This window comes from Microvirga sp. BSC39, assembly GCF_000739015.1.
GTDB lineage: Bacteria > Pseudomonadota > Alphaproteobacteria > Rhizobiales > Beijerinckiaceae > Microvirga.
In genome coordinates this window covers 1-56178 of sequence record NZ_JPUG01000065.1, presented here as the reverse complement: position 1 = coordinate 56178, position 56178 = coordinate 1, and the positions used below count along the sequence as shown (strand labels likewise).

Genomic DNA, 56178 nt, shown 5'->3' with positions numbered 1-56178 from the left:
GGAATGGAAGCGCTACGACTGGCAGTTCCATCAGGCACTCATCTCCGCCTGCGGGTCGGCGATGCTGATCGACAACCATGCGGCGGTCTTCGACAAGTATCTGCGCTATCAGATGATTGCCCTGAGCTATCGCGGCGACATTGCCGCCAGTGAACATGCCGAGCTTCTGGAATGCGCCCTGGCGCGAGACGCCGCGCGCGCCTGCGAGGTGCTGAGGCGCCACGTAGCCGGGGGCGTCGAGCATGCGCTGGCGACCGGAACCATCAGCTGACACGAGAAGGAGCCGGCCGGATCGGCACAGGCTCCCGACCACAACCGAGGAAACGGACCGACGAGCATGCGCACCGCCATCGCCACCGTCTGCCTGAGCGGCACCCTGACCGAGAAGATTGAGGCCATCGCGGCCGCGCAGTTCAAGGGCGTGGAGATCTTCGAGAACGATCTTCTCTCCTTCAACGGCACCCCGGCGGATGCCCGGCGCATGATCGAAGGGCTCGGGCTCGAGACGATCACCTTCCAGCCGTTCCGTGACTTCGAAGGCATGCCCGAGCCGCAGCGCTCGAAGGTATTCGCCCGCGCCGAGCGCAAGTTCGATGTTATGCAGGAACTCGGCTGCGACCTCCTGATGGTGTGCAGCAATGTCTCCCCGGACTCGCTCGGCGGGATCGAGCGCGCCGCTGCGGATTTCCATGAACTTGGCGAACGTGCCGCCAGGCGGGGCTTGCGCGTGGCCTTCGAGGCGCTCTCCTGGGGGCGGCACATCCACGATTATCGCGATTCATGGGAAGTCGTGCGGCGTGCGAACCATCCGGCTGTCGGACTGGTGCTCGACTCCTTCCATGTGCTGGCACGGGGAACGGGCCTTTCGGCGATCCGATCCATCCCGCCGGACAAGATCTTCCTCGTGCAGATGGCCGATGCGCCGAAACTCGACATGGACTACCTGTCCTGGAGCCGGCATTACCGCTGCTTTCCGGGACAGGGCGACCTGCCCATCGAGGATTTCATGGACGCGCTTCATGCGACAGGATTCGACGGGCTCCTGTCCCTCGAAATCTTCAACGACCGCTTCCGGGCGGGTTCCACGCGCAGCGTCGCCGTTGATGGTCAACGCTCCCTGATCGGCATGCTCGACGAACTCCGTCGGCGCACAGGCGCGGCTCTTCCCGATGTCGACGCTCTCCCGCCCAAGGCCCTTTGCTCCGGTGTCGAGTTCGTCGAATTCGCCGTGGACGAGCGGAGCGCCGTTGGATTGGAGCATACCTTAAGCGGTCTCGGCTTTCAGAAAGCAGGCCTTCACCGCTCGAAGGCGGTGACCCGCTGGCGGCAGGGCGACATCAACGTTGTCGTGAATGCCGACAAGAAAGGCTTCGCCCATTCCTTCAACATCACGCATGGCACCGCCATCTGCGCCTTGGCTCTGCGTGTCGATGATGCGCCAGGGACTGTCGACCGCGCCGGCACGCTCCTCGATCAGCCCTTTCAGCAGCCGGTGGGGCCGGGCGAGATGAACATACCGGCCGTTCGCGGTCTTGGCGGCAGCCTTCTGTACTTCGTCGATCAGAAGTCGGGGCTGGACCGACTATGGGAGGTCGATTTCGAGCCAGTCGCTGCAGACGACTATGTCGGTGCCGGGCTGACGTCGGTCGACCATGTTTCCCAGTCGATGCATTATGAGGAGATGCTGACCTGGCTCTTGTTCTACACATCCCTTCTTGATGTTCGGAAAACGCCGGTTCAGGCGGTGATCGACCCTGGCGGAGTGGTGCAAAGTCAGGCCATAGAGACCCATGACGGCTCCCTTCGCCTGATCCTCAATTCCTCCCAAAGCCAGCGCACCCTGTCGTCACGGTTTCTGAATGAGCTCTTCGGGTCGGGCATCCAGCACATCGCGCTTGCGACCGAGAATATCTACAGCACCGTCGAGCGCCTCAAGGAGCGAGGTGTCGATCTTCTGCCGATCCCGGAGAACTATTACGATGATCTCGAGGTGAGAACTGATCTCTCTGCCGAGGATGTGGAGCGGCTGCGCGCCAACAACATCCTGTATGATCGGGAGGGCGGAGCCGAGTATTTCCAGGCTTATACAAAAACCCTGGAAAGCGGGTTCTTCTTCGAGATCGTGGAACGACGGGATTACCGGGGTTACGGCGCCGCGAATGCTCCCATCCGCCTTGCATCCCAGACGCGTCTCGCTGTAGAAGCAACACCCTCCGGGCTCTGACATACGATAAGCTGATGGCGTATGTCAGAGCCCGGGTTCAGCCTTCAAGGCAATCCGTAGAATCGTTGAGCGGTGCCTCCAAAAACGGCGCTCTTGTGCTCCGGAGGCAGATGGGTGGTGAGTTCCTGCGCCAATTGCCACCATTGAACATAGCTGCTGCGCAAGGTGCAAACTGGCCAGTCGCTGCCGAACATCAGCCGCTCTGGCCCAAACAGAGCGAGAAGCGCTTGGGAGACAGGCTTGAGAGCCGCTTTTGATGTCTGCCCTCGGCACTCGGTCACAAGGCCGGACAATTTGCAATGCACATGAGGGATATCGGCCAGCTGGGCCAGATCCCTCTGCCAGGAGCCCAGGTGCTCACCGATCGGCGGCTTGGCGCCATGGTCGATGACAATCCTCAAATCCGGGTGGCGCTCGATCAGCCGCAGGAGATTGGGCAGGTGTTGCGGGAGGACAAGCGCATCGAAGCACAGGCCGAGATCGACAAGTGCCCTGTAGACGGGAGTCAACTCGGCCGTGAGCATCCAGCCATCGTCCGGGATGTCCTGCAGCATGGGGCGGATACCCCGAAGCAGCTTGTTGGATGCCAAGCGTTCAAGCTGGTCCACAGCATCAGGTGCCAGCATGTCGACCCAGCCGACAACGCCTTTGATCCTAGGCTCGCTCTCCGCGACCGATAGAAGATAGCGTGTTTCGTCAAGGGTGGGAGCCGCCTGAACCAGGATCGCGTAATCGATGCCAGCCTGTTCCCAGGATGCTCGGACGTCCTCAACCGTGAAGTCGCGGTAGATGACAGGAAGGTCAGGGGTCAGCCAGCCGTAGTCCCCGCGCGACAGCTGCCAGACATGCATATGAGAGTCGATGCGCGGGGGATGGCTCATCTTTCACCTGCAATCGGCGGAGGGTGGCTGCATGGGGAGCGGGAGAGGGGATCACCCCTCTCCCGAAGGCTGGATCTTAATCGTACAGAACGGTTGCGATCTTCGGATCGCTCATGTTCGACTTGTCGTAATAGAAAAAGCCGGTGTCGATCACCTTCTCCAGTTTCTCGCCCTTGAGGGCCTTCACGGCCGCCTCGACTGTCTTGTAGCCGATGCCAACCGGGTTCTGGGTAATGGCGCCCGCCATGAGGCCGTCCTGGATTGCCTGCTTTTGCTGCTTCCCGGAATCGTAGCCGATGATGACGATCTTGCGGTTCATCTCCCTGGCGCCGTTGACCACGCCGATGGCTGAACCTTCATTGGCGCCGAAGATGCCCTTGAGGCGCGGGTTCGCCTGGAGGATCGACTTCGTGATCTCCGTCGACTTGAGGTGATCGCCGGAGCCGTATTGGACGCTCACGATGTTGATCTTCGGGTATTTTTCCTTGACCCGGTTGACGAAGCCGTCGCGCCGATCGATGCCCGTTCGGCTCGTCTGGTCATGTACCACGAGAGCGACGTCACCTTCTCCGCCGATCAGTTCTGCCATCTTGTCGGCGGCCAATGCCGCGGCCGCAAGATTGTTCGTGGTAGCCGTCGTCACCGGAACGTCGCTGTCGACGCCGGAGTCGAAGGCGACGACCGGGATCTTGGCGGCCTGCGCCTTGCGCAGGAGCGGGATTGCCGCCTGGCTGTCCAGTGCCGCGAAGCCGATCGCTTTCGGGTTCTTGGCGAGTGCGGCCGAGAGCATGTCGATCTGCTTGTCGACCATGGTCTCGCTGTCCGGGCCTTCGAACGTGATGCGAACGTTATGCTCCTTGGCAGCCTGCTCGGCTCCGGCCTTCACGGCCTGCCAGAACTGATGCTGGAAGCCCTTCGAGACGAGGGGGATATAGACTTCCTGGGCCGCTGCGGGACCCGAAAAGCCGATGAGCGCTCCGATGCTGATGGCACCGATCAGATTGCGTCTGCTCCACATCTGTTCCTCCTGGATATCGTTCGTTGTTGGCCCCGACTGTCCGGGGTTCGAATGTACTGGATAGGTGAGTGTTGTTGCGGTTTCGTCTGCTCCTTTCATGATGACGACAGGCGAGGGGCCCTAGCTCTTGCGGCGCAAGATGTCGGCATAGACGGCGAGAATGATGATGATCCCCGTCACGACGGTCTGCCATTCCTGGGCGACCGAGAGGATCCGCAGGCCGTTCGTGAGTACGCTGATGATCAATGCGCCGATGATCGTGCCGAGAATGGTCCCGCGACCGCCGCTGAGCGACGTGCCGCCGATGACCACGGCCGCAATGGCATCGAGCTCATATCCTTGTCCGAGGGCGGGCTGTGCGGAATTGAGCCGGGAGGCGATGATGAGTCCGGCAATGCCGCAGATCCCGCCCGAGACGGTGTAGACGATGATCTTCCAGAAATCGGTATTCACGCCCGAGAGGCGCACCGCCTCCTCATTCGAGCCGAGGGCGAAGGTATAGCGGCCGAAGGCCGTGCGTGTGAGAACGAGGCTTGAGACGATCGCAACGACGAACAGGATCAGGACGCCATTGGGGATCGGCAGGAAGGGCAGGACGACTCCGATCAGGGATTCCTGCGAGATCATCGAGAAGTTCGGGGTATCGTTGAAATAGATCGGCCTGGTTCCCGAGATCACGAGGGCAAGGCCCTTCAGCAGCATCATCATGCCCAGGGTTGCGATGAATGGCGGGATCTTCATCTTGGCAATGAGGGTGCCGGAGACCGCCCCGCTGAGGGCGCCCGCAGCGATGGCCGCGAGGATGCCCAAAGGCATAGGCAGGCCCCAGTAGGTCAGGACCACTCCTGCGATGACGGCGCAGAACGTCATCAGGGTGCCGACCGACAGATCGATTCCGCCCGTGATGATGACGAAGGTTGCAGCGACTGCGAGAATGCCATTCACGGCCGTCGCCTGCAGGATGCCGATGAGGTTGTCGCTCTGCAGGAAATTTTCTGACGCGATGCTGAAGACGGCCATCAGAGCGATCAGGCTGGCGAAGGCCAGGATCTTCTGCCAAGCCCCCTGGCTCAGCACTGCGGGCCTGACGATGGTCCGGGTACCTTTTTCTACGATGGTCGTCACGTGGTTGATCCCCCAGTCGCCGCGTTCGGGCTGTCCGCCGTCAGGCTATGCCGTTGTGTTGCCAAGCGCATAATGTCCTCCTGGGTCGCTCCCTCGCCTGGGAGTTCACCCGTGAGCCGCCCCTCGCACATCACGGCGATCCGGTGGCTCATTCGCAAAATCTCGGGCAGCTCGGATGAGATCATCACGATGGCCCGGCCTTGTGCGGCAAGGGTGTTCAGGAGCTTGTAGATCTCGTTCTTCGCGCCGACATCAATGCCGCGGGTCGGCTCGTCGAAGAACAGGATTTCGCAGTCCCGCGCGAGCCACTTTGCGATCACGATCTTCTGCTGGTTGCCGCCTGAGAGGAACCGCACCTCCTGAGCATCCGAAGGCGTTTTGATCCGAAGCTGCTTGATGTACGAGCGGGCCGTCTCCCGGATCGCTCGCGCCCTGAGGATCATGTTCAGAGAGAGGAACTTGCTCAGGCATGGCATGACGATGTTCGCCGCCACATCCATCCCGGTTGCCAGTCCAAAACGCTTCCGGTCTTCTGACAGATAGCCGATGCCTAGGCGCACGGCGTCCTTGGGCGAGCGGATCGTGACGGGCCGGCCCCTGACGATGATATCTCCGCCATCCAGCGGATCGGCTCCGAAAATTGCCCGCGCGACCTCCGTGCGGCCGGCTCCCATCAGGCCTGCAAATCCGAGGATCTCACCCTTGCGCAGCTTGAAGCTGACGTCTTGGATCGCATTGCTGCGGCGGAGATTACGGACCTCGAGCACCACGTCATGGTTCGACAGGTCGGGAACGTCCGTCTTGGTCTCGGTCAGGCTGCGCCCGACCATCATCGAGATGATCGTGTCGACGCTGGTGGAGGCGGTTGGGACCGTGCCGACATATTCACCGTCGCGCATGACCGTGACCCGATCCGAGATCTCCTTCAGTTCATCCATCTTGTGGGAAATGTAGACGATGCCGACGCCCTGAGTTTTGAGTTGGCGGATGATGCCGAACAGCTCCGCGATCTCCGCTTTGTTCAAGGCAGCCGTCGGCTCGTCCATGATCAAGACTCTCGACCGGAAGGACAAAGCCTTGGCGATCTCGACCATCTGCTGCATGGCGACCGTGAGCTCGCCGACCTCGGCACGGGGGTCGAGTGCCAAATTCATGCGCGAGAAGATATCGGCCGTTGCCCGGTTCAGAGCCCCCTCGTCAAGAAGGAGGCCTTTGGCCCGTTTGGGTTCTCGGCCGATGAAGATGTTCTGCGCGGCGGTGAGTTCATTCATCAGGTTGAGCTCCTGATGAATGATGCTGATTCCGAGATCCTGCGCGGCCCGCGGCGATGAAATATCGACGGGTTCGCCTTCAATGAGAATCTCGCCTGCATCTTTCCGGTAGATGCCCGCGAGCACCTTCATCAAAGTCGATTTGCCGGCCCCGTTTTCTCCCATGAGGGCGTGGACTTCGCCTGGAAGCAGTTCGAAACGGGCTTTCTTGAGAGCCTTCACGCCGGGAAATGATTTGTCGAGATCCCTGATGGTGACAAGCGGCGTCATGAGCAGCGCCTCATTTGTCCCTGCATCACATAGGGTTGCAGCCGGGAACCCGGACATGGATTTGAGGCAGTATTCGAAGAGACGAGGCTCGAAGCCTCCGTGCGCAGCCAGACGACAATCGGGCAGCCCCAGCCCCAAATCGTTGCGGACGCCAACAGGACGTCGTCCTGCTCCTGCATCTGCTCCTCCCGACCGCCCCCTGTAACGGTCCGCACCCATGAAGCTGTTCTACAGGGCTCCTTTGGGTCTCGGCTCGGATCGAAAGCTCAAAAGGCTTTTCTTGCAAGGATGATATTCATGAACATCAGAGGCAGGCAACTAAAATGTTAGTGGGAAAAAGGGCATACAATAGTGTTGCAACAGGATTTGATTTTTTCCCCAGTGGCGCGCCTGGTGTCTCGTCGCTTGCCTGCCCGGAGGCGGCGCCATAGGCTTGAACCTATTCGTCCCTGGGCTCGGATCGAAGCTGCCGAGAGACGTGAACGGAGTGATCAGATGCCCATCGACCCGCTTCAGAAGACCCCGCTCGGACGCACGGATCTCTCGGTATCACGGATCTGCTTCGGAACCTCGTCTTTGGGGGATATGCCCGGAACCTACGGCTATGACGTCAGTGAGGATCGAGCCCGTGAGACCGTGCGGGCCATCTTCTCGGGGCCGGTGAACTTTCTCGATACGTCCCGCATCTATGGTTTTGGCCGCAGCGAGGAACGGATTGGCGATGTGATCCGCGAGCGTGGGGGATTGCCGGAAGGATTCGTGCTCTCGACCAAGCTGGATCGCGATCCGGAAACCAACCGGTTCGATGCCTCACAGGCACGCCGATCTCTTGAGGAAAGCCTCAGGGCGCTCGGCCTCGACCGTCTCGACCTTCTCCATCTTCATGATCCGGAGCACGCCGACTCGCTGGAAGCCACCACAGGCGCTCAGGGAGCTCTCGCCGAGCTGTTCCGGATGAAGGAGGAGGGGCTGGTCAAAGCGGTCGGTCTGGCCGCAGGGCCGGTCGACGTCATGATGCCGCTCCTGCGTGACTGGAGCTTCGACGCGATGATCACGCACAACCGCTTCACTCTGGCAAATCGCAATGCCGAAGCCATGATCAGCTTCGCCCATTCGAAAGGTATTGCCGTTCTCAACGCAGCACCCTACGCGGGAGGTGTCCTGGCGAAGGGTTCCGACTCCTATCCACGCTATGTTTATCAGGAGGCTTCGGAGGATGTCCTGGACCCGATCCGCCAGATCGAGTCCGTCTGCGCCAAGCACGGTGTTCCGCCCGGAGCCGTCGCCCTGCAGTTCTCGATGCGGGACGAGCGGATCACCTCGACGATCTGCGGCGTCAGCAAACCAGAACGGGTTGCTCAGACGCTCGAGTGGGCACGCTGTCCGATTCCGCAATCCGTCTGGGACGAATTGGCATCCCTCACTTATTCGACCGACGATCCCGAGGCGAGCCGCCAGTACAATCCAGGATAATCCACCATGCTCAAGAACATCGATCCTCTCCTGTCTCCCGATCTGCTGATGGTGCTGCGCTCGATGGGGCATGGCGACGACATCGCCATTGTCGACGCCAACTTCCCGGCGGCCTCGATGGCTCGGCGTCTTGTCCGGCTCGACGGGCTGACGGCGACCGACGTCACGAATGCGATCCTGTCCGTGATGCCTCTCGACGATTTCGTGCCGGAGGCGGCCTGGCGCATGGAGGTTGTGGGCGACCCACAGGCGGAACAGCCTATCTTCGATGAGTTCCGCGCCATTATTGGGCGTCATGAAGGCTCGACCTTCCGTCTCGCGAGCCTTGAGCGCTTCGCCTTTTACGAGGGGGCCAAGGCGGCCTTTGCAATCGTATCGACGGGCGAAAGAAGGCTCTATGGAAATATCATCCTGAAGAAAGGTGTTGTCCGCGATCGATGATGTTGGCCGGCTTCCCCACCGGGTTTTGGACCGGGTGTCCGGGTGGGTGAAAGCGACTTCAGCTTCTCTTATCGAATTCGGTTGTGGCAATCTGCCGGACAGCCCTGTCGGCATAAAGTTGAAGTTCCGCCTTGTCGCCTCGGGAGAAGGAACGGGGTTTCGCGTCGATCAGGCACAAGGCACCCAGCCTTATGTTCTTCAAAAAGATCAACGGAGCTCCTGCATAAAACCGGATGAAGGGTGCCCCGGTCACGAAGGGGTTATCCCTGACACGGTCGTCAGCCAAAGCGTCCTCGATGACGAAGACCTCGTCGCTCAGGATCGTATAGTTGCAAAACGCCACGTCCCGCGGCGTTTCGCCCGCCTCCAGACCCTGCGCTGCCTTGATCCGTTGCCTTGCCTTGTCCAGCAGGGTGAGCGTGCAGATCGGAACCTCGAAGTGTTGTCGGGCCTCTTCGCAGATCGTGTCGAGCGCCGGATCTGCCCTGGCATCGAGAGCGCCTGTCTCAAGAAGGGTTCTTAGTCGCTCCTCCTCATGAGGACCTGTAGGGAAGGACATTGCTATGGATACCAACTGCTTCTTTCCTGAAGCCAAGTCTAAGGAGACGGTACTGGAGCATCAGAAGGCCGGAAGCTCCGTCAGTGTAGAGGCCGCTCTATTTTGATCATAAATCATAAGCGTTTACAGTAACCCATCCGTATTAATCAGTTCCTATGCGGAGACCCGAGAGTTCTGAACCAGTCTGCCGTCCACTCAGGAGGGCATCTCTGACTCCGTGCCAAGCTTGCTTCCTTCGAGCTGCCCGATCGAACAGAAGCGGCCGCTGCGGGGCGCCGTCGAGCCGGGGCCTGAAGCCGTTCAGCCAAGTTCGGCCGTCAGACAGCCCCCATGTGCTCACCGCAAGGACGTCAGCCTCCGCGAGGACGAGCTCGAGATAGGACCGATAGGTCTCGGCCACGATCGCGTCTCGCTGCTTCCGGTCACGGGGGCAAAGGTGATCCGACACGTCCATCTCGGTGATCATGACGCTCAGGCCCATAGCCCGGACCTCCCGGAGAAAGCGGCGAAAGTCCGGATGGTCCCGGGGCTGCTCCAAGGCCGTCAGGTGAGATTGGACTCCGAGACAGGCAATCGGAGTGCCCCTGGCTTTTTCCCGCTCGAGCAGGGCCAGCATCTGCCGTCGTTTTCCTTCAGCCGCGGGAGAGTCGTATTCGAGTCCCATTTCGTTGAGGACGAGAATGGCGTTGGGGTCCAGGAGCGCTGCCTCTCTGAAGGCGATCTCGATGTAGTCAGGGCCGAAGGCCGCGAGAAAGCGCGTCTCACGCAAGCCATCCCTCCGGCCATGGTCAAGCTCTAGTGACTCATTCACGACATCCCATGAATGCAACTGCCCAGCATACCGGGCCGCGGTGCTCGTCAGGTGGTTCAGGGCGGCTTCCCGAAACTGCTTGTCCGAAGTCATCTGAAGGCCTTGCGGAACGGCTTCATGCCACCAGAGAGTGTGCCCGTGGACTGCCAGAGCATTGTCCGCAGCGAAGGAAATCAGCTGGTCGGCGGCGGAGTATTCAAGGTTTTCTTGGACCCTGCAGACGGCATCCCATTTCAGCTCGTATTCTGGCGTAATGATAGAACAGTTGCCCAGGATCGCTCTGGTGATGGGTTGCGACAGAAGGTCGGAGGAGCACACAGCGGTGCCGAAAAGCACGCCGTTTTGGGCAGCGGCGCTCGACAAGCTGCTCTTCTTTGGCTCATGGTGCATTCTTATTCCCTGCCTGAATGATATCACAGGCGACTTTCCATCCAACGCGATACCTCTATAGACCTCACTTATGAAGATCCGACACATTCTGCTGATTCTGACGGCATTCCTTGGGGCTGCCTTGCTGATCGCTGTCGCGTTCCAGATTCGTGACGAGCTGCTCGGCTATCAGACGGCGGAACGGATGGCGGCGTCGAATACGGTAAGGGAGAGGCTCCTGCTCGGGACGGCTGCCCTCGCGAGCGAGCGCAGCCAGACATACGTGCTGTTGATCGGGCAGAGGAACGGAGCCAGCGGCATCATGGAGCTGCGCGACGTACGGCGACAGGTAGACGATCTGTTGAATACGGCCGAGCGCGAGATCACAGCCACCCAGGCATCTTTGAGCAACACCAGCAGCAGCCTCGCCACAGTTTCGCGCATCCGCCGGGAGATCGACGCCCTGCGGCAGCAGGCAGATGGGTTGATCGGACTTGCAGAGGGCGGAAGAGGCGAGGAATTCGCCCCACACTGGTTCCAGGAGGCCACTCGCCTTGTTGAGGAGTTGCAGTCATCCCGGATGACCATTCTGCAGCGCGAGAGGCCGCTCGACCCGGCTCTCAGAACCGAAGCGAACCTGAGAGCATTTGGCGCCATCCTCAGCGAGAGCATCGCTCGCAACCAAGCACTGATGAGCCGGGCCCTCGAGAACCCGTCCGAGATCAGCGGGCTCGAGGTTGACGCAATCAGTCAAAATGCCGGCCGCGCGGCACTGGCCTGGGAGCTCATTGATGGCCAGATGGTCGTGCCGTTGAGCGAGAGCGTCAAGGGGGCCGTATCAGGCACCCATGAGAACTACAGCTCGACCTTTGCGCCGCTTCAAAGATCTCTGATCGCGGCACTTCTTGGACAGGTGCCGCCCGCCCTGGGCCCTGGGGAATGGTACGACTTGACCGGAAGGACGCTGAGCAACATCGCTCTGATGCAGCGGGAGCTTCTTCGCAGTACGCGGGAGCGCCTCGATGCGGAGCTCAGCCGGACCCGAAGGTCTGTCGCCCTTTGGTCGGCCCTGCTCCTGCTGGGGGCTGCTGCCGTGCTCGCCAGCATCATGGTCGTACGCCGGAGGGTGGTCCGGCCGTTGGAGAGCCTCAGTCAGGCCATGCTCAGGCTGGCTGACAACGATCTGGAGATCCCCTTGCCTCGTCTGGCCAGGGCTGACGAGATCGGCGAGATGAACGATGCGCTGAGAGTCTTCAAGGCGAATGCCATTCAGCGGCAGAGAACCCAGAACGAGAAGCAGGTCCTGCATGCCCGTCTCCGGGATGCCTACAGCCAGCTTCGGAAGGACCTTGAGGCTGCCGCCGTCATCCAAAGGACGATGCTGCCACCGTCCGCCCGAATTGACGGAGTGGAGTATCACGGCCTGTTCCGGCCCTCGAGCCTCATCGCCGGCGATACCTATAACGTGGTGCGGCGTACCGATGGCGCAATCGGTTTCTTCCAAGTCGATGTTGCGGGCCATGGAGCGGCGGCGGCGCTGGTGTCCGTCGCCTGCCACCATGCTCTTTCGCAGGCGATCCTGACCCGGACACAGGGGACGCCGCTGGAGGAGATTGTCGTACAGATCAACGAGGAGTGGCCGGAGGATCTGCCGTACTTCACGATGATCCTGGGGGAGATCGACTCCCGCTCCCGGCGCGCCAGCATCATTCAGGCGGGACATCCGTCACCGTTGGTGATCCGCTCCGATGGCGCCGTCGAGATGATCGGCGAGGGAGGATTCCCCGTCGGGATGTTGCCTGCCGCCTCTTATGAAAGGCTGGAATTCGACCTGGGCCCGGGAGATCGCCTCTTCATCTACTCTGACGGGCTGGTCGAGGCTGAGGACCAAAGTGGCGAGCAGTTCTCCGAGGTCAGGCTGCGCACGTTCGTGCGCGACGCCGCGGCAGAACCAAGTGCCATTCTGCTTGACAGGCTCAATGAGGTCTTGCGGAACTGGCGGAGCACTGAAACCCTGGACGACGACCTGAGCGTTCTCATGCTGGAGCGCTCTGCCGAAAGGATGCCTGCGAATGCTGTCCACTGATCTACGCAATAATGTTCTCGTTGTCCGGGTTGAGGAGAAGCGGATCGATGCCAGCAGGGCTCCGGCATTCAAGGATGAAATGACAAGGTGCATCGAGGCCGGGCAGAACCAGCTTGTTCTCGACCTGAGCCGGGTCGATTTCATCGACAGCTCCGGCCTCGGGGCTCTCGTCTCCTGCCTTAAGCGCCTCGGGCCGAGGGGGAGCCTGGCGGTTGCGGGCGCTACCGGAGCGGTCAGCCGCCTGTTCACCCTGACCCGTATGGATCGGGTTTTCGCTCTTCATCCAGACGTGGATACCGCTGTCGAACAGCTTTCCGCCTGATCCCCCGCCGCCAGAGCGCAGAAAGAGCCACGATGGTTTCCTCCATCAGCCTCTCAATCGACAGCGACCTCGACAAGGTGTCGCTCCTTGCCCGCGCGGTTCGGGCCCTGTGCGAGGATCTGCTGAGTCCGGAGGATCAGGACGCGGTGGAACTCAGCCTCGTGGAGGCCATCAACAACGTCATCAAGCATGGGTACCATGGAGAGCGTGGCAAGGACGTCCAAGTGGCGGTCGGGCTTCAGGCGGATCAGGTCGTGATCGAGATCATCGATCATGCTCCCCCCATGCCCACTCAGGTGCTCGACAAGCCTTCGGAGGACACCTTCACCTTCGACGAGACCGACATCGCCAATATTCCCGAAGGGGGCATGGGTCTGGCGCTCATCCGCATGAACATGGATGAGGTCGAGTATCATTCGAGCGAATCCGAGAACCGCCTGCGCATGATCAAGCGGATCGCAGCCCGAACCTAAGGGGCTGAAGCCAAGCCCGCTATCCTGTCCTGCAGGGAAGGGAAAGCGACCGCCGCGGCTCCCAGGGCGGAGACGAGCACGGGGGTGACCTCGCCTGTCTGACGTTCCATGTCGGCAAGGACTCTCTGGGTCCGCGTCAGACCATCCTCCGGCTTCAGGATGCCGAGTTGCACGGCGGAAGCAAGGGAAACAAGCAGCGCCGCCCGGTTCGCAGCCAGACCGGAGCCGGAGGCATAAGCCTCTTCGGACTTTTGCAGGTTGGCTCTCACCCTCGCGTCGATTGCGGGCAGGATACTGGGCGGCGCATTCCTCTGGCGCGCGAGCTCAGTCGCGACGCGGCCCTGGACCCGTTCTTCGGTGTCGAGCGTCTCGAGATAGATGATGAACCCGGTCGAGAGGGCCAACGCAACGATGAAGGTGATCTGGCCTCGCGCGTTGAGAAGGCCTGTTCTGAAACCCAACTGTTCGTCTCCGTATGCAACTGAACGTCTTACTGCTGTGCGGCGAGCGGGCCTTCGACGATGGCCGCCTCATAAACGGGGTCTGGCTGCCAAAAGGCGGCCCGGATCATAGGTGCCATCGAAAGGGCATTGCTGGTCCCCCACAGGGTGTTGGCGATCATGGCTCCCAGCGTATAGCCCTCGCGTCCGAGAGTGAAGGACACCCAGCCCCAGATGAGACCTGAGAGCGTCAATACCACGAGGGTGATCTGCCATTTCACCAGACGGGGATAGGAGCCGATCTGGCGGTCCTTTGGGGTAACGGGAAATGAGATCTTGCGTCCACGGACGACGGCCCAGAGTGCCTGAAGGTTCAGCGGGAACATGGCGAGATACCAGGCACGTCCCTTCGAGTTGGAATTGCCCCACATGGCCACCAGTTGCGACAGCTCATTGAAGAGCAGGAACGGTGCGATGTGAACGAAGAAATCTAGCGAATAGCCCGCGACTGGTGCGACACCGGAAAACAGAAAGACGATGGGGGAGAAGAGAAAGACGATATTCCACAGGGGCGCCAGATAGGAATAAAACGTCGATCCATACATGAGCTTCTGCGGCAGCGTCAGCCCCCGCCGGAGGAGTGGATTGTCGTGTGCGAGGATATCCAGTGTGCCGCCCGCATACTTGAATCGTTGGATGGTCCAGCTCAGAAGGTCGTTCGGAGAAAGCATCTTGGCCTGGACGACGGGATGAAGCACGGACTTCCACCCTCGCTCTCTGTCGCTGTGCAGCACGATGGAGGTGTAGATGTCTTCCGAGACGTGGAACTTGTAGGGTTGGAATTCCTCCTCGAGCGCACTTTGCCAGCGCATGACGTCGCTGATCGAACCGGAGATTGCCTCCTCGCCGGTGATCTGGCGGGCAGCCCTTTCGTTGCGCCCGGCGGCAGCAGCGACCTGATCGGACCATTGCCGCAGCGCAGCCTCCATGACGGCCTCCCGTCGGTGGATCGACCCGGCCCCGCAGCAGAAGCTGGCATTGGCCCAGTTCCGCCGGCGCAGGATGACGTCGAAGAAGAGCTGCGGGTCGTTCGCAAAGGGGTCTTGCCCGATCTGAACGGGGCCGAAGACCCGCTCGAAGGCTCGTCCGAAGCCGCGCCCGACGCCTCCGAGCCATTTTCCGAGTGCCGCTGGCAGAGGTACGCCCGGCGGAACGTCATAGAACCATTGCGGGGTCTGGACCCAGGCCACTTTCGGGTCGCGGAAGTAGCCGAGGGTTTCCTCCAGAAAGGTCGGAAAGGGCCGCATGTCCGCATCACAGATGAGAATGAAGTCGCCTGATGTCGCGGCCATGGCGTTTCTCAGGTTACCGGCCTTGAACCCGACATTGTCCGAGCGGGTGATGTAGTTTGCCCCTTCCTCTCGTGCCACGGCCTCCATGGCCGGCCGCTTGCCGTCATCCAGCACGTGAACCTGCAGGTTGATCGGGTGAGGATAGGTGAGCTTCTTGGCGTCCTGCAGTCCAAGGCGCACGAGTTCGGGATCTTCGCTGTAGGTGGCAAAGAAGACGTCGATTGCGAGCGGGCGGTCGGGCGTGTCCGGATCGTCAATGCAATCACGGATACTCGCCGGAAGACGGCCGGGAACCGGCGATTTCGCCGACCAGAGGTTCACCGTGAAGAGAACGAGACCAATGAAGGAGCCCGTTTCCGCAATCAGCAGCGGAATTGCAAACCACAGGGCGTCATAGTTGATCGAGGCGACCCATCGCCAGCCGATGTACCAAGTTCCAAAGACAAGGCTGGCGACGCAGAGAAACTGCCATATTGTTTCATGCAGAGGCGAGTACGGCAGTGGAGTCCAAGGCACTTGCGTTTGGAAACGGGAGGAAGGGCGGGGCAAGCAGGACGTCTCCAAACAAAGTTTAAGGGCGGGGCCTCTGGTTCAGGGAAGAAAGTAGGTTATTTTCTGGGAAAGAAAGTTAGGCGAGGCGATGCTGTCGCCGAATTCGATCTTTACCCGTCATAAGCGCAAAATCCAGATACTGCCTCTCCCGAAGTTCTGATTCGAGATTCTCAGACGATGCATCAGCGTAGGCTTGCCCTTCGTATCCGGTTCGCAAGCCTCGCTTTCCTTTGTGGACTCGGGCTGAGCACGTTGCCTTCGCTGGCGCAATCCGCCCAGGAACTGCTGGAGCAGGCTCGCCAGGCCGCCTCCACTAACGACAACCGGGAGGCCGCTCGTCTTTTCGAGCAGGCCATCAATCTTGCACCGGAGCGCCGAAACGAGCTGCTGCTCGAATATGCGGATCAGGTCGCCTATTCGGGCCGCCCGGCCGATGCCGTGCCGCTCTATCGTGAGCGCCTGACCGATCCCACTCTCGATGCTGAAAACCGGGAACGGGCGGAGCGGGGGCTGGCCTTCGCTCTCCTGTGGAGCAGCCGATTCCAGGAGGCGATTCCGGCCTGGGAAGCTCGCCTGAGGGCTGATTCCGGCAGCGACGAAGCCGGGAAGGCTTTGTCCGATGCCCTGGTTGGAGCAGCCCGGCAGGCCGGCGAACGCTCTGACAATGCGAATGCCAGGACGCTTTTCGGCCGAGCCATCGAGACAGCCCCACAGCGCCGCCAGGAACTGCTGCCGGAACTCGCCGATCAGACCGCCTATGCCGGCCAGCCGGATCAGGCCGTGCCGCTTTACCGTGAAGCCATTCGGGACGGCAGTCGACCCGAGGACCAGCAGCGCCGCCTGAGGCGGGGCTTGGCTTTCGCGCTCCTGTGGAGCGGCCAGTTTCCGGCTGCCGTCGCAGCCCTTGAGGATGTGCTCCGGGGTTCTCCGGACGACGCTCAGGTTCGGCAGGGACTGGCAGAAGCCCGAGGCGGCGCCGAGAGGGGCCGTGCACAGGCGGGGCAGCCTCCCCAGCCAGTTCCATCAACAACGCCGTCTCAAGCGCCTGCCGCTGCTCCAGCTTCACCTGCCGACGCAGCCATCGCGTCGGCCCGAGAGGCGGCAGGACGGGGCGCAAACAAAGAAGCGGCTTCACTTTTCGAGAGAGCGATTGCGCTCGATCCGTCGAAGCGAGCACAGATCGGTCGCGAGTATGCCGACCAGCTCGCCTTCTCCGGAGAACCGGGCAGGGCCGTTCTCGTCTACCGCGAGGTTCTCGCCCGCCGGGACCTCCCGCCAGCGGAGCGTCAGCAGGCAACCCGCGCATTGGCGTTCGCCCTGCTGTGGAGCAGCCAGTTCCAACCCGCGATCGAGGCTTGGGGCGACATCCTGCAGGCTGACTGGAGCGATGCGGAGGCACGCAAGACGCTCTCCGACGCCTATGTGGGGGCAGCCCGTCAATCCGCCGAGCGCACCCGCAACGCCGATGCCGCTTCCTTCTTCCGGAGAGCCATCGAGACCGCTCCGCAGCGACGGCAAGAGCTGCTGCCCGAATACGCCGATCAGGTCGCCTATTCGGGCAATCCGGCAGGTGCGGTGCCTCTGTACCGGGAAGCCCTGCGGGATGGCCAGCGTCCCGAGGCGGAGCGCCGGCGCGTGCGGCGCGGCCTTGCCTTCGCACTCCTCTGGAGCAATCAGTTCCGCGAGGCCATCGCCGCCTGGCAGCCCCTGTTCCGGGAGAACCCGCGCGACGAGGAGACCCGCAAGGCGTTCTCGGATGCGCTCGTCGGTGCCGCGCGCCAGGCCGCTGGGCAGACCCGCAACGCGGAAGCGGTAAACCTCTTCGAGCGCGCTTTAGCCGTCATGCCGGGGCGCCGCCGGGAGCTGCTGCGGGAATATGCCGAGCAGGTGCTCTATGCAGGCCAGCCCTTGAGAGCCATCCCGCTCTTCCAAGAGGTGCTTCAGCGCGGTGACCTGAACACGCAGGAGAGGCGGGACGCCCAGCTCGGGCTTGCCCGCGCATTCGCCTGGAGCGGCCAGCAGAAGCTCGCGATTCCGGTTTTCAGCGAGATCCTCACGTCGAACGCCAGTGACATCGATGCTCTTATCGGGCGCGGCAACGCCCTCAACGACATCACGGAACACAGGGAGGCCCTGGTCGACTTCGAGGTGGTTCTCTCGTTACAGCCCAATAATGTGGAGGCAATCCGCGGCGCTGCGACGGCCGAGAGATCCATGGGGCTGCCTCGGGCAGCTCTTGCCCGGCTCGAGCCTCTTCTCGCCAGCGGCGACCGGAATCCCGCCACGCTCTTCATCGCCGCCCAGGCACGGCGGGAGATGGGGCGGCCGGATCTCTCCGAGGATTACGCTAAGGCTGTCCTGGCGCAGAAGCCCGGTGATGCCGGCGCCCTGGCGCTTCTCGATCAGCTCTATCAGGAACGCCGGCCTTTGAGCCGCATCGAAAGCTGGTATGCCCGCCGTTCGGACGATCTCGCGATCTGGTCGCTGCAGGCCTCGCACGAACTGACCTTCAACGGCGGCCTGACGAAGTTCGGGCCTCAGGCCCGTTTCATGCGCTATCGGGGTGATGATTTCCCGAGCGTCGACATGTCCAGCATCGGCATCGCGGGCCAGCACAGGTTTGGCGACCATGTGGAGCTCAAGTCATCGATCTTCCTGAATTTCGAGGACGAGTCGCGGCGCAATCGTCCCGACGGGGATGAAGATCAGGACGTCACGCTGACCCATGATACGACCTTGAGCCTGATCCCGTCCGATCTGCTCCGGTTCGACCTGAACTTGGTGCGGCGCTACGCGGACGAGAACACCCGCTCGATCGTGAACGATGTTCTGGCGAATGATGTCGGCCTCAAGGTTCTCGTAACCCCTGACAACGCGACCCGGTTCACCGCTCAGGCAATCTACAGCCACTATTCCGACGGCAATGAGCGCGCCTGGGGGCAGGTCGAGTTCGCCAAGCGGTTCACGGCCAATCCGTATTTCTGGCTGGGTGCGCGCTACACGGCCTTCGACTTCGCGGAGGTCGTCGACAACGGGTACTGGAATCCCGAGCGCTACCAGTCCCTGGAGGCAAGCGTCCATTTCTACGGCCCTTTGGCGGATAGATGGTGGTTCGATCTTCAGGGGGCTGCGGGATACGGCTGGAGCGAGCCCGGAGAAGGGGGCTTCGTGTCCTATGCCTCGGCGCGCCTGAACTACGACTTCACCTCGCAGGCGACCTTCGCCCTCTACGCAAGCCACCTTGTCTCCTATGCACGGTCGTCGGAGGACGACGGCAACTTCGATGCCGGACGGGACGACGAGCCGTTCAGCCGCTGGTCCGTGGGAGGGGAACTGAGGGTCCGGTGGTAGGCGGGTTACGCCTCAACCCTCAGGAATTTTCGCGGCATCCCTCGCACATGGCTGCGGGAGCGACTATTTTCGCCCCATGACAGACTCACGCGACTGGTTCCCCTCAGCCGAGGAACCCAACCCCATGCGGGCCGCCCAGGCCGGCATGAAGCCAACCCTGCCGAAGCGCTTCTACAAGGAGGCCGGGGTCGAGGAGCGGGATGGCCTGTTCCATCTCACGCTCGATGGCCGAACGGCGAAGACGCCGAGCAAGCAGGCCCTGGCCGTGCCCACCCGGGCGCTGGCGGAAGCCCTGGCGGAGGAATGGCAGGGGCAGGGGAGCGAGATCGACCCGTCCACCATGCCGGTCACCCGCATCGTCAACTCCGCCATCGACGGGGTTGCGCCTCGAAAGGCCGAGGTGATCGACGATCTCGTCCGCTATGCGGGGTCGGACCTCATCTATTACCGGGCCGGCGAGCCCGAGCGCCTCGCCAAGTCCCAGGATGCTGCTTGGAGCCCCGTCCTCGACTGGGCCAGGGATGCCCATGGCGCGCGCTTTACCTTGGGTGAAGGCGTGATGCATGTGACGCAGCCGGAAGAGGCGGTCGCGGCCATGCGCAGGGCCATCGAGCAGATCGGATCGCCGTTCGCGCTCGCCGCCCTGCATGTCATGACGACCCTGTCCGGCTCGGTGCTGATCGCGCTCGCCCATGCAGCCCGGCAGCTCGATGTGGACCAGGCCTGGGCCGCCGCCCATGTGGACGAGGCCTATCAGGAGAGCGTCTGGGGCGAGGATTACGAGGCCATGGAGCGCCGCCGTCGGCGCGAGGCCGATTTCAGGGCCGCGTCTCTGGTCTATCGCCTGACGCAGTCATAGAAAAAGCCGCCGGCGCGACAGGCACCGGCGGCTCATTTCGTTGGAAATCAGGCGCGCTGGAAGCTGATTCCGCACTTCTTCTGGATCGAAGCAGCCTCGATGGCCTGCATCTGCCCCTTCAGGTTGGCGAGTTCGGCCGTCTTGGCATTGTCGCCGCCCACGAGGAAGGCGGCTGGCCAGAAGATGACGACGGCGGCAGTGGTGGCGACCGCATCCTTGGTCCGCTGGGAGTCCTGGGCGCCTGCAGCGGCGGCAGCCGCGCTGCTGACCCGCTGAGCCTCAAGGCTCAATTCCTTGCAGTTGTAGCTCTGGTAGGTGACCGGCGACACATAAGCCGCTCCGACGTCCTCAGAGCGGCTGGCGCAGCCGGCCGCCAGGAGCGAGAGGGACACGGCGAGAGCCGCAAGCTTGGTCTTGTTCATGTTCAGCCCCGTTGTAACGTAACAGCATGCACCTCCTAGCCTGCTCCGATGGGTCTGTGAAGTGCTGTGGAGCACACATCCATAGTGGGATTTTGACACAGGCACGGCTGTGCTAAGCGGGGGATCATTTTTCCCGGGAGTCAGGGTCCAGCCATGAAAGACATGCTCGAACGGCTTGAGGAGCGGCGCGCGCAGGCCCGCCTCGGCGGCGGCGCAAAGCGCATCGAGGCGCAGCACGCCCGCGGCAAGCTCACCGCCCGCGAGCGCATTGAGCTCCTGCTCGACAAGGGCTCCTTCGAGGAGTTCGACATGTTCGTCGAGCACCGGTCCACCGATTTCGGTATGGACAAGGCCAAGATTCCGGGCGACGGCGTGGTGACCGGCTGGGGCACCGTCAATGGCCGCACGATCTTCGTCTTCGCCAAGGATTTCACCGTTTTCGGCGGCTCGCTCTCCGAGGCCCATGCCCAGAAGCTCACCAAGATCCAGGACATGGCGCTGAAGATGCGCGCTCCCATCGTCGGCCTGTTCGATGCCGGCGGCGCCCGCATCCAGGAGGGCGTGGCGGCGCTCGGCGGCTATGGCGAGGTGTTCAAGCGCAACGTGATCGCCTCAGGGGTGATCCCGCAGATCTCGGTCATCATGGGCCCGTGTGCGGGCGGCGACGTCTATTCGCCTGCCATGACCGACTTCATCTTCATGGTGCGCGACCGCTCCTACATGTTCGTCACCGGCCCCGACGTGGTGAAGACCGTCACCAACGAGACGGTGACCTCGGAGGAGCTCGGCGGCGCCAAGGTCCACACCACCAAGTCATCGGTGGCCGACGGTGCCTACGACAACGACGTGGAGGCGCTGCTGCAGGTGCGCCGCCTCATTGACTTCCTGCCCGCCAACAACATGGACGGCGTGCCGGAGATCCCGAGCTTCGACGATCCGGCCCGGGTGGACAACAGCCTCGACACCCTGATCCCGGACAACCCGAACAAGCCCTACGACATGAAGGAGCTGATCCTGAAGGTCGTCGACGAGGCCGATTTCTTCGAGATCCAGGGAGTCTACGCCAAGAACATCATCACGGGCTTTGGGCGCGTTGAGGGCCGCACGGTGGGGATTGTCGCCAACCAGCCGATGGTGCTGGCCGGCGTGCTCGATTCCGATGCCTCCCGAAAAGCAGCCCGTTTTGTGCGCTTCTGCGATGCCTTCAACATCCCCATCGTCACCTTCGAGGACGTTCCGGGCTTCCTGCCGGGCACGGCGCAGGAATATGGCGGCCTGATCAAGCACGGCGCCAAGCTGCTGTTTGCCTATTCCGAAGCTACCGTGCCGCTGGTCACTGTCATCACGCGCAAGGCCTTCGGCGGCGCCTACGACGTTATGGCCTCAAAGCACATCGGCGGCGACGTGAACTACGCCTGGCCCACCGCCCAGATCGCCGTGATGGGCGCCAAGGGCGCGGTGGAGATCATCTTCCGCCAAGACATCGGCGATGCGGAGAAGATCGCAGCTCGGACGAAAGAATACGAGGATCGCTTCATGTCACCCTTCGTGGCCGCCGAGCGCGGCTACATCGACGAGGTGATCATGCCGCATTCGACCCGGCGGCGGATTGCGCGGGCCCTGGCGATGCTGCGCCACAAGGAAACGGAGCGGCCCTGGAAGAAGCACGACAACATTCCCTTATGAGAGGAAAGATCTTCCAGTCACGACCGGGCAGCCCTGGAACACCGTTCCAGGGCTGCCTTGCTGTTTAGAGCGACGAACTGAATGTCCCTCCCGGGGTCTCCAGCTTTCTCAGCCAGCTTCTGTGCTGCGGCGTTGTTCCGCTCGGTGCTGTCGACATCGTCTCGGAATCCTCCGACTCGATCTCGAGAACATATGAAAAAGTACCGCCAGGTGTTTCCAGCTTACGGATCCATTCCTGATGCTGAGAGCGCGTTTCCTCAGCACGTGCTGCGCCAGGAGAGGATGCCGCAGCAGCCATGAACGTAACAGCAATAAGCGCGACGATGCAGCTTCGCACGAGTATTCCTTTTTGAAGTTGAAAGACGAAGGCAGGAGCAGAGTTGAAGGCTAGCGCGCGGGTCCTTGCTCGTCAAAACGATCATGCACGGTGCTCTGTCACGCTTGCCTCCGAGTCGCGGATTTGTGATACCCCCTGGCGGACCGAATCTGTCTCGAAGAGTTGATGACGATCTTCGGATCCCTTAGCCGTTTCCGGCGTTCTGCCGTCACCTAAAAATTCAGAGGATCGGGAATGCACGCCCAGAGCGGCCGCAACACGGTGATCGATTTCTGGCGCGGACTCGTCCTCGTCATCATCTTCGTGAACCATATTCCGGGGAACATCCTCGAGCACATGACGCCGCGCAATTACGGCTTCTCCGACGCGGCCGAGGCCTTCGTGTTCATCTCGGGCCTCTCCGTCGCGCTCGTCTACTATCCGCGGCTGCCCAAGGGCGATGTTCTCGGTGTCGTCAGGCGCTGCTTCCGACGCTCGTTCGAGCTCTACCGCATGCATCTCATCATGACCGGCGCGGCTGTGGCTTTGTTCTCCGTCGGCTATGTGGTCAGCAACGATATCGGGATGCTGGAGGCTCATGGCCGTGGCGCCGTGTTCGACGATACGGCGCGGGGCATCACGGGTATTCTCCTGCTGGGCCATCAACTGGGCTACTTCAACATCCTGCCCCTTTATATCGCCCTGATGCTGTGGGCGCCGGTGGCGATGATCCTCATGCGAGTCCATGTGGCTCTGGCCGCGGTGGTGTCGATCGGCATCTATGTGCTGGCGCGTGCCGACGTGCTGGCGATCCCGAGCTGGCCCGAGCCAGGGCGGTGGTTCTTCAACCCCTTCGCCTGGCAGCTCCTGTTCACGATCGGAATCTTCACGGGGGCTTTCCTGGTCCGCACGGGTGTGGCCTACCAGCGCTTCGCGTTCGCAGGAGCAGTAGGCTTCCTCGCCGTATCGACGGTCGCCATGACGGATGCGTTCGGACTCTACCCGAACCTGCTCTGGAGCACCTTCGTCAATTTCGATCTCGTTAAGAGCGATCTCGGGCTTGGCCGTATGCTTCACTTCCTGGCGCTTGCCTATGTGGTGACTCAGCTTCGAATGGGGCAGGTGCTGGAAAAGACGACCTTCGGGGCCGAGATGGCGCGCCTAGGGCGCAACGCCCTGCCGGTCTTCGCCGTTGGGTCCGTCCTGAGTGCTGCCGGGGAAGTCATGATGACGCTGGCAGCCGTCAAGTCCTCCGCTAGTCCGCATGTCGTGGGTATGGTATTCACCCTCTTCGGCATTCTCGCACTTCTCGGACTGGCACGATATCTCGAATGGAAAAAGAAAGGCTCGACCGCTCCCAAGCTGGAGCGCGCCGGACAATCCGGCCTTGTGTCGGTTTCACCTGGGCAACTTCCGCGTTAGCGTCCCTTCTGGTCATTGGCACGACCTATTCCGCCATGGCGGACGAGGCTGGCTGTCCGGGCGCCAAGCCGATCCTGTCCGTCCAGGCCAAGATGGAGCGATTGGCGTCGCGGCTGAAGAAGAGTGAGCCTGTTCGGATCCTGGCCATCGGATCCTCCTCCACCCAGGGCATCGGGGCATCCTCCCCGGCCTTTTCCTATCCGGTCCAGCTCCAGGCGGATCTCGCCCGGATCTGGAAGGGCACAGTGCTCATCGAGAATGCCGGAAAAGGCGGGGAGACGGTCCCCGAGACCGTCGGACGCCTCGAAGCTGCTCTCCTCAAAGCCGACAAGCCAGATCTCGTGATCTGGCAGGTCGGTACCAACGATGCGGTCAAGGGCGGCGACGAGGGGCAGTTCTCCGACCTTCTGCGGCAGGGAATCGATGCCGCGCAGGCCGCTGGCGTCGAGGTCCTTCTCGTCGACCAGCAGTATTTCCCGGCCATCAAGGATCTCGGTCGGTACGAGAGGTTCGTCCGCCTCGTCGGAACAGCGGGGGCCGCCGAACAGGTGCCGGTGTTCTCGCGCTACCGCCTGATGAAGGCCTGGGGCGAGAGGTCGCCGGATGTTCTGGGCTCCATGCTCTCGAGCGACGGCTTCCACATGGGCGATCGCGGCTATGACTGCATGGCGCAGCTCATCGCCGACAGCCTCCATTCCATGGTTGCGCCGACCGATGCCCCTCAGCAATCCGCCGTCACGGCAGCCGTGCGCCCCTAAGGCAGGGCCATGGAGCCATTGCGCTAGGCCTCCGACCTCGGATAAGGCGTCTCTGTGAACAGCCCCAACCTGGAATCGTCCGGTGCGGGCGCTGTCGGCGAGGCCCATCGACATATGCCCCTGAAGACTGCGTGCAACCGCGACTGGGTCTCCACCGCCATCCAAACCATCGAGGCGGATTTCAACCGCTCGTCGGATACGCATCTGCTGCGCGTACCGCTGCCGGCGGTGCCGGGCATTGAACTCTATCTCAAGGATGAGTCGACCCATCCCTCGGGCAGCCTGAAGCACCGGCTGGCGCGGTCGTTGTTTCTCTACGGGTTGTGCAACGGCTGGATCGGGCCGAGCACCCCGATCATCGAGGCCTCGAGCGGCTCGACCGCCGTGTCGGAGGCCTATTTCGCCCAGATGCTGGGCCTGCGCTTCATCGCCGTGATGCCGCGCTCCACATCCGCCGAGAAGATCGCCCAGATCGCCTTTTATGGCGGCGAGAGCCATTTTGTGGGCTCACCCGCCGAGATGTATGCGGAGAGCGCGCGGCTGGCCGAGGAACTGGGGGGCCATTACATGGACCAGTTCACCTATGCCGAGCGGGCGACGGACTGGCGCGGCAACAACAACATCGCCGAGTCGATCTTCAGCCAGATGGGCCACGAGGAGCATCCGATCCCGAGCTGGATCGTGGTGGGGGCGGGGACCGGCGGCACCTCGGCCACGCTCGGGCGCTACATCCGCTATCGCCGCCTGCCGACGCGGCTGTGCCTGGCCGACCCGGAAGCGTCCGTGTTCCATCGCCACCTAGCGGACCGGCAGGTCTGCACCGTGTCAGGGCCGCCCTCGGTGATCGAGGGCATCGGCCGTCCGCGCTGCGAGCCGTCCTTCGTGCCGGAGCTCATCGACCGCGTTTACGCGGTGCCGGATGCGGCGAGCATCGCGGCCGCGCGGGTGCTCTCACTCCGCATCGGCCGTTCCTGCGGCGGCTCCACGGGCACCAATCTCTGGGCCGCGGCGCAGGTCATCGAAGAGATGGTGCGGAACGGCGAAAAGGGTTCGGTCGTGACGCTCCTGTGCGATTCCGGCGAGCGCTACCGCAGCACGCATTTCAACGATGCCTGGCTCGAATGCCGCGGCATCTGCATCAAGGCCGCCGAGGAGGCGATGGAACGGTTCTTCGAGACCGGGGTCCTGGCTGCTTCCTAAGACGTGCATGGCCGGGACGAACCCGGCCATGGGGGTGTAATTGAAACCCTCTCTGTCATTCCGGGGCTGGGCAGCAGAGCCCGGAATCCATAAACACGACGGCCCTTGGATGGATGAAAAGGAAGCCGTTCAACCTCTTCTTGCACCGTCAGCGGTTATGGATCCCCGCCTTCGCGGGGATGACAGTGGAGGCTCTGAGGGACTACTGACCGAACCACCTCACCAGCAGCTGCAGATCCGTCTGCGACAGGTTGTGACCTGCCGGCAGGATCTCGTGCTGAACGGCGGCACCGGATGCGGACAGCGACGCGGCAAGGCTCTTCGAGTTTTCCGCCGGAATGATCGGGTCCATGGCGCCTGAGATCATCAGCACCCGCTTGCCAGCGAGGTCCACCGCTGGAGCCTGGGCGAGCGGCACCATGGCCCGCAGCAGCGCCGCGCCGGCCAGTGCGTCGGGGCGCAGCATCAGCATGGCGGCGGCGATATTGGCGCCGTTGGAGAAGCCGACCGCGATAGGCGCCTGAAGCCCGTATTCCTTGCGCGCTTCGGCGACGAATTCAGCAAGCTCGTTCGCGCGGAACCGCACGTCGTCCTCGTCGAACACCCCTTCGGCAAGGCGCCGGAAGAAGCGGGGCATGCCGTTCTCCAGGATCTTGCCGCGCGGGGAGAGCAGAGCGGAGCCGGGGGAGATCATGCGGCCGAGACCCAGAAGATCGTTCTCGTCGCCACCCGTGCCGTGGAGCAGCAGGAGAGGCGGCCGGGACGGGTCCGTGGCGGGCTCAAAGCGGTGGATGAAGGACAGTTCGGTCATCGGATGCTCCTGTCCCTCTCCCGCAAAGGGGAGAGGGCTTTTGGTTCAAGCCAGCTCAGGCAGACGGGCCTCGATGTCGCTCCGACGCGGCTCCAGAAACGCCGGAAGCTTCAACTCGTTGCCCAGCCGCTCCTGTGCCTCGTCGGCTGCAAAGCCTGGCTCGTCGGTGGCGATCTCGAACAGGATGCCGCCTGGCTCACGGAAGTAGACGGACCGGAAGTAGTTGCGGTCCTTCTGCTCCGTCGTCTGGAGGCCGTGGTTCTCGGCGAGCTTTTTCACCATCTCGGCCTGATCGGCATCGTCCTTGGCGCGGAAAGCCACGTGGTGCACGGAGCCGCCACCCATCCGGCCGGGCAGGAAGCCGCCGGCGCTGCGGATGTCGACCGTGCTGCCCATGAGTGCCTCCGTCTTGTAGCGCACGAGGGAGCCCTCGCGGGCTGCCTCGGTGAAGCCGAACACGTCCGTCAGGATCGCGCCCGTCCGCTCGCCGTTGTCGACCAGAAGGGTGACGCCCTCCAGGCCACGGATGGCGTGCTCTGCCGGGATGCCGTCCACATTCCAAGCCTCCTCGGTCTCGGCATTCGGAATGCCGACGAGCGACAGGCTCGTGCCGTGCGGGTCCTTGAAGGTCAGCACGCTTTGCCCGAGGCGCTTCTCCACCGTGCCGTGCTCAACGCCCTGCTCGATGAAGTGGTGCATCCAGAAGCCGAGGGAGCCCTCGGGCACGCGGAATGCGGTCTCCTGGGTTGTGCCGATGCCGTTCCGTCCGGGCGCCACGTGCTCCCAGGGGAAGAAGGTCAGGATCGAGCCGGGCTGGCCGAGGCTGTCGCCGAAATAGAAGTGGTACGTGCCTGGATCGTCGAAGTTGACGGTCTTCTTGACGAGGCGCAGGCCGAGCGCCCGGGTGTAGAAATCGAGGTTGCGACGGGCAGGGCCTGCAATGGCGGTGACGTGATGGATGCCGTGGTGCCGCATGGGTGCGTTCCTTAACGGGCAAGCGCGGGTTTGCGCTGCGTTGTCTGGGAAATAAGTACCACCAAGCTTCGTTGAAGTGCGGAAAGGGCGACCTTGCGGGATTGCAAAGCTCCAGCAGCGTCATCGGCAAATCCGCGCAAACGTTGAGGAATCCGGCACGTCAAGAATCCGGCAACCAAAGAGTCTCAACAAGGCTTAACCTCAACGGCGATTCAGCATGTCGTGTTAACGGTTTAGCCCTGCCGTCCGTGTGAATGTCACCTCGCACAAGCGATCAACCGGCGTTGGGACAAGAAGAGCCGGCGGGAGTCAAAACGGATGTTGAAGGATCAACTTCGCGATTTCATCGACAGAGCCACCGAGAGGGGGCATGTCTGCGATGATGACGTGGCGATGCTCCAAGACGAGATTCTCTTCGAAGGCATCACGAGCCGTATCGAGGTCGAGTCCCTGCTGGCCCTTGACCGTATCGTCACCGCCGTCGATGGTTGGGGAGCGGCGCTGACCAGGCTCGTGGCCGATTTCGTGGTCTGGAAGCGCGCGCCTCGGGGTGCGGTCAGCAACGACGACGCCCTCTGGCTCGCCACCCTCCTGGAGGTCAGCGGCCCGTCCCCGAGCGCCATGAGCATCGCCTATGCCATCCTGGACGAGGCCGGGCATGTGGACGTGGCGCTCCTCGACTTCATCATGCGCGGACGCCAGCAGGCGAGGCTGTCCCAGATGGCCGCCTGACATATCTTCTAAAGCTAAATGCTGACCCAGCCCCGCTTCCCCAAGGCACCGATGTGCAGTAACGGAGGTGGGGCTTAGTTATTGGCTGGAGCGTTCGAGGGTTCATGTTCGACAAGATCCTGATTGCCAACCGGGGTGAAATCGCGTGCCGGGTCATCAAGACCGCCCGGCGCATGGGCATCAAGACGGTTGCCGTCTATTCCGATGCCGACCGGGACGCGCTGCACGTGGAGATGGCCGACGAGGCCGTCCATATCGGCCCGGCCGCCGCCGCCCAGTCGTATCTGGTGATCGAGAAGATCATCGAAGCCTGTAAGGCAACGGGCGCCCAGGCGGTCCATCCGGGCTACGGCTTCCTGTCCGAGCGCGAGGCCTTCCCGAAGGCGCTGGCCGAGGCCGGTATCGTGTTCATCGGCCCTAATCCTGGCGCCATTGCCGCCATGGGCGACAAGATCGAGTCGAAGAAGGCGGCCGCCGCTGCCAAGGTTTCCACGGTGCCGGGATATCTCGGCGTCATCGAGGGTCCGGAGCAGGCGGTGACCATCGCCAACGAGATCGGCTATCCGGTCATGATCAAGGCCTCCGCCGGCGGCGGGGGCAAGGGCATGCGCATCGCCTACTCCGCCGACGAGGTGGCGGAGGGCTTCGCCCGCGCCACGTCCGAGGCTGCCAGCTCTTTCGGCGACAGCCGCGTCTTCGTCGAGAAGTTCATCACCGACCCGCGCCACATCGAGATCCAGGTGCTGGGCGACAAGCACGGGAACGTCATCTATCTCGGTGAGCGTGAGTGCTCGATCCAGCGCCGCAACCAGAAGGTCATTGAAGAGGCCCCGTCGCCGCTCCTCGACGAGGAGACCCGCCGCCTCATGGGCGAGCAGGCGGTCGCGCTCGCCAAGGCCGTAGGCTACGATTCCGCCGGAACGGTGGAGTTCGTGGCCGGCCAGGACAAGTCGTTCTACTTCCTCGAAATGAACACCCGCCTGCAGGTGGAGCATCCGGTCACCGAGATGATCACCGGCATCGACCTCGTGGAGGAGATGATCCGGGTCGCCGCTGGCGAGAGGCTGCGCCTCTCGCAGTCGGACGTGAAGCTCAATGGCTGGTCGGTGGAAAGCCGCATCTATGCGGAAGACCCGGTTCGCAACTTCCTGCCCTCCACGGGCCGCCTCGTCACTTACCGACCGCCGAACGAGGGCGAGCAGGATGGCGTCACGGTGCGCAACGACACCGGCGTCTATGAGGGCGGCGAAATTTCGATCTATTACGATCCGATGATCGCCAAGCTCGTGACCCATGCGCCGACACGCCTCCAGGCCATCGAGGCTCAGGCAACTGCACTCGACGCCTTTGCCATCGAGGGCATTCGCCACAACATCCCGTTCCTCACGGCCCTGATGCAGCATCCGCGCTGGCAATCGGGCAAGCTCTCCACAGGCTTCATTGCCGAGGAATTCCCGCAAGGCTTCAGGGCGCCGGCACCCGAAGGCGAGGTGGCCCTTCGCATTGCGGCTGTGGGCGCTGCCATCGATCACCTGCTCAACGAACGCAAGCGCCACATTTCGGGTCAGATGCGCTCTGCCGCCAGTCTGCGCTTCGAGCGCGAGCGCGTGGTGATGCTGGGCAAAGAGCGCCATGAGGTGACGGTCGAGGATATCGACGGCGGCTTCGCAGTGGTGATCAACGGTCAGGCTTTGCCGATCGTCTCGGATTGGGCGCCGGGCCAGCCGGTCTGGACCGGCACTTTGGGCGGCGAAGCCTTTGCCGTGCAGGTGCGGCCGATCCTCAACGGCGTTGCGCTGTCTCACGCCGGAGCTTCCGCTGAGGTCAAGGTCTACACCAAGCGCGAGGCGGAACTCGCCGCCCTGATGCCGGAGCGGCTGGAAGCCGATACGGGCAAGCAGCTGCTGTGCCCAATGCCAGGTCTCGTGAAGGCGATCAGCGTCGCCCAGGGCCAGGAGGTCAAGGCCGGCGAGCCGCTCTGCATCGTCGAGGCGATGAAGATGGAGAACGTGTTGCGCGCCGAGCGCGACGGCACCATCTCCAAGATCCATGCCAAGGAGGGCGACAGCCTCGCGGTCGATGCCGTGATCCTGGAGTTCGCATAGGGCCAGGGCGCACCGGATGCCGCTGTATTTCGCCTATGGGTCCAACATGGACCAAGCTGCCATGCTCGGGCGCTGCCCGGCTTCCAAGCCGGTCGGCATCGGGCGGCTCATGCGGCACCGCTTCATGATCTTCGACGAGGGCTACGCCACGGTCGTTCGCGATCCGCAGCGGGCGGTCTGGGGCATGGTGTGGGACCTGGCGCTTGCGGACGTGCCGGCCCTGGACCGTTACGAGAGCCTCTCGACGGGCCTCTACACCAAGGTCGTTCAGCCGGTCGTGACCGCCCAAGGGCCCCGCCGAGCAATTATATATGTAGGGCGTAGCGCGAAGCCCGGTACACCGCTGCCCGGCTACATGGAGGGTGTCGTCGAGGCCGCGCAGCATGCCGGCCTGCCGGAGGACTACGTCAGGAGCCTGGGCGTGTGGCTGCCGAAGTCTCAGGCCTCGGCTCCGGCGCCGCAACAGCCCAAGGTTCGTCCCCTCTGGGGCGCTCCAGGCGGATCAGCCCTGCCCATCCGTCGCCGGTGAGGCGTCCCTGAGGCGAGGCACGACGGAGATGGTCACGTCGTGCAGGCGCCAGTTCATCTCCTTGGCGTCATCGATGGCTCGGGCCACCCGCTCCGGCAGGTTGTCCGTCTTGCTGGGCACCACATAGACCTCGCCGAGAACGATGTGCCCGCTTTCCCGAAGGCGGACCTCGGCCTCCTTGACCCAGTCCAGGGCTTCGATCCTGCGCCGAAGATCCTCCGGCAGGGTCTCATAGCCTGAGCGGTCGGTCTTTTCCGGGCGCCGCTGCATGAGATCGGCAGTGACGACGCCAAGGTTGGAAACACCGTCTTTGAGAATGTCGAGGGCGATGATGCCCGCAGCCAATGGATCGACCCACCAATAGCCGAAGCCCACCCCAAGGACGCCGATGGCAGTGGCGCTTTCCGCCATCCAATCGGCCTTCATCATCTTGGCGTCCGCGTACAGAATCTTGTCGTGGAGTTTGGGCGCCAGCTTCAGTTTCATGTGCCCCAGGATGACGCTCGGGATGCCCGTATAAGCAATGGCCGCCAGCATGGGCCAGCCGGCCCAGATCGTCTCTCCGAAGATATGCATGCCGCCGATGGTGGTGCGTTCGCCCGAGATGAACTTGCTGGCGGATTCAAAGATCAGGAACAGGCCCATCGCCACGAGAGCAATCGATGAGATCAGGTAGCCGATGGAAACGGCCCCATGATAGCCATAAGGAAATTTCCGGTTCGGAGGCCAGAGCGCGATGCGGCTGCAGATGAGGAAAACAATGGCCGGGATGACGCTGATCACATCCTCAAGGAAACTCGCCCGCATGGCCTGCGATGAGCCCATTGTGATGTACAGAGCCGCTGCGGCCGAGGCGATGTAGAGGACGGTGATGACCTCGAGGCGCCGGGCGCGCTTGAACAGGGCTTGTTTGTCCTCGGGAAATTCGAAGGTCTCAATTGGCCTCATCGCAAAGCCTCCATGGCCTTGTCCTTAAGGGCTTCCTTGTCTTGGGCCTGCAGGAACTCGTCGAGGGAGAGGAGCAGGGCGCTCTCGCCCGGAATGACGGCCATGACCCTCCTCTCGGTCGACAGTTCATCCTCCGTCGGCTTGAGGCCGCGCCGCTCAAGCTCGAAGTCGTACCCGGCCATGATAGGGGCCGGGGCTCCGCTGCCATTCAGCGGTACGGGTTCGGCTTCCAGTTCCCTCACCTGAGCTACGAGATCGAGGCGCTCCGGATCGACCGCGATGCGCTGCCTTGTCCAATCGGCCAAGGGCATCTGCCCCGGTGCAACGCCGATGTGGGTTTTGACCTCCAGATAGGGCTGGGACAGGGCGAGCTGGCCGGAGTGGGGTGTCTTGTCGGTCAATCCCATGACCAGGACGTCCAGCTCCCGCCTGTAAAGCGCCTCCACCAGATCGTCAGCAGGACCGGTTATGACGCGGGCTTTCGTGCCGAGGCTCTGGGCCCACTGGGTGACGAGGGCAGGCTCGACCCCGTCGATCCGTCCGTCCGCGACGACGGTCCAGGGCGGGTTGTGGGCCACCCCCACCTTCATCTCGCGGCCCGCCCGGAGCTGCTTGAGGGTTTCCGCATTGTCCTTGGGAAAGTCGCTGCAGCCGCCCGTAGCGAGAAGTCCGATCAGGATCGCAGCAATCCTCGTACGCATGATGCACCTGAACAACTACTGTTCAGCTTGAATTCCGGAACTCACGATTCGTTCCGCCTTTTTGAGGCAGAGTGAGAGGCCGGGCCTGCTCGAACCCAGGGAGGGCCGGCGAGGCCTTGCGCAAGGTGGATCCCTAGGGCTGGGAGCGCATTGTCCAGACCGAGGGGACTTTGCCGGGCGCCACACCGATGCCCGCTCTGCGCGCCGATGAGGGACAATGACCGAGAGCAGAACCATCCATGTCCTGATCCATGGCCGCGTCCAAGGGGTGAGCTTTCGCGCCTGGACGCAGCATCTGGCGGAGTTGCATGGCCTCAGAGGCTGGGTCCGGAACAGGCAGGATGGCTCGGTCGAGGCCGTTTTCTCAGGACCCGCCGATCTCGTCGCGGTGATGCTCAAGGCCTGCCGTCAGGGCCCTGCCGGGGCGCTTGTCGAGAGCGTTGAGACGATCGACGGCGCAGACGCGGATCTCGGCCCGCCGGAGCGGTTCGAAATCAGGCGAACGGTTTAAGCCTTCTTCGGCTCAACGGTTTCGACAGCACCGCCGGCATTCTTCCATGCGGTGAACCCGCCTTCCATGTGGGCCACCGGCTGCAGGCCCATGTCCTGTGCTGTTGCAGCCGAGAGTGCCGAGCGCCAGCCGGCAGCGCAGAAGAACAGATAGGTCTTGTCCTGGGCGAAGACCGGCTTGTGGTAGGGGCTCTCCGGATCGATCCAGAATTCCAGCATGCCGCGCGGGCAATGCACAGCGCCCGGAATACGGCCTTCGCGCTCCAGTTCGCGCGGATCGCGTAGGTCCACGAACACTACGTCATCACGGCCGTGCAGCGACACGGCTTCGGAGACCGGCACGGTCCTGATCTTCGCGTTGGCCTCGTCGAGCAATGTCTTGTAGCCGCGGGTGATGGTCTGAGGCATAACGGGTTCCGGTTCTCTGCGGGCCTTTGAACAAACTGGACGAGATGGCGGCGGAGTCAACGGGAGATCACGGGTGCTGGGTTTCACCAATCTCGATTACGCAGCGCTGGCCTTCTTCCTGATCGCCTGGGTCGGCTACCATGCCGCTCTCGAGCTCACGCCTGCGGGGCAGAAGAGCCTCAACAAGGTGATGAACCAATACCGTTATCGCTGGATGGAGCAGATGGTGGTGCGCGAGCACCGTATCGTCGACACCACGATCCTGGCTTCCCTCATGAACGGCACGGCCTTCTTCGCCTCGACCTCGCTCATCGCCATCGGCGGCGTGCTGGCGCTTCTGCGCTCGACGGATTCGGTTCTGCCGCTCTTCGCCGACCTGCCGTTCGGGGCGCCGCCGACACGGGCTGCCTGGGACGTGAAGGTCGGCGGCCTTGCCGTGATCTTCGTCTATGCCTTCTTCAAGTTCGCCTGGTCGTACCGGCTCTTCAACTACATGGCGATCATGGTCGGGGCCGTTCCCGTGCTGACGGAGAGCAGTCGCGAGGAGGCGCTTGCCGTTGCGCGCCAGGCCGGCGCGATGAACGCGGTCGCCGGCAAGCACTTCAACCGCGGTCAGCGGGCCTTCTTCTTCTCGCTCGCTTATCTCGGATGGTTCGTGAGCGCCTATCTTTTCATGGTCGCGACGGCCGGTGTGCTGATCGTCATGTGGCGGCGCCAGTTCCTGTCAGACGCCCATGACGCAGCCTTGAGGAAAACCAATGTCTAAAACCGCCACACCGGAAGAGCTTGAGGCCACCATGCTCGCGCTCCTGGGGGAGCGGGGACCCGGCAAGACCATCGGGCCGGCCGATGTGGCCCAGGCACTCGGCGGCAACCAGCCGGACGGGTGGGGGCCGCTCATGCAGCCCGTCCGCAAGGCGGCCGTGCGCCTCATGAAGGCGGGGCGCATCGTCATCCTGCGCAAAGGGCGGCCGGTCGACCCGGACGATTTTCGCGGCACTTATCGGCTGGCGCTGCCGCCTGCGGAGGCCTGAGGTCCGGGGAACAGCCGCGTGGTGCGCCCGGACGCGTAATAGGCGATCAGCCCCGCCCATTCCTTGGTGCCGATGTCGAGGCGCCGCAGGCCTTCCGAGACGAACGCGAAGGGAAGGTGGGTCCTTGCCCCTCCGGCCGTGCGAAAGTCCACCGGGTAGGGCGTGACGGGGAACGCAACCTTCTCGAACACGCCGACGGCGCGCGGCATGTGCCAGGCCGATGTTACCAGGAGCCAGCGCTCGCCCTCGCGCGGCTTTGCGAGCTCTCGCGAATAGACGGCATTCTCGGCAGTTGTCCGAGATTGGTCCTCGACCAGGATGCGTGTGGGGTCGATGCCGATGCTCTTGAAATACTCCGCAACGATCGGAGCCTCGGCAGCGCCACCGCCGAAGACCGTGCCGCCACCGCCCGAGATCAGGATGCGGGCGTTGGGATAGCGATGGGCGAGCTGGATCGTGTCGAGGACGCGCTCCGCCGCTTCATTGGCCACGATGCTGCCACGCGCCTTCGAATCGGATGCCTCCACCGCGCCGCCGAGCAGGATGATCCCGTCGACAGGCCTGCCGTCGTCTCGGAACGGGGCGAAGCGCTCCTCCAGCGGCAGCAGGATATAGCTCGCGATGGGGAGGAGCCCCAGGGCAATGGTCGCCAGCGTGAACACGAGGCTCAGCCCGATGCCGAAGCGGCGAAGGCGCTTGAAGAGGCTGAGCACCAGCCCCAGCAGAATGAGGCTCAGCAGCAGATTGGATGGCGTGGTGAAGAACCAGGCGATTTTCGAAACGTAATAGAACACCCGCCATCCTTATTCTTGGTGTTTCGCTGAATAATATCCCCAGCGTCATCACCGGCCTTGTGCCGGTGATCCCGATCCGGTGAGGCACAGCGCTTTTCAGGCTCGGGATGGCCGGGACAGGCCCGGCCATGACGTGCTGCGGTTATGTACGAGTCTTCAATGAGGCGCTGCAGATTTAAGACTTGTTCAACTCGGCCTCGTAGCGGGCCTTGGTCTCCGCATTGGGCGGGTACAGACCGGGGAGGGGAACGCCCTTCTCCACCTCGCGCATGACCCACATCTCGTAGTGTTCCTGCGCCACGGCAGCCTTGGCGACTTCTTCCACCATGGCGGCCGGGATCACCACGACGCCGTCCCGGTCGGCGACGATCACGTCATCCGGGACGACCGCGACGCCGCCGCAGCCGATGGGCTCCTGCCAGCCCACGAAGGTCAGGCCTGCGACGGAAGGAGGAGCGGCGATGCCCGCGCACCACACCGGCAGGTTCGTTCCCTCGACGCCGACTGCGTCGCGCACTGCGCCATCCGTCACGAGCGCCGCCACGCCGCGCTTCTTCATGCGGGCCGTGAGGATGTCGCCGAACACGCCTGCATCGACGACGCCCATGGAGTCGATCACCGCGATGCAATCCTCCGGCATGTCCTCGATGGCCGCCCGGGTGGAGATCGGGGAAGCCCAGGATTCCGGCGTCGCCAGATCCTCGCGGGCCGGCACGAAGCGCAGGGTGAAGGCGCGGCCCACCATCTTCTCCGACGCGTGGAAAGCCGGCATCGGCCCCTTCATCCAGCACCGGCGGATGCCTTTTTTCAGCAGCACGGTAGTGAGCGTCGCGGTGGAGGCGGCCCGCAGGGCGTCGGCGATGGCTTTGTCGAGGGTCATGGGTTCTTCCCTGATATGGATCAGGCTTTCATAGCGGCCGGGAGCCTGGAGCGCCACCGCAACGAGACTTTCTCAGCCGCATTCCTGCCGTGCGTCAGTCGCGGTCCGGCGCGCCGAGCGGGAAATGAGGACGGTAGGGTCGGGCCTCGTCGACGGCCCGTGCGAAGGAGGGCCGGGCCAGAAGCTTCCGGCGGTAGTCCCGAAGGCGGGGAAATCTTTCGCCCATCGGATGCGCCCAGTCGGCATAGAAGAGCGACGGGGCGGCGGCGCAATCGGCAAGGCTGAAGGTAGCACCAATGGCCCATTCTCTCCCGGCCAGGGTCGCGTCGAGCCAGGCGTAAGCCTTGTCGAGCATGGTTCGCGCTTCAGTGACGCCATAGGGGTCGCGATCCTGCTCCGGACGGATCCAGTCGAGCACGATCTTCTGCATCGGCGTGGCGATGTAGTTGTCGAAGAAGCGATCCATCAATCGGACATTAAGAGCGGCGTGCGGATCCTTTGGAATTAGCCGCACCGGTCCCGGATGATGGAGTTCCAAATGCTCGATGATGATGCTGGCCTCCAGGATGAGGCGCCCAGCGTCCACGAGTGTGGGAAACTTCTTGATGGGCCAGAGGGTCTCAAGCTCGGCACCGTTCTTCGCATCGTCGAGCGTCAGGTATTCGAACGGCGTGCCGTTCTCGTACAGCGCGATCAGCACCTTCTGACAGTAGGAGGAGAAGGGGTGAGCATAGAGCTTCAAGGTCATCGCGGCCTCGCGGGTATGAATCCGCTCCTCACAGTAAACAGTCCTGCTTGAACGAAAAGGCCCGTCGCGTCTGCGGCAGGCTCCAACAAACGAACGGCCGGGACTACGCCCGGCCGTTCTGGTTAAGTCTCGAGTGCAGCCTTGGTCAGGCGGTCTTGGCGAACAGCTCGCGGCCGATCAGCATGCGGCGAATCTCGCTGGTGCCGGCGCCGATCTCATAGAGCTTCGCGTCGCGCAGCAGGCGGCCGGTCGGGTAGTCGTTGATATAGCCGTTGCCGCCCAGCAGCTGGATCGCATCGAGAGCCATCCTGGTGGCGTTCTCGGCAGCATACAGGATCGCCCCAGCCGCATCCTCGCGGGTGGTCTCACCCCGGTCGCAGGCCTTGGCGACCGCATAAACGTAGGCCTTTGCCGCGTTCATGGTCACGTACATATCGGCGACCTTGCCCTGCACGAGCTGGAACTCACCGATGGCCTGGCCGAACTGCTTGCGCTCGTGGATGTAGGGCAGCACCACGTCCATGCAGGCCTGCATGATGCCCGTGGAGCCGGCCGCCAGCACGGCGCGCTCATAGTCGAGGCCGGACATGAGCACGTTCACGCCCCGGCCGACCTGACCGAGCACGTTCTCCTCCGGCACCTCGCAATCCTCGAACACCAGCTCGCAGGTGTCGGATCCGCGCATGCCGAGCTTGTCGAGCTTCTGGTGCGTGGAGAAGCCCTTGAAACCCTTCTCGATCAGGAAAGCCGTCATGCCGCGCGGGCCTGCCTCCGGGTCGGTCTTGGCATAGACCACAAGCGTCTCGGCCGTGGGGCCGTTGGTGATCCACATCTTATTGCCGTTGAGCACGTAGCGGTCGCCGCGCTTGTCGGCGCGGGTGCGCATGGAGACCACGTCGGAGCCCGATCCCGGCTCGGACATGGCGAGCGCGCCCACATGCTCGCCGGAGATGAGCTTGGGCAGGTAGCGGCGCTTCTGGTCCTCGTTGCCGTTGCGGCGGATCTGGTTGATGCAGAGGTTGGAATGGGCGCCGTAGGACAGGCCCACCGACGCGGACGCGCGGGAGATCTCCTCCATGGCGATCACGTGCTCGAGATAGCCGAGGCCCGCGCCGCCATACTCCTCCTCGACCGTGATTCCGTGGACGCCGAGCTCGCCAAGCTGGGGCCAGAGGTCGCGCGGGAACTGGTTGGTGCGGTCGATCTCCTCGGCGCGGGGCGCGATCTTGTCCTGCGCGAAGTCGCGCACTGTCTCGCGGATGGCGTCGGCGGTCTCGCCGAGATCGAAATTGAAGCCCTTGGCGGCGTTCGGCAGCATTGATTCCTCCCCGTTCCATTCGTGACCCGGAAGGGTACGCGATGGATGGTTTTTTTTCGCGGCTCATTTTGGTCAGCAATGCTGCCCTTATCAAGGCCAAGGCATCAAGAAAAGTGAGGCGGTGTCACGGCCCGACCGGTAACTGGCCTTGGCTCGCAAAAGAAAAGGCTCCCGCACGATCCGTGGGGAGCCTGAACTTCGTCCGGTTGGAGCCTTATTCGTCGATGCTCGCCGTCTGCACCGCGTCCATGTCGCGGCAGATGCCCTGCGGCTTGAGCCGGCCGTGGTCGCGCGGGTCGCAGGCGCTCGCGACGAACATGCGCCACTGGTTGTCCGTGCCGTAGAAGGCGTTGCGGTCCACGTCACCCTTCACGCCGGGCACACGACCCGTGGTGGTGAACTGCCAGAAGGTCCAGCGGCGGTTGTTGTAGCGCACGTGGGGCTCGGCCGCCGTGCTGCGGATCCAGTAGGGATGGTCGTTGAACTCGCCCTCCAGGATCTCCTTATGGAAGGTGATGTCGGTGTAGATGATCGGCCGCTTGCCCGTGTGGGCCTCCATCTCGCGCAGCATCAGGTCGATCATGGCGAGGGCCTGCTCGCGCGGAACCTTCTTCGGGCAGTTCACCGACTGGCCGTTCCACTCCACGTCGAGCACCGGGGGGAGGGCGTCCGGGTCCGCCGGCACGTTCTTCTTGAACCAGGCCGCCTGCTCGTGGGCCGGGCGGCACCAATAGACGAAATGGTAGGCGCCGCGCGGAACGCCTGCCCGTCTGGCAGCCTGCCAGTTCTCATGAAATTTGCTGTCGATGTGGTCGCCGCCCTCGGTCGCCTTGATAAAGGCGAACTTGGTGCCGGCCTGGCGCAGGGACGCCCAGTCCACGTCACCCTGCCATTTCGAGATGTCGACGCCGTGGATCGGCAGCCGGTGAGCGGTGGCGACGCCTTCGTGCGGACGGGCATCGCTCTTGGCCGGGTAGCGGCTGGACGAGGAGGGGGCGATGGCGCAGGAGGCAAGGCCCAAGGCCATGGCGGCAAGCGCGCCGAACCGAGCGACCCTAACGAACGTCGTCAGGCCAGAGTTCTTGGAACGGCTGGGGGAGCGGCGGCGAGTCTTCATCGGTTCAACTGTATTGTACGCAGGACTGGATCACACCAGGGATGACGCAAGAGCGTTAACAGGCCCTTACGACACGGACGCGAAACAAGCTTACAAGTTAAACCAGGCGGTTGCGATGCCTAAAAAGGCGAAGAAGCCGACGATGTCCGTGATGCTGGTGACGAAGGGGCCGGACGAGACGGCAGGGTCCACGCCCATCCGGTTGAGGGTGAGAGGCACGAAGATGCCGCCGAGCGCCGCAAAGAACAGGACCGTGATCAGGGCCAGTCCGATCACGAGGCCGAGTTCCGGCGATTCGAACCAGAGCCCCGCCAGGACACCCATGATGATGGCGAAGGCCATGCCGTTGAGCAGGCCGACGGCTCCCTCGCGGCGGATGATGCGCCAGGCATTGGAGCGCCCCAGCTCCCGGGTGGCCAGCGCCCGGACCGCCACCGTCATGGTCTGCGTGCCCGCATTGCCTCCCATGGAGGCTACGATAGGCATGAGGATGGCGAGCGCAACCATCTGCTGCAGCGAACCCTCGAAGAGGCGAATGATGCTGGAGGCGATCAGCGCCGTGCACATGTTGGCGAAGAGCCAGGGGAAGCGGCTTCTCTGGATGTAGAGGATCGTATCGGAGAGCTCTTCGTCCGATTTCACGCCGCCGAGCTGCTTGATGTCGGCATCGGCTTCCTCCTCCAGCACGTCCACGATGTCGTCGACGAGGATGGTGCCGACAAGCCGGCCTCCCTCGTCCACCACGGCGGCCGAGACGAGGTTGTAGCGCTCGAACAGGCGGGCCACCTCCTCCTGATGCTGGGTGGCCTCCACCCGGTCCGGCTCGTCGTTCATGATCTCCTGGATGGTGACCGGGCGCTTGGAGCGCAGGAGCTTGTCCAGGGGCACCGCTCCGAGCAGGTGGGCCGCGGGGTCGATGACGAAGATCTCGTAGAAGGTCTCCGGCAGATCCTCCGTCTCGCGCATGAAGTCGATCGTCTGCCCCACCGTCCAGAACGGAGGCACTGCGATGAACTCGGTCTGCATGCGCCGGCCAGCGCTGTCTTCCGGGTAGTCGAGGGAGCGTTGGAGCGCCACGCGCTCGATGGCGGGAAGCTGGTCGAGAACCTCCGCCTGTTCGTCTTCCGGGAGGCTCTCGAGAATGGTGATGGCATCATCTGAATCGAGTTCGCGCACGCCCTCGGCGACGGTGGCTGTCTCCAGCTCCTCAAGGATCTCCTCGCGGACGGCCTCGTCCACCTCGGTCAGCGCCGCGAAATCGAACGAGGAGCCGAGGAGCTCGATCAGCCGGTGGCGGTGCTCGGGCGCCAGAGCCTCGAGCAGATCGCCCATCTCGGATTCGTGGAAGTCCTCCACCAGTTGCTGCAGCAGATCCGCGTCCGAGGCCTCAATGGCATCGGCGGCGGCGGCCAGGAATTCCGGATTGAGTTCGCCTTCCTCGTCCCGGAATGCCGGTGTAACCGGCATAGACCCATCGGGGGTCGGAAGCAGCGTCTTGTCTTCGACTTCCTGCATGAGCCGTCCTCGGGAGTGGGTTGCCGGCCTTTTAGGTGCCTGCGCCAGTCAGCGCAATGCGCCCCAAAGGCTTTCTCGGAATATCGCTTGTCGGCCGTTCCTGCCCTCAGGAGCCGGAGCAGCTGAGGTCAACAAAAAAGGCCCCGGTGAGGGGCCTTTATGTTTTCAGCACGAGATGTGCTGAAAGTTGGTGCGGTCAAGAGGACTCGAACCTCCACGGGTCTCCCCGCTACCACCTCAAGGTAGTGCGTCTACCAATTCCGCCATGACCGCGAACTCGGTTTCAGGAAGGGTTTTCCTGAAGAGGTGGTCGCTCTAGCAGAACGATCGGACCGCTGCAACCCCTTCCGTGGAGCTTGCGGCGATTGAAGGGCGTGCATGTCTCGGGCGACGACGGAGGGGATAGGCGATAAGCCTCTGGAACGACTATATAAGCCCAAACTCAATGGGCGCAGGAGCAGACCCTCGCTCCCTCAAGGATCAGGACGCCTGCCGTTCTGGATTCTAGAAAATTCAAGGTGAATCGGTGTCGAACCTGCGAGACAGCCTGGCCGTTCAGTTCCATGCCGAGAGCGGCTCCGAACCGGTGGAATGGGCCATTACGGACGCCCTCGTCGGCTATGAGGCGGCCGTGGCCTTCATGGAGGCCCGGGCCAAGGCGATTGCGGCCGGCCAGGCCCGCGAGATGGTCTGGCTGCTGGAGCATCCGCCGCTCTACACGGCCGGCACCTCGGCCGATGCCGCGGACCTCGTGGATCCCGACCGCTTCCCGGTTCACCAGACGGGCCGGGGAGGGCAGTACACCTATCACGGTCCGGGTCAGCGGGTCGCCTATGTAATGCTCGATCTCAAGCGCCGGGCGCCTGACCTGCGCCGCTATGTGGCCGCCCTGGAGGCCTGGATTATCGCGACTCTGGATGGCTTCAATGTTCGCGGCGAGCGGCGGGAGGATCGGGTCGGAGTCTGGGTCCGCCGGCCAGACAAGGGGGAAGCCGCGGAGGACAAGATCGCCGCCATCGGCATCCGAGTGCGCCGCTGGGCCACCTTCCACGGCATCAGCCTCAATGTGGAGCCGGATCTCTCCCATTTCTCGGGCATCGTGCCCTGCGGCGTGACCCAGCACGGGGTCACGAGCCTCGTCGATCTCGGCATTCCCGTGACCCTGCCGGAAGTCGATTCAGTCATGCGGACGGCGTTCGAGGAGATCTTCGGGCCGACCGTGCGGGTCGACGCACCGTTGCTCCCGAGCCACGCCGCCTAGGATTTTCGCCTTCCATACGGCAAGGCTTCTCCTCAACGCGGCTTCATGCTCTAAGCTGGGGCAAACGGCTGATCATTGGCGGAACTTCCATGCAACGTGCCCTCCTTGCCTCCCTCGTCGCCCTGGCCGCTTCGGCCTGCGCCTACCGGCCCGAGCCGACGGAACTCGTGAAGATCGTCGATTCGCCGGTGGATGTCCGTGCTTGCACGCGTCTTGGTGAGGTGAGCCCGGTGACCCCCACCACGCCCGGAACGCACACGCAGGTCAATGTCGGCTTCGGCGTGACGCTCGGCAGGTCCACCTTCGGCCGCGCCACCGACGACATGCTGCAGGCCACCGTCGCCCTTGGCGGCACGCATCTCTACCTGCAGCAGGTCTCCCAGGATTGGTCTCTGGTGCGCGGCATCGCCTATCACTGCGGATCGGGCGTCATCCGGCGGGAAGCGGTCATTCAGGCCAAGGGCTGAGGCCTGAACCTCCCAAGTCCCAGTTGCGCAGGCTCCCCGGTTCTAGCTACTGAGCGGTAAAGCCCTCCGGCTTGCGCCGGGCAGGAGCCAAAACCCAAGAACCAGGGAGACCGACGCCGTGCCCGTCATCGCCACCTCTGCCGACCTGACATCGGACGCCGCGCGGGCGAACCGCGCCGCCTGGGCCGAGCTCGCCCTGGATCTCCAGGCCAAGCGGCGGGCTGTGTCGGAAGGCGGGCCCGCAAAGGCGCGGGAACGGCACCTCGCCCGCGGCAAGCTGCTGCCCCGAGAGCGCGTGATGCGCCTGCTCGATCCCGGAGCACCTTTCCTGGAGCTTGGCTCTCTTGCGGCTCACGGCATGTATGAGGACGCGATCCACGGCGCCGGGATCATCACCGGCATCGGCCGGGTCGAAGGTCGCGAGGTCATGATCGTCTGCAACGATTCGACCATCAAGGGCGGCACCTACTACCCGATGACGGTGAAGAAGCACCTGCGCGCCCAGGAAGTGGCGCGCGAGAACCGTCTGCCCTGCATCTATCTGGTCGATTCCGGCGGCGCGAACCTGCCGCACCAGACGGAAGTCTTTCCCGACCGCGACCATTTCGGCCGCATCTTCTACAACCAGGCGACCCTGTCCTCGCTCGGCATCCCGCAGATCGCCTGTGTGATGGGCTCCTGCACGGCGGGCGGCGCCTATGTGCCGGCCATGTCGGACGAGACGGTCATCGTGCGCCGCCAGGGCACCATCTTCCTCGGCGGTCCGCCCCTGGTGAAGGCAGCCACCGGCGAGGTGGTCTCAGCGGAGGATCTCGGCGGCGCGGACGTGCATGCCCGCCAATCCGGCGTGGCGGATCACTACGCCACCGACGACGTCCATGCCCTCGCCATCGTGCGCCGCATCGTCGGCACGCTCAACACCCGCAAGAGCATCGACATCGACATCGCCGACCCGGTGGAGCCCAGGTATTCCATCGATGACCTCGATGCGATCGTGCCCACCGACCTCAAGAAGCAGTACGACATCCGCGAGGTGATCGCCCGCCTCGTGGACGGCTCCGAGTTCGACGAGTTCAAGCGCCTCTACGGCACCACCCTGGTGACGGGCTTCGCCCGGCTGTGGGGCATGCCGGTCGGCATCATCGCCAACAACGGCATCCTGTTCTCGGAGAGCGCCCAGAAGGGCGCGCATTTCATCGAACTGTGCTGCCAGCGGCGTATCCCGCTGCTCTTCCTGCAGAATATCTCCGGCTTCATGGTCGGTCGCCAGTACGAGGCAGGCGGCATCGCCAAGGACGGCGCGAAGCTCGTCACCGCCGTGGCCTGCGCCCAGGTGCCGAAGATCACGCTCCTGGTCGGCGGCTCGTTCGGCGCCGGCAATTACGGCATGTGCGGACGTGCGTACTCTCCGCGCTTTCTCTTCACCTGGCCGAATTCCCGCATCTCGGTGATGGGCGGCGAGCAGGCGGCGAGCGTTCTCGCCACCGTGCGGCGCGACAACATCGAGGCCGAAGGAAAGTCCTGGAGTGCCGACGAGGAAGAGTCCTTCAAGGCACCGATCCGCAACAAGTACGAGGAGGAGGGCTCCCCGTACTATGCGACCGCCCGCTTATGGGACGACGGCATCATCCTGCCCTCGGAAACGCGCCGCGTGCTGGCACTGGCGTTCTCGGCCGCCCTCAACGCTCCTGTACAGGAAACGAAGTTCGGCGTGTTCAGGATGTAGGACTGAGCCCCACTTCATGGTGGAACGCTCCAGGATCAGGTATATTTCCTATTCAGCTTCTCGACGTGCGCGTCTACGCGCGTTCGAGTTATTTGCGCCCGCTTGGTTCTGCGCCTTGATGGCTTCCGCTTCAGCAACGGTCTTGCGAACCTCTTCTTCCACGCGGCGGTACTTCTCGTCGAGTTCCCGGCGGTGCTCCGCCTCCATGGCAGGTTCGGCAAGGTCCGTGATGCCGATCGGATCGAAGAAGCTCATGACGGCCATCCCGGCCGCTTGAGAGTCGTGCCTTTCGCGCGTGACCTGCACGTCTGCCAAGGCGGCATGCACGCCGGATCCCATAGCATTTGGATCCACCGCAGGGGCGGCAGGAGGGGAGGCTGTTGTCTGATTGCAGGCTGCGACGAGCGGAAGCAGTGCAAGAAACCCTAAGGAAGGAAGGCGCTGAATTGCCATTGGCATATCCCTGAGAAGCGCCATTTACTTAACATAGACTTGATTCCTGATGTCCTCTCCGAACGGAGAGGAGAGTGACGGTAAGTCATGGAAACCCACGCCGATCAGGACCAATCCGCCCAGGTGCGGACCTCTTATGCGTCCGAACTCGTGCGCTTGGCCGGGGTAGAGAACGCCCGGGTCGAGAACGCTTTTGCGCAGATTCCCCGCGAGCGCTTTCTGCCGCCTCCGCCCTGGACGGTGATCAGCATGGGAATCGGGACGCAGACCCGCCAGGTCTCTGATATCTACAGCAACGTTCTTGTCGCCATCGACCGCGACCGTGGCATCAACAATGGCGAGCCTGCGCTTCACGCATCGTGGATCGATACCGTCAGCCCTCAACCGGGCGAGACAGTGATTCATGTCGGCGCTGGGCTGGGTTACTACACCGCTATCCTGTCTCTGCTCGTCGAGCCTGGCGGCTACGTGGAAGGGTTCGAGTACGAGGCCGATTTGGCGTCGCAGGCCCGGCGGAACCTGCAGGGCCGTTCAAACGTCGCGATCCATGCTGAATCAGCTTTCGGGCGTGTGCTGCCCAAGGCCGATGTCGTCTATGTGAACGCGGGGGTCACGGCCCCGGATGTGGAGTGGCTGCGGGCCCTCAATCCCGGCGGGCGGCTGATCTTTCCCTGGCAGCCGCACGAAAGCTGGGGACCGGCGGTTCTGGTAACGCGGCAGGCCAATGGCTTCAGCGCCCACCCACTGATGAGGGTTGGTTTCATCCCCTGCAGCGGCACGAGAAAAACCGCTTCGAGTAGGAACCTGCCGAGCGAGGCGGACCTTGCCGCCGTTCGATCCCTGTGGATCAGGAGCGAGCGGGAGCCTGATGCCAGCGCAGTTGCCGTTTACGAGGATATCTGGTTCTCGTCGGAGCAGATGCGGGCGTGGGCAGTCTGAACACTACACGGCGGCACGGGCATATTCCATCGGTATGCCTTCCATGTGAAGCGGCTTGGCAAAGGGGCCAACAGAAATCCCCTCCCAAGAATGTTGCGGCCGAGCAACACCCTCAAACCTTCAACATCTTGCCTGCCTTGGCCCAAGCTCCGCCGCGATGCCGCCATAAACCGAGCGCACCTTATGAAGCTGGCTAAAGTGCTTCTAAACCAAGGCTTTACAGTAAGGCACCCTGGGGCAAATCCAGGTTAAGCCTGTTGAGCCGATCCTTCCTTAGGGTCATTGCACGGGTGGTGCGGCACATGGCAGATCACGGGAGTTCCAAGAGCTTGGATCTCCTTGTGGGAACCGGGTGAAGAAGAGTGCGGACCATGGATGCGCGCCTGATCGACAAGTCGAAGCTGCCGAGCCGTCACGTGACGGTCGGGCCGGCTCGTGCGCCGCACCGCTCCTACCTCTACGCCATGGGCCTGACCCGGGAGCAGATCGCCCAGCCACTGGTCGGCGTCGCCACCTGCTGGAACGAGGCTGCTCCCTGCAACATCTCCCTCATGCGCCAGGCCCAGGCCGTAAAGAAGGGCGTGGCGGCGGCCAGCGGCACCCCGCGCGAGTTCTGCACGATTACGGTCACCGACGGCATCGCCATGGGTCACCAGGGCATGAAGGCGTCGCTCCCGTCCCGCGAGGTGATCGCGGATTCGGTCGAGCTGACCATCCGGGGCCATTCCTATGATGCGCTCGTGGGCATGGCCGGCTGCGACAAGTCATTGCCGGGCATGATGATGGCCATGGTGCGCCTCAACGTGCCGTCGATCTTCATCTATGGCGGGTCGATTCTGCCCGGCTCCTTTCGCGGTCGCCAGGTGACCGTGCAGGATCTCTTCGAGGCGGTCGGCAAGCATTCCGTCGGCGAGATGTCGGACGAGGACCTGACCGAGCTCGAGCAGGTGGCCTGCCCGTCCGCCGGCGCCTGCGGGGCGCAGTTCACCGCCAACACCATGGCGACGGTCTCCGAGGCCATCGGACTTGCGCTGCCGTATTCGGCCGGCGCTCCGGCTCCTTACGAGATCCGCGACCGGTTCTGCGCCGCGGCCGGCGAGCAGATCATGGACCTGATCGCCAAGAACATCCGCCCGCGCGATATCGTGACCCGCAAGTCCCTGGAGAACGCCGCGACGGTGGTGGCGGCCTCCGGCGGCTCGACCAATGCGGCCCTGCACCTGCCGGCCATCGCCCATGAGGCGGGAATCAAGTTCGACCTGTTCGACGTGGCCGAGATCTTCAAGCGTACGCCCTACATCGCGGACCTGAAGCCCGGCGGACGCTATGTGGCCAAGGACCTGTTCGAGGTCGGCGGCATCCCGCTCCTCATGAAGACGCTGCTCGATCACGGCTTCATGCACGGCGACTGCATGACGGTCACCGGCCGCACCATGGCCGAGAACCTCGCTTCCGTGAAATGGAACGACGAGCAGGACGTGGTCTATCCGGCGAACACGCCGATCACACCCACGGGCGGCGTCGTGGGCCTCAAGGGCAATCTCGCGCCCGAAGGCGCCATCGTGAAGGTGGCCGGCATGGCCGCCGGAAGCCAGGTGTTTCGCGGCCCGGCCCGCTGCTTCGACGGCGAGGAGGCCTGCTTCGAGGCCGTCTCCAAGCGTCAGTACGAAGAAGGCGAGGTTCTGGTGATCCGCTACGAGGGACCACGCGGCGGTCCCGGCATGCGCGAGATGCTGTCCACGACGGCCGCGCTCTACGGCCAGGGCATGGGCGACAAGGTCGCGCTCATCACCGACGGACGGTTCTCCGGCGCGACCCGCGGCTTCTGCATCGGCCATGTGGGGCCGGAGGCTGCCGTGGGCGGGCCCATTGGGCTCATCAAGGACGGCGACATTATCGCAATCGATGCCATTAACGGCACCATCGACGTGGAACTCTCGGACGAGGAGCTCACCCGGCGCCGGGCCCAGTGGAAGCCTCGCGAGACGAGCGCCACCTCGGGCTATCTTTGGAAATATGCACAAACCGTTGGTCCCGCACGGGATGGGGCAGTCACCCATCCGGGCGGAGCCGCAGAAAAAGAAGCCTATGCGGACGTCTAACTTCATCCTGGTCACATTGGGGGTGGGTTTCCTCGGGGCGGGCGCCGCTCACGCGCTCGATGCCGCGCCGCGTCCGCAGCCGCTGACGCCTGCTCTCGCGCCGGCGCTGGCGCCTGCCACCAAGTACGGCTCGGCGCGCGATGCCCTGCGCAGCGGCATGCGCACCTACAATGCCGGCGACAAGATCGGGGCCGTCCACGCGCTCGAATATGCGGCCGGCCAGGGCCACTCGCTTGCGCTCTGGAAGCTCGGGCGCATGTATGCCGACGGTGACGGCGTGGAGCACGACGACCTGAAGGCGTTCGAGTATTTCTCGAAGCTCGCCGACCAGCATGCGGACGAGAGCCCGGATTCGCCGAATGCCGGCGCCGTCTCCAGCGCCTTCGTGGCGCTCGGCGGCTATTTCCTGGACGGCATTCAGGGAACCTATGTCGCGGCCAATCCGGCGCGCGCCGTCGAGATGTTCAGCTACGCGGCGTCGTATTTCAGCGACTCCAACGCGCAGTACAACCTCGCGCGTCTCTACCTGGAAGGCACCGGGGTCCGCAAGGATGCCCGCCATGCGGCCCGCTGGTTCAACCTGGCTGCCGAGAAGGGCCATACGGCCTCCCAGGCGCTCCTGGGCCATCTCCTGATGACAGGGCAGGGCGTTCCGCGCCAGCGCGCCAAGGGGCTGATGTGGCTGACGCTGGCCCGCGAAGCCTCGACGGATGCCGCCAAGGATCAGTGGATCGTGGATCTGTACCAGGATGCTTTCACGGCAGCGGACGACAGCGACCGCAAACTCGCGCTCGCTCTTCTGGAGCAGTACATCCAGGCGCGCCGCTAAGACGGGCTACTGAACACCTCATGTCATGGCCGGGCTTGTCCCGGCCATCTCAATTCTGTGAGGCTCTGCACCTTGGAATCGAGATCACCGGCACAAGGCCGGCCATGACGTAAGAGCTTCCTGACGATCACTCGATATCGAGATCGACGATCACCGGCACGTGGTCGGAAGGCTTGTCCCAGCCGCGCACTTCCTTGCGGATCGAGGTTGTCTTCAGCTTATCCTGCGCCTGGGCCGAGAGCAGCAGGTGGTCGATGCGAATGCCGTTGTTCCGCTGGAACGCGCCGGCCTGATAATCCCAGAACGAGTAGAGCCCCGGCTGGTCGCTGCAGGCGCGCACAGCATCCGATAGGCCCAGGTTGAGAAGTTCGCGGAACTTCGCCCGGCTCTCCGGCTGGAACAGGGCGTCCCTCGTCCAGGCTGCCGGATCGTAGGCATCCTCGGGCTCAGGGATCACGTTGTAATCGCCGCACAGGACCAGGGGCTCCTCCAGCGCCAGCAGGCTGCGGGCATGGGCGCGCAGGCGGTCCATCCAGGCGAGCTTGTAGTCGAATTTCGGCGTGCCGATGGGGTTTCCGTTCGGCAGATAGATGGAGGCGACCCGCACGGCGCCCGTGGAGGTCGAGATCACGCCTTCCAGGTAACGGGCCTGCTCGTCGCTCTCGTCTCCCGGCAGGCCACGGCGCACGTCTTCGAGCGGCCGCTTGGACAGGATCGCGACGCCGTTATAGGCCTTCTGCCCATGGGTCACCACGTTGTAGCCCATGGCCTCGACCTCGGCTCGCGGGAAGGCCTCGTCTACGCATTTCAGTTCCTGCAGGCAGACGACATCCGGGTCGGCGCTCTTCACGAAGGTGCCGAGGTGGTCCAGCCGCTGCTTGATGGAGTTCACATTCCACGTGGCAATCCGCATCCCGGCACTCCCGTTGTCCTGTCGCCTGTGCTTCATCGGATTTTCGTCCTTGGCTGGCAAGCCGGAACTTCGCCATCGTCCCCATGGTTGCGCCCCATGCCCGAATCCTGGCTTATGCCCACCGAAAGTTCCTGCAAATTCTTCGTGCTCGGCTCCGGCCGATCGGAAGGGGGCTCCTCATGAGGGCTGCCATCGTTGATGCGTCCCATAAAAGGTCCATCCATGTCCCAGGTTGAGATCCACGGCTATGCCATCGTGTCGGACAACGAGTGCATCGCCGACGCGTCGGGCCATACGCCCGAGGTGCTGCGCAACGAGGCGGATTGGGCTTATTTCCAGGCCGAACTCAACAAGTCCGCCGTCATCGTGCTCGGTCGTCTCGGACACGAGGCCAACGCGAACCCCAAGGGCCGCCTGCGGATGATCCTGTCCTCGTCATCCCCCGGCCTCGAGCGGCGTGCCGACGGATGGTGGTGGCACCCCGGGAAGCTGTCGTGGGCCGAGGCGATCAGCACTGTTCTGCCGGCAGGCGGCCGGGTCGCCGTACCCGGCGGGCGCCAGGTCTTCGATCTCTTTCTCGATATCGGATACGATGCGTTCCACCTGACCCGCGCGGAAGGCACACATGTGCCTGATGGTGTTCCCGTCTTTTCGGAATGCCGAGCCAGCAGGAACGCTGAGACAATTCTGTCGGAGCGGGGCCTCGTTCCGGGAGAGCGCCGGGTCCTCGACCCGGCGAGCAGGGTCACCCTGGCGATTTGGCGGCCATCTGACGGAAACTCATGACTCTGGCTGGAGTTGACGTTCGACAGCACCTCGAAAGGAGGCGCCGATGCGTCATCTCACCATTTCGACCGCCCTGGTCGCAAGCTGCCTGATCGCAGGAGCCGCATGGGCGCAAGGATCCTCCGGAAGCTCCAGCAGCGGCAGCGCTGGCGGTTCCTCCTCCAGTGCAGCGCCGTCGACCGGTTCATCTTCCTCGGGGACTGCCGCACAGCCGGGCAACCCGGCCCTCCGCCCTCCTGGGCAGGGTGCTGCCGGAAACACGGGTGTCAGGGGCGCGCCTGACACCCTGACCGGAAACGGCGCGAACCAGGGCACCAGCGCGACCGGGAACGCGACCACAGGCCGTGCCGGATCGCCCCCCGGCAGCGAAGGCAGCACGGGTGGAGCAGCCACCAGCGCAAACCGTTCCTCAACCGATCCCAACACCACTGGCGGCGTTGGGGGCGTCAACCGGCTTGAGCCGGGTGAGCGCTCTGCGGTCGCTCCGACAGCTCGGGAAGAGGAGTTGTTTCGCAAAGGTGAGGAGTTGGAGCAGAAAGCCCGCGAGGGCGTCTGCTCCACCTGCTGATGCTCAGGCCGCCTCGTTGAGAGCCGGATAATCCGTGTAGCCTTCCGTGCCGCCGCCATAGAAGGTGGCGCGATCCGGCTGGTTGAGCGGTGCATCGAGGCGGAAACGCTCGACAAGATCCGGGTTCGCAATGAAGAGCCGCCCAAAGGCCACGAGGTCGGCCCGTCCACTCGTGATCGCCTCGGCCGCCATGTCGCGGTCGTAGCCGTTATTGGCAATGTAGGCGCCGCGGAAGGAGCGGCGTAGATCTGTGTAGTCCATGTCGACAGCGTTCCGGTCACCCTGTGTGGCGCCCTCGATCATGTGGATGTATGCGAGCCCGAGCTTGTCGAGCCGCTCGACCACATGGCCGAACAGGGCCTGCGGGTTTGAATCCGCCGCGTCGTTGACCTTCGCCGGCGAGAGGCGGATGCCGACCCGCCCCTTGTTCCAGACCTTCAGCACGGCTTCGGCCGCTTCGATCGTGAGGCGAGCGCGGTTCTCGATGGAGCCGCCATAGGCGTCCGTGCGGTGGTTCGAGCCGTCCTTCATGAACTGGTCGAGCAGGTAGCCATTGGCCGCATGGATCTCGACCCCATCGAAGCCGGCCTCCTTGGCATTGCGGGCGGCATTCTCATAGTCGCGCAGGATGCCCGGGATCTCTGAGAGTTCGAGCGCACGGGGCTCGGACACGTCCACGAAACCGTCTGTAATAAACGTCTTTGTCTGAGCCCGGAGTGCCGAGGGCGCCACCGGTGCTGCACCGCCCGGCAGGAGCGAGGTGTGGGACACGCGACCCACATGCCAGAGCTGAATGAAGATCCGGCCGCCGGCCTTGTGAACGGCGTCCGTCACCTTGCGCCAGTGTGCAACCTGCTCCGAGGTGTAGATCCCGGGCGTGCGCAGGTAGCCCTGTCCCTGATGGGAAATCTGCGATCCTTCCGAGATCAGGAGACCCGCGCTGGCCCGCTGGGTGTAGTAGGTGGCGGTGATGTCACGCGCAACGTCACCCTCCGCGGCCCGATTGCGGGTGAGGGGAGCCATGACCAAGCGGTTCGGCAGGGTCAGGCTGCCCAGTGTGAAGGGCTGGAACAATGCGTTGGCATGGGCACTCATTGAAAACCTCGTTTCATCCTGTGGAATTAACTGAAGCACAGGTCGACACGAGATAATAAGCCTTCCGCCTCAGACAACGGAAAGCTGCCATGCAAAAAACGGATGTCTCAGCCTGACGTACTGGCTTTATCGAGCTCTGTGATCTCGGCCTCATCGAGGCGCAACTTGGTTGCTTTTGCGATGTCCTGCAATTGCTGCACGCTCGTGGCGCTGGCGATGGGCGCCGTAAGGCCGGGGCGCGCCATCAGCCACGCAAGAGCGACCTGGGCCGGTGTCGCGTCCTTGCGTGCGGCCACATCGTCCAGGGCCGAGAGGATGCGCTTGCCTCTCTCGTTGAGATACGCCGCCATGCGTCCGCCACGCACGCTCTTTCCGAAGTCCGCCTCAGACCGGTACTTGCCCGTGAGGAACCCGCTGGCGAGGCCATAATAGGGAATGACGCCGATCTCCTCCTTCCGGCAGAGCGGCTCCAGTTCCGCCTCGTATTCGGAGCGGTCATAAAGGTTGTATTTCGGCTGCAGGCTCTCGTAACGCGGAAGGCCCCGCTCGGCGCTGATCGCCAGCGCCTCTGTCATCCGGGCTGCGGTGAAGTTGGAGGCACCGATGGCTCGCACTTTTCCCTCGCGGATCAGTTCGGCATAAGCCTCGAGCGTCTCCTGCTGCGGCGTATCGGAATCGTCGCGATGGGATTGATAGAGATCGATGAAGTCAGTCTGAAGCCGGCGGAGAGAATCCTCGACTGCGGAGCGGATATAGCTCTTCGACAATCCCTTCCGGTCTGGTGCCATCTCGGAACCGACCTTGGTGGCAATGACGATCCGGTCGCGGTTGCCACGCGCCTTCAGCCACTTGCCGATGATGGCCTCCGACTCGCCCCCGGCATTACCGGGTGCCCATGTGGAGTAGACATCCGCCGTGTCGATGAAGTTGAGGCCCGCATCCACGTAAGCGTCGAGAAGCCTGAAGGACGTTGCCTCGTCGGCCGTCCATCCGAAAACGTTGCCGCCGAGGCAAAGGGGCGAAACCATCAGGTCCGAGCGGCCGAGTCTGCGTTTATCCATCATCATCTCCCTACGCGTAGCCGATGTGGGGCGGACAACAGCAACGGCAAGACGATAGATCAGGAACAGCGTCCGACACGATGCTCATGGGCCGGACGCTGCTACGATGCGGAATTAGGCTGCGGCGCTCCATGTAATGCCGCGGGCTTCTGCAAAAGCCATCAGATCGGATTCGCTGCCGATGCGGTGGCGCTGGTCGATCGTCCAACCCGTCTCATCACGCACGACGATGTAGCCGCGTGCCTGGAGACGCGAGACGACTGACTGGATGCCGCCCGACTCGGTGCGCGTCACGCCGCGCTCTGCGATAAAGCGCTCGATGGCGGCCTGGGCGGCTTGGGCAAGATCGACGGCATCGGCCCGATTGGCCGGTTTGGCCTTGGCCTTCGCCTGCGCCATGATGCGCGCGGGATCGCGGCGAACGGATTTCCAGCCGCCACGGCCTGACGTTTGGGTATCGGCTTGATCGATCTCAACCTGACGAGCCGCTGCAGGGGCTTCCATGACGACGATCTTCGGAGCCGTGGGTGCCGCAGGTGCTTGGGGCAGGCGCGGGGCGGCTTCTCGTGACATCCCCTGCACGGCCGGCAGAACTGCCTTCTTTCTGGCAGGCTTCGACACGTCGGCAGATGCGGAGGCCGCGACCTGTGCCTCCACCTGTGCCTCCTTGCGCAGTTTCTCCTCGCGGGCCTTCCGCTCAAGGATCAAGCGGGCAGCCTCTTCGGTTTGCCGTTTGGCCTCAGTCTCGCTCTTCCTGGTTTCAGCTTCCTGGCGTCTGGTGTCGGCGGCAGTTTTCTTCGCTTCGGCTTCGGCCTGCTGCGCAGCCACCAACCGGCGAGCTTCCGCCTCTGCCACGCGCTTGACCCGGATAGTGAGCCGCTGGTCGATGCGCGCCTTCTCGGCGATGGCGGCGCGAGCCGCCTTAATCATGCCGGCCTCGGCTTCCGCAACCAAACTCCTCAGGCGGCTAGCCATGAGATCCTCGAGAGCTTTGATCGCGCACTCGAGTTCTGCTCGAGGATCGGTCGTCTGAGGTGTTACGGCAGCCACCGCGATGGTTGCAGCTGGAAGAGCAGGCTGACGCACCGGCTTGGAGGCGGTAGATTTTTTTAACGCAGGTTCTGTCGATGAAGCCTTGATGACCTTTGGGCGAGCCGACTCGGCAGCCGTGATCTTCGCCAGCTTGGAGAGATCCCGCACGCCGATCAGGCCGAGATCCTGCATCTTCCAGCGGATCTGGGTCACGCTTCTTCCGAGATCAGCGGCAATCCGCTTGTCCGTCATCGGCGGGTCGGCGCAGACGAGCTCGCGCAGGCGCGCGACGCTGGCTTCATCCCAGGACTGGTGAGGCTGGACAAGAGTGCCGATCAGCCTGGCTCTGGCATAGGTCGCCGGGACAGGCCTTCCCAGTTTCGCCGCGGTGACGGGCACCGGCACCTTGGCTTCCCGATCACGACGCAGGATGTCGAGTTCTTCTTCAGTCCAGACCCTGTTCATTGCAGGGCTTCTCCTTTTCTCAGCAAGCTGGGATCCGGCGAGCCTGCATTGCGGACGAAGTGCGAATGCGGGAGGAAAGAAAGATCGCCGGATCAGGCCGGCGACGGGTTACGTCAGACCGGCATCAATGTGGGAAGTGCGCCCTGTCGGGCGTCGGTTCTGACGGGCTGCCCGCCTGAACGCCCCACACGGGACTGGGTTCAGGTCGCAGTTCATGTTCATGTATGAAGCAGGACCTCCCAGCGAAGCACTGGCTTCGCAGGACACGCCTTTGCGGTCGCTCGAGGTTGTTCTGCTTCGACATGATTGACGTTCAAATCACGAATGATGTGCTGATGTAGTCGGCTTTCCGGGAAATCTCAATGCACGAATAGTGCCGCACGGGAAACACTTCACATCCATCGCTATGAGGTTCGAAAAAGCCCGCAAAAACTTGGATCCTGACGGTCTCGTAAGAATTGCTTAACCATAAATGGACATTCTGAATTTCGTGGATTTCTGGGGATTCCACATAAGGCCTACAGGGGAAGGCTCATGACCGACAGCGCTCTAGCACAAACAATCAAAGAAAGAATCGAAGCGGTCAAAAAGGTTGTTAATCTGCTTGCACAGGCGGGCAGGGGGGATGACCTGCACGACCTGCGCGTGCTCCTCATCAATACGATGGGTCTGCTCAAGCGCGACCCCGGCACGGAAGCTGCCGTCGACGATCTTTATGCGGCGGCTGCCGTGCTCGTGAAGGATGCATCGTCCGGCATTTCGCCATCGGCGCGATCACTCCGCATCCTTCTGTCGGCGTCCGATCGTTTCTGCTCGCGTCTTGTGGCGGCGGTAGAACGGATCGAGCCGGCGGAACCGGAGCCGCGCTTCAAGGGATTGGAGGCCGCCTACGCGGTTCAGTTGGAACGGTTCTCGCTCAACGCCGATCTCGATCCGGTTGGGCAGGTGGCCTGAACGCCATAACCGCATTCAAGAATTGAAAGTCGATGAAGCCTTCCCTGCTGCAGGGAAGGCTTTTCTGTTGTTCGGTTCGTCCGCTTTCGAATGTCGCGAGTGTGTTTTCACGTATGCAGCTTTAGACACACCCACGGCTTCCAGACGTGTGAGACATACACGAGGGCTCGGTTTACCGTCTGTATACCTTGCTCTGTGTCCGGACGTGGCGAAGCCCCCATGGTTTCCCGTGGGGGCTCACGTGTAACGTCTGAGAGTTGGTTGCGGGGACAGGATTTGAACCTGTGACCTTCAGGTTATGAGCCTGACGAGCTACCGGGCTGCTCCACCCCGCGCCACTCATGGCCTTCAAAGCAGGGCTTTGAAGGCGAAGGGGAGATACGCAAAAGCGCGGCGTTCTGCTGGAACGACCGCGCTTGTGTTGTCAGAGACTGTAAAGAGGCGTTGTGTTTGTCCTTGGCAGGCCCGGCAATGACCTACTCTCCCGGGTCTTGAGACACAGTACCATCGGCGCTGAGGAGTTTAACGGCCGAGTTCGAGATGGGATCGGGTTCTTTAGCTCCTCGCTCAAATCACCGGACCGGCGAAGGACAAACAGCAGGCAAGGGAGCCTCAGGGCTCCACCTTCGAACTTCGCAGCTCCAAGGTCAAAGTCTTTCTCGTCAAAGTTGGCGCCCCGGACCCGTCAGGGTCCGCAAGGCCGACCGGCCGCCCATGCCCG

General features: G+C 63.2%; 52 protein-coding genes, 2 tRNA genes, 1 rRNA gene and 1 pseudogene (1 of these 56 only partly in view). 28 read left to right on the top strand and 28 right to left on the bottom strand.

What is annotated here, in order from left to right:
* Both MA07_RS14965 and MA07_RS14960 read left to right on the top strand, forming a co-directional pair.
* Positions 1-271, top strand: the end of a protein-coding gene (locus MA07_RS14965) for an FCD domain-containing protein (protein WP_052003195.1). 410 nt of this gene lie to the left of the window's left edge; 271 of the gene's 681 nt are visible here — the last part of the coding sequence; its start codon lies off the left edge, out of view; it ends in the stop codon at positions 269-271.
* A gap of 66 nt (positions 272-337) precedes the next feature.
* Complete coding sequence (locus MA07_RS14960; RefSeq protein ID WP_036352353.1) at positions 338-2224, top strand: sugar phosphate isomerase/epimerase and 4-hydroxyphenylpyruvate domain-containing protein; 1887 nt, start codon at positions 338-340, stop codon at positions 2222-2224.
* Between the two features lie 44 nt (positions 2225-2268).
* On the opposite strand, the gene MA07_RS14955 is transcribed toward MA07_RS14960, so the two are convergent.
* The 4 genes from MA07_RS14955 to MA07_RS14940 all read right to left on the bottom strand — a co-directional run bounded on the left by MA07_RS14955 (position 2269) and on the right by MA07_RS14940 (position 6789).
* Positions 2269-3105 carry an amidohydrolase family protein gene (locus MA07_RS14955; protein ID WP_036352351.1) on the bottom strand — a complete coding sequence of 279 codons (837 nt, stop codon included), beginning with the start codon at positions 3103-3105 and terminating at the stop codon, positions 2269-2271.
* A gap of 76 nt (positions 3106-3181) precedes the next feature.
* On the bottom strand, positions 3182-4123 hold the full coding sequence (locus tag MA07_RS14950; RefSeq protein ID WP_036352349.1) for an ABC transporter substrate-binding protein: 942 nt from the start codon (positions 4121-4123) through the stop codon (positions 3182-3184).
* Positions 4124-4243: 120 nt separating this feature from the next.
* Positions 4244-5239 (bottom strand): ABC transporter permease, encoded by a 996-nt coding sequence (locus MA07_RS14945; protein WP_052003200.1) that lies wholly within the window; start codon positions 5237-5239, stop codon positions 4244-4246.
* Positions 5240-5244: 5 nt separating this feature from the next.
* Positions 5245-6789 (bottom strand): sugar ABC transporter ATP-binding protein, encoded by a 1545-nt coding sequence (locus MA07_RS14940; protein WP_036352347.1) that lies wholly within the window; start codon positions 6787-6789, stop codon positions 5245-5247.
* 495 nt (positions 6790-7284) lie between these two features.
* On the opposite strand from MA07_RS14940, the gene MA07_RS14935 reads away from it, so the two are divergent.
* Both MA07_RS14935 and MA07_RS14930 read left to right on the top strand, forming a co-directional pair.
* Positions 7285-8262 carry an aldo/keto reductase gene (locus MA07_RS14935; RefSeq protein ID WP_036352346.1) on the top strand — a complete coding sequence of 326 codons (978 nt, stop codon included), beginning with the start codon at positions 7285-7287 and terminating at the stop codon, positions 8260-8262.
* A gap of 6 nt (positions 8263-8268) precedes the next feature.
* The gene (locus MA07_RS14930) at positions 8269-8703 is read left to right on the top strand and encodes an RbsD/FucU family protein (RefSeq protein WP_036352343.1); all 435 of its coding nucleotides are present in this window, start codon (positions 8269-8271) and stop codon (positions 8701-8703) included.
* Positions 8704-8761: 58 nt separating this feature from the next.
* Here MA07_RS14930 and MA07_RS14925 read toward each other — a convergent pair whose 3' ends face one another.
* On the bottom strand, positions 8762-9277 hold the full coding sequence (locus MA07_RS14925) for a GAF domain-containing protein (RefSeq protein ID WP_152568878.1): 516 nt from the start codon (positions 9275-9277) through the stop codon (positions 8762-8764).
* Positions 9278-9404: 127 nt separating this feature from the next.
* On the bottom strand, positions 9405-10463 hold the full coding sequence (locus MA07_RS14920) for an endo-1,4-beta-xylanase (RefSeq protein ID WP_052003193.1): 1059 nt from the start codon (positions 10461-10463) through the stop codon (positions 9405-9407).
* 70 nt (positions 10464-10533) lie between these two features.
* Between MA07_RS14920 and MA07_RS14915 the strand changes: the two genes are divergently transcribed.
* From MA07_RS14915 to MA07_RS14905, 3 genes are read left to right on the top strand one after another with little or no spacing between them, the layout of a single operon-like run.
* The gene (locus MA07_RS14915) at positions 10534-12528 is read left to right on the top strand and encodes a SpoIIE family protein phosphatase (RefSeq protein ID WP_036352340.1); all 1995 of its coding nucleotides are present in this window, start codon (positions 10534-10536) and stop codon (positions 12526-12528) included.
* Positions 12515-12850 (top strand): STAS domain-containing protein, encoded by a 336-nt coding sequence (locus MA07_RS14910; RefSeq protein WP_036352339.1) that lies wholly within the window; start codon positions 12515-12517, stop codon positions 12848-12850. Before MA07_RS14915 ends, MA07_RS14910 begins: the two co-directional genes overlap by 14 nt.
* A gap of 32 nt (positions 12851-12882) precedes the next feature.
* On the top strand, positions 12883-13323 hold the full coding sequence (locus tag MA07_RS14905; protein WP_052003192.1) for an ATP-binding protein: 441 nt from the start codon (positions 12883-12885) through the stop codon (positions 13321-13323).
* On the opposite strand, the gene MA07_RS14900 is transcribed toward MA07_RS14905, so the two are convergent.
* Both MA07_RS14900 and MA07_RS14895 read right to left on the bottom strand, forming a co-directional pair.
* A complete protein-coding gene (locus tag MA07_RS14900) occupies positions 13320-13784 on the bottom strand; it encodes a hypothetical protein (protein WP_036352337.1) in 465 nt (154 codons plus the stop codon). The genes MA07_RS14905 and MA07_RS14900 overlap by 4 nt on opposite strands.
* Positions 13785-13813: 29 nt before the next feature.
* Positions 13814-15631 (bottom strand): cellulose synthase catalytic subunit, encoded by a 1818-nt coding sequence (locus tag MA07_RS14895; protein ID WP_200879377.1) that lies wholly within the window; start codon positions 15629-15631, stop codon positions 13814-13816.
* 213 nt (positions 15632-15844) lie between these two features.
* Between MA07_RS14895 and MA07_RS14890 the strand changes: the two genes are divergently transcribed.
* Together MA07_RS14890 and MA07_RS14885 are read left to right on the top strand one after the other, a co-directional pair.
* Entirely contained in the window at positions 15845-19018 is a 3174-nt protein-coding gene (locus MA07_RS14890) for a tetratricopeptide repeat protein (RefSeq protein ID WP_081928981.1), read from the top strand.
* Between the two features lie 124 nt (positions 19019-19142).
* Positions 19143-19877, top strand: coding sequence for an ATP12 family protein (locus MA07_RS14885; RefSeq protein WP_200879376.1), 735 nt, complete (start codon positions 19143-19145; stop codon positions 19875-19877).
* A 47-nt stretch (positions 19878-19924) separates the two neighbouring features.
* On the opposite strand, the gene MA07_RS14880 is transcribed toward MA07_RS14885, so the two are convergent.
* Positions 19925-20299 carry a hypothetical protein gene (locus MA07_RS14880; protein ID WP_036352322.1) on the bottom strand — a complete coding sequence of 125 codons (375 nt, stop codon included), beginning with the start codon at positions 20297-20299 and terminating at the stop codon, positions 19925-19927.
* 153 nt (positions 20300-20452) lie between these two features.
* On the opposite strand from MA07_RS14880, the gene MA07_RS14875 reads away from it, so the two are divergent.
* From MA07_RS14875 to MA07_RS14860, 4 genes are all read left to right on the top strand, one after another.
* The gene (locus MA07_RS14875; RefSeq protein ID WP_036352319.1) at positions 20453-21985 is read left to right on the top strand and encodes an acyl-CoA carboxylase subunit beta; all 1533 of its coding nucleotides are present in this window, start codon (positions 20453-20455) and stop codon (positions 21983-21985) included.
* Positions 21986-22556: 571 nt separating this feature from the next.
* Positions 22557-23723, top strand: a complete 1167-nt coding sequence (locus MA07_RS14870) for an OpgC domain-containing protein (RefSeq protein WP_052003191.1) — start codon at positions 22557-22559, stop codon at positions 23721-23723.
* Positions 23724-23758: 35 nt separating this feature from the next.
* Positions 23759-24481 carry an SGNH/GDSL hydrolase family protein gene (locus tag MA07_RS14865; protein WP_052003190.1) on the top strand — a complete coding sequence of 241 codons (723 nt, stop codon included), beginning with the start codon at positions 23759-23761 and terminating at the stop codon, positions 24479-24481.
* A gap of 114 nt (positions 24482-24595) precedes the next feature.
* Positions 24596-25681 (top strand): PLP-dependent cysteine synthase family protein, encoded by a 1086-nt coding sequence (locus MA07_RS14860; protein ID WP_036352317.1) that lies wholly within the window; start codon positions 24596-24598, stop codon positions 25679-25681.
* 202 nt (positions 25682-25883) lie between these two features.
* Here MA07_RS14860 and MA07_RS14855 read toward each other — a convergent pair whose 3' ends face one another.
* The gene (locus tag MA07_RS14855) at positions 25884-26492 is read right to left on the bottom strand and encodes an alpha/beta hydrolase (RefSeq protein WP_036352314.1); all 609 of its coding nucleotides are present in this window, start codon (positions 26490-26492) and stop codon (positions 25884-25886) included.
* A 45-nt stretch (positions 26493-26537) separates the two neighbouring features.
* A complete protein-coding gene (locus MA07_RS14850) occupies positions 26538-27467 on the bottom strand; it encodes a ring-cleaving dioxygenase (RefSeq protein WP_036352312.1) in 930 nt (309 codons plus the stop codon).
* A gap of 318 nt (positions 27468-27785) precedes the next feature.
* Between MA07_RS14850 and MA07_RS14845 the strand changes: the two genes are divergently transcribed.
* From MA07_RS14845 to MA07_RS14835, 3 genes and pseudogenes are all read left to right on the top strand, one after another.
* Positions 27786-28199, top strand: coding sequence for a hypothetical protein (locus tag MA07_RS14845; RefSeq protein ID WP_036352309.1), 414 nt, complete (start codon positions 27786-27788; stop codon positions 28197-28199).
* A gap of 104 nt (positions 28200-28303) precedes the next feature.
* On the top strand, positions 28304-30304 hold the full coding sequence (locus MA07_RS14840) for an acetyl/propionyl/methylcrotonyl-CoA carboxylase subunit alpha (protein WP_036352306.1): 2001 nt from the start codon (positions 28304-28306) through the stop codon (positions 30302-30304).
* A gap of 16 nt (positions 30305-30320) precedes the next feature.
* A pseudogene (locus MA07_RS14835) lies at positions 30321-30722 on the top strand (gamma-glutamylcyclotransferase family protein); the annotation flags it as partial.
* 84 nt (positions 30723-30806) lie between these two features.
* On the opposite strand, the gene MA07_RS14830 reads toward MA07_RS14835, so the two are convergent.
* Together MA07_RS14830 and MA07_RS27855 are read right to left on the bottom strand one after the other, a co-directional pair.
* Positions 30807-31781 carry a cation diffusion facilitator family transporter gene (locus MA07_RS14830; RefSeq protein WP_036352300.1) on the bottom strand — a complete coding sequence of 325 codons (975 nt, stop codon included), beginning with the start codon at positions 31779-31781 and terminating at the stop codon, positions 30807-30809.
* Positions 31778-32482, bottom strand: coding sequence for a transporter substrate-binding domain-containing protein (locus MA07_RS27855; RefSeq protein ID WP_052003189.1), 705 nt, complete (start codon positions 32480-32482; stop codon positions 31778-31780). The genes MA07_RS14830 and MA07_RS27855 overlap by 4 nt, the downstream gene beginning before the upstream one ends.
* Positions 32483-32699: 217 nt before the next feature.
* On the opposite strand from MA07_RS27855, the gene MA07_RS14820 reads away from it, so the two are divergent.
* A complete protein-coding gene (locus MA07_RS14820; RefSeq protein WP_036352297.1) occupies positions 32700-32993 on the top strand; it encodes an acylphosphatase in 294 nt (97 codons plus the stop codon).
* On the opposite strand, the gene MA07_RS14815 is transcribed toward MA07_RS14820, so the two are convergent.
* Positions 32990-33400, bottom strand: coding sequence for a rhodanese-like domain-containing protein (locus MA07_RS14815; protein WP_036352294.1), 411 nt, complete (start codon positions 33398-33400; stop codon positions 32990-32992). The two genes, MA07_RS14820 and MA07_RS14815, sit on opposite strands and share 4 nt — an antisense overlap.
* Positions 33401-33473: 73 nt before the next feature.
* Here MA07_RS14815 and MA07_RS14810 point away from each other — a divergent pair, with 73 nt between their 5' ends.
* Complete coding sequence (locus tag MA07_RS14810; protein WP_200879375.1) at positions 33474-34166, top strand: DUF599 family protein; 693 nt, start codon at positions 33474-33476, stop codon at positions 34164-34166.
* On the top strand, positions 34159-34434 hold the full coding sequence (locus MA07_RS14805) for a DUF3253 domain-containing protein (RefSeq protein WP_036352292.1): 276 nt from the start codon (positions 34159-34161) through the stop codon (positions 34432-34434). The genes MA07_RS14810 and MA07_RS14805 overlap by 8 nt, the downstream gene beginning before the upstream one ends.
* Here the strand turns inward: MA07_RS14805 and MA07_RS14800 are convergent.
* From MA07_RS14800 to MA07_RS14770, 7 genes are all read right to left on the bottom strand, one after another.
* The gene (locus MA07_RS14800) at positions 34401-35228 is read right to left on the bottom strand and encodes a YdcF family protein (protein WP_036352289.1); all 828 of its coding nucleotides are present in this window, start codon (positions 35226-35228) and stop codon (positions 34401-34403) included. The two genes, MA07_RS14805 and MA07_RS14800, sit on opposite strands and share 34 nt — an antisense overlap.
* A gap of 175 nt (positions 35229-35403) precedes the next feature.
* Positions 35404-36108, bottom strand: coding sequence for a ribonuclease activity regulator RraA (locus tag MA07_RS14795; protein WP_036352481.1), 705 nt, complete (start codon positions 36106-36108; stop codon positions 35404-35406).
* Between the two features lie 94 nt (positions 36109-36202).
* Positions 36203-36856 carry a glutathione S-transferase family protein gene (locus MA07_RS14790; protein WP_036352286.1) on the bottom strand — a complete coding sequence of 218 codons (654 nt, stop codon included), beginning with the start codon at positions 36854-36856 and terminating at the stop codon, positions 36203-36205.
* Between the two features lie 145 nt (positions 36857-37001).
* On the bottom strand, positions 37002-38174 hold the full coding sequence (locus tag MA07_RS14785; RefSeq protein ID WP_036352282.1) for an isovaleryl-CoA dehydrogenase: 1173 nt from the start codon (positions 38172-38174) through the stop codon (positions 37002-37004).
* A 214-nt stretch (positions 38175-38388) separates the two neighbouring features.
* On the bottom strand, positions 38389-39201 hold the full coding sequence (locus tag MA07_RS14780) for a glycoside hydrolase family 25 protein (RefSeq protein ID WP_244445262.1): 813 nt from the start codon (positions 39199-39201) through the stop codon (positions 38389-38391).
* Positions 39202-39381: 180 nt separating this feature from the next.
* Complete coding sequence (gene mgtE / locus MA07_RS14775; RefSeq protein ID WP_036352478.1) at positions 39382-40758, bottom strand: magnesium transporter; 1377 nt, start codon at positions 40756-40758, stop codon at positions 39382-39384.
* Positions 40759-40994: 236 nt separating this feature from the next.
* A tRNA-Leu gene (locus tag MA07_RS14770) sits at positions 40995-41079 on the bottom strand.
* Positions 41080-41332: 253 nt separating this feature from the next.
* Here MA07_RS14770 and lipB point away from each other — a divergent pair.
* From lipB to MA07_RS14755, 3 genes are all read left to right on the top strand, one after another.
* Entirely contained in the window at positions 41333-42067 is a 735-nt protein-coding gene (gene lipB, locus MA07_RS14765; RefSeq protein WP_036352274.1) for a lipoyl(octanoyl) transferase LipB, read from the top strand.
* Positions 42068-42156: 89 nt separating this feature from the next.
* Positions 42157-42534, top strand: coding sequence for a hypothetical protein (locus MA07_RS14760; RefSeq protein WP_036352270.1), 378 nt, complete (start codon positions 42157-42159; stop codon positions 42532-42534).
* 118 nt (positions 42535-42652) lie between these two features.
* Positions 42653-44260 (top strand): carboxyl transferase domain-containing protein, encoded by a 1608-nt coding sequence (locus MA07_RS14755; protein ID WP_036352268.1) that lies wholly within the window; start codon positions 42653-42655, stop codon positions 44258-44260.
* A gap of 48 nt (positions 44261-44308) precedes the next feature.
* Here MA07_RS14755 and MA07_RS14750 read toward each other — a convergent pair whose 3' ends face one another.
* Entirely contained in the window at positions 44309-44515 is a 207-nt protein-coding gene (locus MA07_RS14750) for a hypothetical protein (RefSeq protein WP_160195440.1), read from the bottom strand.
* A gap of 285 nt (positions 44516-44800) precedes the next feature.
* Between MA07_RS14750 and MA07_RS14745 the strand changes: the two genes are divergently transcribed.
* From MA07_RS14745 to MA07_RS14735, 3 genes are all read left to right on the top strand, one after another.
* Positions 44801-45652 carry an SAM-dependent methyltransferase gene (locus tag MA07_RS14745; protein WP_036352262.1) on the top strand — a complete coding sequence of 284 codons (852 nt, stop codon included), beginning with the start codon at positions 44801-44803 and terminating at the stop codon, positions 45650-45652.
* Positions 45653-46023: 371 nt separating this feature from the next.
* Entirely contained in the window at positions 46024-47754 is a 1731-nt protein-coding gene (gene ilvD / locus MA07_RS14740) for a dihydroxy-acid dehydratase (RefSeq protein ID WP_036352260.1), read from the top strand.
* The gene (locus MA07_RS14735; protein ID WP_052003188.1) at positions 47741-48583 is read left to right on the top strand and encodes a tetratricopeptide repeat protein; all 843 of its coding nucleotides are present in this window, start codon (positions 47741-47743) and stop codon (positions 48581-48583) included. Before ilvD ends, MA07_RS14735 begins: the two co-directional genes overlap by 14 nt.
* Before the next feature lie 127 nt (positions 48584-48710).
* Here MA07_RS14735 and xth read toward each other — a convergent pair whose 3' ends face one another.
* Positions 48711-49496: an exodeoxyribonuclease III gene (xth, locus tag MA07_RS14730; protein WP_036352257.1), complete on the bottom strand. Its 786-nt coding sequence runs from the start codon at positions 49494-49496 to the stop codon at positions 48711-48713.
* 222 nt (positions 49497-49718) lie between these two features.
* Between xth and MA07_RS14725 the strand changes: the two genes are divergently transcribed.
* Both MA07_RS14725 and MA07_RS29660 read left to right on the top strand, forming a co-directional pair.
* The gene (locus MA07_RS14725) at positions 49719-50282 is read left to right on the top strand and encodes a hypothetical protein (protein ID WP_036352254.1); all 564 of its coding nucleotides are present in this window, start codon (positions 49719-49721) and stop codon (positions 50280-50282) included.
* Positions 50283-50328: 46 nt separating this feature from the next.
* Positions 50329-50850 (top strand): hypothetical protein, encoded by a 522-nt coding sequence (locus MA07_RS29660; RefSeq protein WP_152568877.1) that lies wholly within the window; start codon positions 50329-50331, stop codon positions 50848-50850.
* A gap of 3 nt (positions 50851-50853) precedes the next feature.
* Here the strand turns inward: MA07_RS29660 and MA07_RS14720 are convergent, their stop codons facing one another.
* From MA07_RS14720 to MA07_RS14710, 3 genes are all read right to left on the bottom strand, one after another.
* On the bottom strand, positions 50854-51945 hold the full coding sequence (locus MA07_RS14720) for an alkene reductase (RefSeq protein ID WP_036352251.1): 1092 nt from the start codon (positions 51943-51945) through the stop codon (positions 50854-50856).
* A 107-nt stretch (positions 51946-52052) separates the two neighbouring features.
* Positions 52053-53006: an aldo/keto reductase gene (locus MA07_RS14715; RefSeq protein ID WP_036352249.1), complete on the bottom strand. Its 954-nt coding sequence runs from the start codon at positions 53004-53006 to the stop codon at positions 52053-52055.
* A 114-nt stretch (positions 53007-53120) separates the two neighbouring features.
* Positions 53121-54503 (bottom strand): hypothetical protein, encoded by a 1383-nt coding sequence (locus MA07_RS14710; protein WP_036352246.1) that lies wholly within the window; start codon positions 54501-54503, stop codon positions 53121-53123.
* Positions 54504-55037: 534 nt separating this feature from the next.
* Here MA07_RS14710 and MA07_RS14705 point away from each other — a divergent pair.
* Entirely contained in the window at positions 55038-55457 is a 420-nt protein-coding gene (locus MA07_RS14705) for a hypothetical protein (RefSeq protein WP_036352243.1), read from the top strand.
* A 258-nt stretch (positions 55458-55715) separates the two neighbouring features.
* On the opposite strand, the gene MA07_RS14700 is transcribed toward MA07_RS14705, so the two are convergent.
* Positions 55716-55792: transfer RNA gene (locus MA07_RS14700), tRNA-Met, on the bottom strand.
* A gap of 128 nt (positions 55793-55920) precedes the next feature.
* Positions 55921-56037: ribosomal RNA gene (gene rrf / locus MA07_RS14695) — 5S ribosomal RNA — on the bottom strand.
* Positions 56038-56178: the final 141 nt, after the last annotated feature.

Coding starts and splice junctions, on each gene's coding strand:
- MA07_RS14960 (WP_036352353.1), top strand. CDS start 338: ATGCGCACCGCCATCGCCACCGTCTGCCTGAGCGGCACCCTGACCGAG.
- MA07_RS14955 (WP_036352351.1), bottom strand. CDS start 3,105: ATGAGCCATCCCCCGCGCATCGACTCTCATATGCATGTCTGGCAGCTG.
- MA07_RS14950 (WP_036352349.1), bottom strand. CDS start 4,123: ATGTGGAGCAGACGCAATCTGATCGGTGCCATCAGCATCGGAGCGCTC.
- MA07_RS14940 (WP_036352347.1), bottom strand. CDS start 6,789: ATGACGCCGCTTGTCACCATCAGGGATCTCGACAAATCATTTCCCGGC.
- MA07_RS14935 (WP_036352346.1), top strand. CDS start 7,285: ATGCCCATCGACCCGCTTCAGAAGACCCCGCTCGGACGCACGGATCTC.
- MA07_RS14930 (WP_036352343.1), top strand. CDS start 8,269: ATGCTCAAGAACATCGATCCTCTCCTGTCTCCCGATCTGCTGATGGTG.
- MA07_RS14920 (WP_052003193.1), bottom strand. CDS start 10,463: ATGCACCATGAGCCAAAGAAGAGCAGCTTGTCGAGCGCCGCTGCCCAA.
- MA07_RS14915 (WP_036352340.1), top strand. CDS start 10,534: ATGAAGATCCGACACATTCTGCTGATTCTGACGGCATTCCTTGGGGCT.
- MA07_RS14910 (WP_036352339.1), top strand. CDS start 12,515: ATGCTGTCCACTGATCTACGCAATAATGTTCTCGTTGTCCGGGTTGAG.
- MA07_RS14905 (WP_052003192.1), top strand. CDS start 12,883: ATGGTTTCCTCCATCAGCCTCTCAATCGACAGCGACCTCGACAAGGTG.
- MA07_RS14890 (WP_081928981.1), top strand. CDS start 15,845: ATGCATCAGCGTAGGCTTGCCCTTCGTATCCGGTTCGCAAGCCTCGCT.
- MA07_RS14885 (WP_200879376.1), top strand. CDS start 19,143: ATGCGGGCCGCCCAGGCCGGCATGAAGCCAACCCTGCCGAAGCGCTTC.
- MA07_RS14880 (WP_036352322.1), bottom strand. CDS start 20,299: ATGAACAAGACCAAGCTTGCGGCTCTCGCCGTGTCCCTCTCGCTCCTG.
- MA07_RS14875 (WP_036352319.1), top strand. CDS start 20,453: ATGAAAGACATGCTCGAACGGCTTGAGGAGCGGCGCGCGCAGGCCCGC.
- MA07_RS14870 (WP_052003191.1), top strand. CDS start 22,557: ATGCACGCCCAGAGCGGCCGCAACACGGTGATCGATTTCTGGCGCGGA.
- MA07_RS14865 (WP_052003190.1), top strand. CDS start 23,759: ATGGCGGACGAGGCTGGCTGTCCGGGCGCCAAGCCGATCCTGTCCGTC.
- MA07_RS14860 (WP_036352317.1), top strand. CDS start 24,596: ATGCCCCTGAAGACTGCGTGCAACCGCGACTGGGTCTCCACCGCCATC.
- MA07_RS14855 (WP_036352314.1), bottom strand. CDS start 26,492: ATGACCGAACTGTCCTTCATCCACCGCTTTGAGCCCGCCACGGACCCG.
- MA07_RS14850 (WP_036352312.1), bottom strand. CDS start 27,467: ATGCGGCACCACGGCATCCATCACGTCACCGCCATTGCAGGCCCTGCC.
- MA07_RS14845 (WP_036352309.1), top strand. CDS start 27,786: ATGTTGAAGGATCAACTTCGCGATTTCATCGACAGAGCCACCGAGAGG.
- MA07_RS14840 (WP_036352306.1), top strand. CDS start 28,304: ATGTTCGACAAGATCCTGATTGCCAACCGGGGTGAAATCGCGTGCCGG.
- MA07_RS14830 (WP_036352300.1), bottom strand. CDS start 31,781: ATGAGGCCAATTGAGACCTTCGAATTTCCCGAGGACAAACAAGCCCTG.
- MA07_RS27855 (WP_052003189.1), bottom strand. CDS start 32,482: ATGCGTACGAGGATTGCTGCGATCCTGATCGGACTTCTCGCTACGGGC.
- MA07_RS14820 (WP_036352297.1), top strand. CDS start 32,700: ATGACCGAGAGCAGAACCATCCATGTCCTGATCCATGGCCGCGTCCAA.
- MA07_RS14815 (WP_036352294.1), bottom strand. CDS start 33,400: ATGCCTCAGACCATCACCCGCGGCTACAAGACATTGCTCGACGAGGCC.
- MA07_RS14805 (WP_036352292.1), top strand. CDS start 34,159: ATGTCTAAAACCGCCACACCGGAAGAGCTTGAGGCCACCATGCTCGCG.
- MA07_RS14795 (WP_036352481.1), bottom strand. CDS start 36,108: ATGACCCTCGACAAAGCCATCGCCGACGCCCTGCGGGCCGCCTCCACC.
- MA07_RS14790 (WP_036352286.1), bottom strand. CDS start 36,856: ATGACCTTGAAGCTCTATGCTCACCCCTTCTCCTCCTACTGTCAGAAG.
- MA07_RS14785 (WP_036352282.1), bottom strand. CDS start 38,174: ATGCTGCCGAACGCCGCCAAGGGCTTCAATTTCGATCTCGGCGAGACC.
- MA07_RS14780 (WP_244445262.1), bottom strand. CDS start 39,201: ATGGCCTTGGGCCTTGCCTCCTGCGCCATCGCCCCCTCCTCGTCCAGC.
- mgtE (WP_036352478.1), bottom strand. CDS start 40,758: ATGCCGGTTACACCGGCATTCCGGGACGAGGAAGGCGAACTCAATCCG.
- MA07_RS14760 (WP_036352270.1), top strand. CDS start 42,157: ATGCAACGTGCCCTCCTTGCCTCCCTCGTCGCCCTGGCCGCTTCGGCC.
- MA07_RS14750 (WP_160195440.1), bottom strand. CDS start 44,515: ATGAGCTTCTTCGATCCGATCGGCATCACGGACCTTGCCGAACCTGCC.
- MA07_RS14745 (WP_036352262.1), top strand. CDS start 44,801: ATGGAAACCCACGCCGATCAGGACCAATCCGCCCAGGTGCGGACCTCT.
- ilvD (WP_036352260.1), top strand. CDS start 46,024: ATGGATGCGCGCCTGATCGACAAGTCGAAGCTGCCGAGCCGTCACGTG.
- MA07_RS14735 (WP_052003188.1), top strand. CDS start 47,741: ATGCGGACGTCTAACTTCATCCTGGTCACATTGGGGGTGGGTTTCCTC.
- xth (WP_036352257.1), bottom strand. CDS start 49,496: ATGCGGATTGCCACGTGGAATGTGAACTCCATCAAGCAGCGGCTGGAC.
- MA07_RS14725 (WP_036352254.1), top strand. CDS start 49,719: ATGTCCCAGGTTGAGATCCACGGCTATGCCATCGTGTCGGACAACGAG.
- MA07_RS29660 (WP_152568877.1), top strand. CDS start 50,329: ATGCGTCATCTCACCATTTCGACCGCCCTGGTCGCAAGCTGCCTGATC.
- MA07_RS14720 (WP_036352251.1), bottom strand. CDS start 51,945: ATGAGTGCCCATGCCAACGCATTGTTCCAGCCCTTCACACTGGGCAGC.
- MA07_RS14715 (WP_036352249.1), bottom strand. CDS start 53,006: ATGGATAAACGCAGACTCGGCCGCTCGGACCTGATGGTTTCGCCCCTT.
- MA07_RS14710 (WP_036352246.1), bottom strand. CDS start 54,503: ATGAACAGGGTCTGGACTGAAGAAGAACTCGACATCCTGCGTCGTGAT.
- MA07_RS14705 (WP_036352243.1), top strand. CDS start 55,038: ATGACCGACAGCGCTCTAGCACAAACAATCAAAGAAAGAATCGAAGCG.